The sequence below is a fragment of the Limimaricola pyoseonensis genome (genome assembly GCF_900102015.1).
Taxonomy (GTDB): Bacteria; Pseudomonadota; Alphaproteobacteria; order Rhodobacterales; family Rhodobacteraceae; genus Limimaricola; species Limimaricola pyoseonensis.
Genome location: NZ_FNAT01000003.1, coordinates 217,548 through 273,996, shown reverse-complemented (window position 1 = coordinate 273,996; position 56,449 = coordinate 217,548). Strand labels below are relative to the sequence as shown.

Annotated in this window: 49 protein-coding genes and 2 pseudogenes (1 of these 51 running past the window's edge); 17 read left to right on the top strand and 34 right to left on the bottom strand. The window is 70.5% G+C overall.

Going from position 1 to position 56,449, the window contains the following annotated elements:
- Positions 1-18: 18 nt before the first annotated feature.
- Positions 19-624, bottom strand: a complete 606-nt coding sequence (locus tag BLT43_RS08870) for an alpha-ketoglutarate-dependent dioxygenase AlkB family protein (RefSeq protein ID WP_090112033.1) — start codon at positions 622-624, stop codon at positions 19-21.
- A 200-nt stretch (positions 625-824) separates the two neighbouring features.
- Between BLT43_RS08870 and dnaK the strand changes: the two genes are divergently transcribed.
- From dnaK to radC, 3 genes are all read left to right on the top strand, one after another.
- Positions 825-2,750 carry a molecular chaperone DnaK gene (gene dnaK, locus BLT43_RS08865; RefSeq protein WP_090112031.1) on the top strand — a complete coding sequence of 642 codons (1,926 nt, stop codon included), beginning with the start codon at positions 825-827 and terminating at the stop codon, positions 2,748-2,750.
- A gap of 81 nt (positions 2,751-2,831) precedes the next feature.
- Positions 2,832-3,986 (top strand): molecular chaperone DnaJ, encoded by a 1,155-nt coding sequence (gene dnaJ, locus BLT43_RS08860; protein ID WP_090112029.1) that lies wholly within the window; start codon positions 2,832-2,834, stop codon positions 3,984-3,986.
- A gap of 48 nt (positions 3,987-4,034) precedes the next feature.
- The gene (gene radC / locus BLT43_RS08855) at positions 4,035-4,790 is read left to right on the top strand and encodes a RadC family protein (protein ID WP_090112027.1); all 756 of its coding nucleotides are present in this window, start codon (positions 4,035-4,037) and stop codon (positions 4,788-4,790) included.
- A 10-nt stretch (positions 4,791-4,800) separates the two neighbouring features.
- Here the strand turns inward: radC and BLT43_RS08850 are convergent, their stop codons facing one another.
- From BLT43_RS08850 to secA, 3 genes are all read right to left on the bottom strand, one after another.
- Entirely contained in the window at positions 4,801-6,372 is a 1,572-nt protein-coding gene (locus BLT43_RS08850) for a phosphate ABC transporter substrate-binding/OmpA family protein (protein ID WP_242652253.1), read from the bottom strand.
- Positions 6,373-6,404: 32 nt separating this feature from the next.
- The gene (locus BLT43_RS08845) at positions 6,405-7,340 is read right to left on the bottom strand and encodes a hypothetical protein (protein WP_090112025.1); all 936 of its coding nucleotides are present in this window, start codon (positions 7,338-7,340) and stop codon (positions 6,405-6,407) included.
- Positions 7,341-7,475: 135 nt separating this feature from the next.
- Positions 7,476-10,262 (bottom strand): preprotein translocase subunit SecA, encoded by a 2,787-nt coding sequence (gene secA / locus BLT43_RS08840; RefSeq protein WP_090112023.1) that lies wholly within the window; start codon positions 10,260-10,262, stop codon positions 7,476-7,478.
- 187 nt (positions 10,263-10,449) lie between these two features.
- Between secA and BLT43_RS08835 the strand changes: the two genes are divergently transcribed.
- From BLT43_RS08835 to BLT43_RS08815, 5 genes are all read left to right on the top strand, one after another.
- Positions 10,450-11,289 carry a peptidylprolyl isomerase gene (locus BLT43_RS08835; protein WP_090112021.1) on the top strand — a complete coding sequence of 280 codons (840 nt, stop codon included), beginning with the start codon at positions 10,450-10,452 and terminating at the stop codon, positions 11,287-11,289.
- 3 nt (positions 11,290-11,292) lie between these two features.
- Positions 11,293-12,513 carry a bifunctional glutamate N-acetyltransferase/amino-acid acetyltransferase ArgJ gene (gene argJ, locus BLT43_RS08830; protein WP_090112019.1) on the top strand — a complete coding sequence of 407 codons (1,221 nt, stop codon included), beginning with the start codon at positions 11,293-11,295 and terminating at the stop codon, positions 12,511-12,513.
- Positions 12,510-12,908 (top strand): 8-oxo-dGTP diphosphatase MutT, encoded by a 399-nt coding sequence (gene mutT, locus BLT43_RS08825; RefSeq protein ID WP_090112017.1) that lies wholly within the window; start codon positions 12,510-12,512, stop codon positions 12,906-12,908. Before argJ ends, mutT begins: the two co-directional genes overlap by 4 nt.
- Before the next feature lie 122 nt (positions 12,909-13,030).
- Positions 13,031-13,174: a hypothetical protein gene (locus tag BLT43_RS19115; protein WP_090112015.1), complete on the top strand. Its 144-nt coding sequence runs from the start codon at positions 13,031-13,033 to the stop codon at positions 13,172-13,174.
- Positions 13,175-13,340: 166 nt separating this feature from the next.
- Complete coding sequence (locus BLT43_RS08815; protein ID WP_090112013.1) at positions 13,341-13,814, top strand: cupin domain-containing protein; 474 nt, start codon at positions 13,341-13,343, stop codon at positions 13,812-13,814.
- Between the two features lie 11 nt (positions 13,815-13,825).
- On the opposite strand, the gene BLT43_RS08810 is transcribed toward BLT43_RS08815, so the two are convergent.
- The 15 genes from BLT43_RS08810 to mutM all read right to left on the bottom strand — a co-directional run bounded on the left by BLT43_RS08810 (position 13,826) and on the right by mutM (position 31,136).
- The gene (locus BLT43_RS08810; protein WP_090112011.1) at positions 13,826-14,371 is read right to left on the bottom strand and encodes a P-loop NTPase family protein; all 546 of its coding nucleotides are present in this window, start codon (positions 14,369-14,371) and stop codon (positions 13,826-13,828) included.
- Positions 14,372-14,454: 83 nt separating this feature from the next.
- Positions 14,455-15,084 carry a hypothetical protein gene (locus BLT43_RS08805; RefSeq protein WP_090112009.1) on the bottom strand — a complete coding sequence of 210 codons (630 nt, stop codon included), beginning with the start codon at positions 15,082-15,084 and terminating at the stop codon, positions 14,455-14,457.
- Between the two features lie 194 nt (positions 15,085-15,278).
- Positions 15,279-17,768 carry a translation initiation factor IF-2 gene (gene infB, locus BLT43_RS08800; protein ID WP_090112007.1) on the bottom strand — a complete coding sequence of 830 codons (2,490 nt, stop codon included), beginning with the start codon at positions 17,766-17,768 and terminating at the stop codon, positions 15,279-15,281.
- A 5-nt stretch (positions 17,769-17,773) separates the two neighbouring features.
- Positions 17,774-18,397, bottom strand: coding sequence for an RNA-binding protein (locus tag BLT43_RS08795; protein ID WP_090112004.1), 624 nt, complete (start codon positions 18,395-18,397; stop codon positions 17,774-17,776).
- A gap of 4 nt (positions 18,398-18,401) precedes the next feature.
- Positions 18,402-20,033: a transcription termination factor NusA gene (nusA, locus tag BLT43_RS08790; protein WP_090112002.1), complete on the bottom strand. Its 1,632-nt coding sequence runs from the start codon at positions 20,031-20,033 to the stop codon at positions 18,402-18,404.
- Entirely contained in the window at positions 20,033-20,623 is a 591-nt protein-coding gene (gene rimP / locus BLT43_RS08785) for a ribosome maturation factor RimP (RefSeq protein ID WP_090112000.1), read from the bottom strand. The genes nusA and rimP overlap by 1 nt, the downstream gene beginning before the upstream one ends.
- Before the next feature lie 200 nt (positions 20,624-20,823).
- The gene (gene gyrB, locus BLT43_RS08780; RefSeq protein ID WP_090111998.1) at positions 20,824-23,238 is read right to left on the bottom strand and encodes a DNA topoisomerase (ATP-hydrolyzing) subunit B; all 2,415 of its coding nucleotides are present in this window, start codon (positions 23,236-23,238) and stop codon (positions 20,824-20,826) included.
- A 79-nt stretch (positions 23,239-23,317) separates the two neighbouring features.
- Entirely contained in the window at positions 23,318-23,938 is a 621-nt protein-coding gene (locus tag BLT43_RS08775; RefSeq protein WP_090111995.1) for a LysE family translocator, read from the bottom strand.
- Complete coding sequence (locus BLT43_RS08770) at positions 23,935-24,369, bottom strand: VOC family protein (RefSeq protein ID WP_090111993.1); 435 nt, start codon at positions 24,367-24,369, stop codon at positions 23,935-23,937. The genes BLT43_RS08775 and BLT43_RS08770 overlap by 4 nt, the downstream gene beginning before the upstream one ends.
- On the bottom strand, positions 24,366-25,466 hold the full coding sequence (recF, locus tag BLT43_RS08765) for a DNA replication/repair protein RecF (RefSeq protein WP_090111991.1): 1,101 nt from the start codon (positions 25,464-25,466) through the stop codon (positions 24,366-24,368). Before recF ends, BLT43_RS08770 begins: the two co-directional genes overlap by 4 nt.
- Before the next feature lie 49 nt (positions 25,467-25,515).
- Complete coding sequence (dnaN, locus tag BLT43_RS08760) at positions 25,516-26,634, bottom strand: DNA polymerase III subunit beta (protein WP_090111989.1); 1,119 nt, start codon at positions 26,632-26,634, stop codon at positions 25,516-25,518.
- A gap of 117 nt (positions 26,635-26,751) precedes the next feature.
- The gene (gene dnaA, locus BLT43_RS08755; protein WP_090111986.1) at positions 26,752-28,131 is read right to left on the bottom strand and encodes a chromosomal replication initiator protein DnaA; all 1,380 of its coding nucleotides are present in this window, start codon (positions 28,129-28,131) and stop codon (positions 26,752-26,754) included.
- Between the two features lie 905 nt (positions 28,132-29,036).
- Positions 29,037-29,303 carry a 30S ribosomal protein S20 gene (rpsT, locus tag BLT43_RS08750; protein ID WP_085895157.1) on the bottom strand — a complete coding sequence of 89 codons (267 nt, stop codon included), beginning with the start codon at positions 29,301-29,303 and terminating at the stop codon, positions 29,037-29,039.
- A 129-nt stretch (positions 29,304-29,432) separates the two neighbouring features.
- The gene (locus tag BLT43_RS08745; protein ID WP_090111984.1) at positions 29,433-30,209 is read right to left on the bottom strand and encodes an enoyl-CoA hydratase-related protein; all 777 of its coding nucleotides are present in this window, start codon (positions 30,207-30,209) and stop codon (positions 29,433-29,435) included.
- A gap of 75 nt (positions 30,210-30,284) precedes the next feature.
- On the bottom strand, positions 30,285-31,136 hold the full coding sequence (gene mutM / locus BLT43_RS08740; RefSeq protein ID WP_090111982.1) for a bifunctional DNA-formamidopyrimidine glycosylase/DNA-(apurinic or apyrimidinic site) lyase: 852 nt from the start codon (positions 31,134-31,136) through the stop codon (positions 30,285-30,287).
- A gap of 30 nt (positions 31,137-31,166) precedes the next feature.
- Here mutM and ubiE point away from each other — a divergent pair, with 30 nt between their 5' ends.
- Entirely contained in the window at positions 31,167-31,964 is a 798-nt protein-coding gene (gene ubiE / locus BLT43_RS08735) for a bifunctional demethylmenaquinone methyltransferase/2-methoxy-6-polyprenyl-1,4-benzoquinol methylase UbiE (protein ID WP_423222122.1), read from the top strand.
- A complete protein-coding gene (gene ubiB, locus BLT43_RS08730) occupies positions 31,961-33,487 on the top strand; it encodes a 2-polyprenylphenol 6-hydroxylase (protein WP_090112364.1) in 1,527 nt (508 codons plus the stop codon). The genes ubiE and ubiB overlap by 4 nt, the downstream gene beginning before the upstream one ends.
- A gap of 189 nt (positions 33,488-33,676) precedes the next feature.
- On the opposite strand, the gene BLT43_RS08725 is transcribed toward ubiB, so the two are convergent.
- On the bottom strand, positions 33,677-34,369 hold the full coding sequence (locus BLT43_RS08725; protein WP_090111979.1) for a flagellar hook capping FlgD N-terminal domain-containing protein: 693 nt from the start codon (positions 34,367-34,369) through the stop codon (positions 33,677-33,679).
- 13 nt (positions 34,370-34,382) lie between these two features.
- A complete protein-coding gene (gene fliK, locus BLT43_RS18900; RefSeq protein WP_131802634.1) occupies positions 34,383-35,078 on the bottom strand; it encodes a flagellar hook-length control protein FliK in 696 nt (231 codons plus the stop codon).
- A 543-nt stretch (positions 35,079-35,621) separates the two neighbouring features.
- Between fliK and BLT43_RS08715 the strand changes: the two genes are divergently transcribed.
- From BLT43_RS08715 to BLT43_RS19340, 3 genes and pseudogenes are all read left to right on the top strand, one after another.
- The gene (locus BLT43_RS08715) at positions 35,622-35,903 is read left to right on the top strand and encodes a rod-binding protein (RefSeq protein WP_090111975.1); all 282 of its coding nucleotides are present in this window, start codon (positions 35,622-35,624) and stop codon (positions 35,901-35,903) included.
- On the top strand, positions 35,900-36,208 hold the full coding sequence (locus BLT43_RS08710; protein WP_090111973.1) for a hypothetical protein: 309 nt from the start codon (positions 35,900-35,902) through the stop codon (positions 36,206-36,208). Before BLT43_RS08715 ends, BLT43_RS08710 begins: the two co-directional genes overlap by 4 nt.
- 156 nt (positions 36,209-36,364) lie before the next feature.
- Positions 36,365-36,505: pseudogene (locus tag BLT43_RS19340) on the top strand (flagellin N-terminal helical domain-containing protein); the annotation flags it as partial.
- Positions 36,506-36,528: 23 nt separating this feature from the next.
- Here the strand turns inward: BLT43_RS19340 and BLT43_RS08705 are convergent.
- The 5 genes and pseudogenes from BLT43_RS08705 to BLT43_RS08685 all read right to left on the bottom strand — a co-directional run.
- Positions 36,529-37,761 (bottom strand): annotated as a pseudogene (locus BLT43_RS08705) (flagellar hook protein FlgE); the annotation flags it as partial.
- A 57-nt stretch (positions 37,762-37,818) separates the two neighbouring features.
- Positions 37,819-38,619 carry a flagellar motor protein MotB gene (locus tag BLT43_RS08700; protein WP_090111969.1) on the bottom strand — a complete coding sequence of 267 codons (801 nt, stop codon included), beginning with the start codon at positions 38,617-38,619 and terminating at the stop codon, positions 37,819-37,821.
- A 46-nt stretch (positions 38,620-38,665) separates the two neighbouring features.
- Entirely contained in the window at positions 38,666-39,451 is a 786-nt protein-coding gene (locus BLT43_RS08695; RefSeq protein ID WP_090111967.1) for a sulfite exporter TauE/SafE family protein, read from the bottom strand.
- Between the two features lie 46 nt (positions 39,452-39,497).
- The gene (locus BLT43_RS08690) at positions 39,498-40,370 is read right to left on the bottom strand and encodes a ribokinase (RefSeq protein WP_090111965.1); all 873 of its coding nucleotides are present in this window, start codon (positions 40,368-40,370) and stop codon (positions 39,498-39,500) included.
- Entirely contained in the window at positions 40,367-42,625 is a 2,259-nt protein-coding gene (locus BLT43_RS08685) for an NADP-dependent malic enzyme (protein WP_090111963.1), read from the bottom strand. The genes BLT43_RS08690 and BLT43_RS08685 overlap by 4 nt, the downstream gene beginning before the upstream one ends.
- 146 nt (positions 42,626-42,771) lie before the next feature.
- Here BLT43_RS08685 and mutS point away from each other — a divergent pair, with 146 nt between their 5' ends.
- A complete protein-coding gene (mutS, locus tag BLT43_RS08680) occupies positions 42,772-45,426 on the top strand; it encodes a DNA mismatch repair protein MutS (RefSeq protein ID WP_090111961.1) in 2,655 nt (884 codons plus the stop codon).
- Between the two features lie 122 nt (positions 45,427-45,548).
- On the opposite strand, the gene BLT43_RS08675 is transcribed toward mutS, so the two are convergent.
- Positions 45,549-46,121: a nucleotide exchange factor GrpE gene (locus BLT43_RS08675; RefSeq protein WP_090111959.1), complete on the bottom strand. Its 573-nt coding sequence runs from the start codon at positions 46,119-46,121 to the stop codon at positions 45,549-45,551.
- A 15-nt stretch (positions 46,122-46,136) separates the two neighbouring features.
- Positions 46,137-47,201, bottom strand: coding sequence for a heat-inducible transcriptional repressor HrcA (gene hrcA, locus BLT43_RS08670; protein ID WP_090111957.1), 1,065 nt, complete (start codon positions 47,199-47,201; stop codon positions 46,137-46,139).
- 135 nt (positions 47,202-47,336) lie between these two features.
- Between hrcA and rph the strand changes: the two genes are divergently transcribed.
- The 3 genes from rph to hemW are packed head-to-tail and all read left to right on the top strand — an operon-like array spanning position 47,337 to position 49,805.
- On the top strand, positions 47,337-48,044 hold the full coding sequence (gene rph / locus BLT43_RS08665) for a ribonuclease PH (protein ID WP_090111956.1): 708 nt from the start codon (positions 47,337-47,339) through the stop codon (positions 48,042-48,044).
- Complete coding sequence (locus tag BLT43_RS08660) at positions 48,041-48,655, top strand: non-canonical purine NTP pyrophosphatase (RefSeq protein WP_090111954.1); 615 nt, start codon at positions 48,041-48,043, stop codon at positions 48,653-48,655. Before rph ends, BLT43_RS08660 begins: the two co-directional genes overlap by 4 nt.
- Before the next feature lies 1 nt (position 48,656).
- The gene (gene hemW, locus BLT43_RS08655) at positions 48,657-49,805 is read left to right on the top strand and encodes a radical SAM family heme chaperone HemW (RefSeq protein ID WP_090112362.1); all 1,149 of its coding nucleotides are present in this window, start codon (positions 48,657-48,659) and stop codon (positions 49,803-49,805) included.
- Here hemW and BLT43_RS08650 read toward each other — a convergent pair.
- The 6 genes in view from BLT43_RS08650 to rho are tightly spaced (at most 25 nt apart) and all read right to left on the bottom strand, a layout consistent with a single transcriptional unit that may run on beyond the window.
- On the bottom strand, positions 49,802-50,689 hold the full coding sequence (locus tag BLT43_RS08650; protein ID WP_090111952.1) for a ParB/RepB/Spo0J family partition protein: 888 nt from the start codon (positions 50,687-50,689) through the stop codon (positions 49,802-49,804). The genes hemW and BLT43_RS08650 overlap by 4 nt on opposite strands.
- A gap of 10 nt (positions 50,690-50,699) precedes the next feature.
- Positions 50,700-51,494, bottom strand: coding sequence for a ParA family protein (locus BLT43_RS08645; RefSeq protein ID WP_090111950.1), 795 nt, complete (start codon positions 51,492-51,494; stop codon positions 50,700-50,702).
- Positions 51,487-52,095 carry a 16S rRNA (guanine(527)-N(7))-methyltransferase RsmG gene (gene rsmG, locus BLT43_RS08640; protein WP_090111948.1) on the bottom strand — a complete coding sequence of 203 codons (609 nt, stop codon included), beginning with the start codon at positions 52,093-52,095 and terminating at the stop codon, positions 51,487-51,489. Before rsmG ends, BLT43_RS08645 begins: the two co-directional genes overlap by 8 nt.
- Entirely contained in the window at positions 52,092-53,954 is a 1,863-nt protein-coding gene (mnmG, locus tag BLT43_RS08635; protein WP_090111946.1) for a tRNA uridine-5-carboxymethylaminomethyl(34) synthesis enzyme MnmG, read from the bottom strand. Before mnmG ends, rsmG begins: the two co-directional genes overlap by 4 nt.
- A gap of 3 nt (positions 53,955-53,957) precedes the next feature.
- Entirely contained in the window at positions 53,958-55,238 is a 1,281-nt protein-coding gene (gene mnmE, locus BLT43_RS08630; RefSeq protein ID WP_090111944.1) for a tRNA uridine-5-carboxymethylaminomethyl(34) synthesis GTPase MnmE, read from the bottom strand.
- A gap of 25 nt (positions 55,239-55,263) precedes the next feature.
- Positions 55,264-56,449: the 3' portion of a transcription termination factor Rho gene (rho, locus tag BLT43_RS08625; protein ID WP_090111942.1), read on the bottom strand. 89 nt of this gene lie beyond the right edge of the window; only the last 1,186 of its 1,275 coding nucleotides appear in the window; the start codon falls outside the window, past its right edge — the gene reads right to left on this strand; it ends in the stop codon at positions 55,264-55,266.

Sequence of the window (56,449 nt, the reverse complement as noted above, 5' to 3'; positions counted from 1 at the left end):
ACTCTTCGAAGAGTTTTACTACCGCACCACCCTGAGCGTGACGTTGATCCGGCCGCCGCCCTCGAGCAGCGTCGAGGAGCCCTCGCGCACCCGGTCGATGCCGTGATGCACCAGCCGCGCCGCCCCGCCCATCACCGCCACGTCGCCCGAGCGCAGCCAGATCGAGGCCGTCCTGCCGCCGCGCTCGACCGAGCCGACCCGGAACAGCGCCTCGTCGCCCAAGGAGATCGACACCACCGGGTATCCGAAATCGCCTTCGTCGCGGTCCTGGTGCATCCCCATCTTCGCGCCCTCGCGGTAGAGGTTGACGAGGCAGCTGTCGGGATCGACCTCCACCCCCGACACCGCGCGCCAGACCGCCAGCACGCTCTCGGGGATCGGCGGCCAGGGGGCGCCGGTCTCGGGGTGGCGGGCCTCGTAGCGGTAGCCGCGCCGGTCCGTGACCCAGCCCAGCCGCCCGGCCGATGTGGTGCGCACGCTCATCGGCCCGCGCCGGGTCACCGGCCGCACGAAGGGCGCGGCGCGCGCCACCGCGCGCAGATCCGCCAGCATCCGGACCTGCGCATCCGCATCCAGATGGCCCGGCAGCACCCGCACCCCCCTCAGATCGATCTCCGGCGCCATCGCCCCTCCGTCCGGTTCCGTCCGGGCGGCAAAATGGCACTTGCGCCCTACCTCTGCCAGTTGCAGCCCGAAATCGCCCTCCCTATATAGCCCAGTGATCCGCGGCGGGCTTTCGGGCCGCGTCGCCCACCTCCTGTCAGGGGCGGATGCCTCAACGGGTCCGCACCGAAAAACCGCCTAAGCTAGAGGGTTTTGAACACATGGCTAAAGTAATCGGCATCGACCTCGGGACCACCAATTCCTGCGTCGCGATCATGGACGGCTCGCAGCCCCGCGTGATCGAGAACTCGGAAGGCGCCCGCACCACCCCGTCGATCGTCGCCTTCACCGATGACGAGCGCCTCGTGGGCCAGCCGGCCAAGCGCCAGGCCGTCACCAACCCCAACAACACCATCCATGCCGTCAAGCGCCTGATCGGCCGCCGCATGTCCGACGCCGCGGTCGAGAAGGACCGCAAGCTGGTGCCCTACCAGATCGTCGATGGCGGCAACGGCGACGCCTGGGTCGAGGTGAAGGGCGAGAAGTACTCGCCCAGCCAGATCTCGGCCTTCACGCTGCAGAAGATGAAGGAGACCGCCGAGTCCTATCTCGGCGAGGAGGTGACGCAGGCCGTCATCACCGTGCCCGCCTACTTCAACGACGCGCAGCGCCAGGCCACCAAGGACGCCGGCAAGATCGCCGGCCTCGAGGTGCTGCGCATCATCAACGAGCCGACCGCCGCGGCGCTGGCCTACGGCCTCGACAAGAAGGACAGCAAGACCATCGCCGTCTACGACCTCGGCGGCGGCACCTTCGACGTCACCATCCTCGAGATCGATGACGGCCTGTTCGAGGTGAAGTCGACCAACGGCGACACCTTCCTCGGCGGCGAGGACTTCGACATGCGCATCGTGAACTACCTCGCCGAGGAGTTCAAAAAGGAGCATGGCGCCGACCTCACCCAGGACAAGATGGCGCTGCAGCGCCTGAAGGAAGCGGCCGAGAAGGCGAAGATCGAGCTGTCGAGCTCGACCCAGACCGAGATCAACCAGCCCTTCATCTCGATGGACGGCAAGACCGGCACGCCGCTGCACCTCGTGATGAAGCTGACCCGCGCCAAGCTGGAAAGCCTCGTGGGCGACCTGATCAAGGCCTCGATGAAGCCCTGCCAGGCGGCGCTCAAGGATGCCGGCGTCTCGACCTCCGAGATCGACGAGGTGGTCCTCGTCGGCGGCATGACCCGCATGCCCAAGGTGATCGAGGAAGTGACCAAGTTCTTCGGCAAGGAGCCGCACAAGGGCGTCAACCCCGACGAGGTGGTGGCGCTGGGCGCGGCCATCCAGGCCGGCGTGCTGCAGGGCGACGTCAAGGACGTGGTGCTTCTGGACGTGACCCCGCTGTCGCTGGGCATCGAGACGCTTGGCGGCGTGTTCACCCGGCTGATCGACCGCAACACCACCATCCCGACCAAGAAGAGCCAGATCTTCTCGACCGCCGAGGACAACCAGTCGGCGGTGACGATCCGGGTCTTCCAGGGCGAGCGCGAGATGGCCTCCGACAACAAGATGCTCGGCCAGTTCAACCTCGAGAACATCCCGCCGGCACCGCGCGGCATGCCGCAGATCGAGGTGACCTTCGACATCGACGCCAACGGCATCGTCTCGGTCTCGGCCAAGGACAAGGGCACCGGCAAGGAGCAGAAGATCACCATCCAGGCCTCGGGCGGCCTGACCGACGAGGACATCGAGCGGATGGTGCACGAGGCCGAGGAGAACGCCGAGGCCGACAAGAAGCGCCGCGACCTGGTCGAGGCCAAGAACCAGGCCGAAAGCCTGATCCACTCGACCGAGAAGTCGATCGAGGAGCACTCCGACAAGGTCGATCCCTCGACCGTCGAGGCGATCGAGCTGGCCGTGGCCGCGCTGAAGGACGAGCTCGAGGGCGACAACCCCGACAAGATCCGCTCGGGCATCCAGAACGTCACCGAGGCTTCGATGAAGCTCGGCGAGGCGATCTACAAGGCCAGCCAGGCCGAGGCCGGCGAGGAGGAGGCTCCCGAGGCCGACGCCAAGGGGTCGAACGGCGATGACGACGGCATCGTCGACGCCGACTTCGAGGATCTGGACGACGACAAGCGGGGCCGCTGAGGCCCGGCGAGGTTTCCGGTCCAGGGGGCCGGTCCGGATGCCGGGCCGGCTCCTTTCCGTTCCGAAAGGTAGGACGATCCTATGGCAAAACGCGACTACTACGAAACGCTCGGGGTCTCGAAGGGCGCGTCCGCCGACGAGATCAAGAAGGCCTATCGCCGCAAGGCGAAGGAGCTGCACCCCGACCGCAACTCGGACAATCCGAACGCCGAGGCGCAGTTCAAGGAGGCCAACGAGGCCTATGACGTCCTGAAGGACGCCGACAAGAAGGCCGCCTATGACCGCTACGGCCACGCCGCCTTCGAGGGCGGCATGGGCGCGCGGCCCGGCGGCGGCCAGGGCGGCTTCCGCGGCCAGGGCGACTTCGCCTCGGCCTTCTCGGACGTGTTCGACGATCTGTTCGGCGACTTCATGGGCGCGCGCGGCGGCGGCGGCGGCCGCAGCCGGGCCACCCGCGGCAACGACCTGCGTTACAACCTGCGCATCAATCTCGAGGACGCCTTCGCCGGCCTGCAGAAGACCGTCACCGTGCCCACCTCGGTGAGCTGCGGCAAGTGCCAGGGCTCGGGCGCCTCCGACGGCTCCGAGCCTGCCACCTGCCCGACCTGCTCGGGCATGGGCAAGGTCCGCGCCCAGCAGGGCTTCTTCACCGTCGAGCGCACCTGCCCGACCTGCAACGGCCTGGGCCAGATCATCAAGGATCCGTGCCGGGCCTGCCAGGGCGCGGGCCGGGTCGAGAAGGAGAAGTCGCTCTCGGTCAACATCCCGGCGGGCGTCGAGACCGGCACCCGGATCCGGCTCGCCGGCGAGGGCGAGGCCGGCCTCAGGGGCGGGCCCGCGGGCGATCTCTACATCTTCATCGACGTGGCCGAGCACCAGCTGTTCCGGCGCGACGGCACCGACCTGCAATGCCAGGTGCCGGTCTCGATGGCGACGGCGGCGCTGGGCGGCGACATCGAGGTGCCGACCATCGATGGCGGCAAGGCGCGGGTGAAGATCCCCGAAGGCAGCCAGTCGGGCCGGCAGATGCGCCTGCGCGGCAAGGGCATGCCGGCGCTCAGGGGCGGCGCCCGCGGCGACATGTTCATCGAGCTGATGGTCGAGACCCCGGTCAACCTGACGCCGCGCCAGCGCGAGCTGCTGCAGGAGTTCGAGGAGCTGTCGGAGCGCAACAACCCGCACGGCTCGCGGTTCTTCTCGGCCGTGAAGGGCTTCTGGGATTCGATGAAGGGCTGAGAGGCCCCTTAACCCTTTGCTAACCATGCCCGCCCGAGACTGGCGGGCATGGAGCCCTCATTCGACGAAAGCCCCCTGCCCTTCGGCGCCGACGAGATCGCCGAGATCCCGGTGCTGCCGGCCGGGCGCGTCCCTTCCTACATGGCCGATCACCGCCGCCGCCTGCGCGAACGCTTCCTCGCCGGCGGCCCTGACGCCATGCCCGATTACGAGCTTCTGGAGCTGGCGCTGTTCCGCGCCATCCCGCGCCAGGACGTCAAGCCGTTGGCGCGGCGGCTGATCGAGGTCTTCGGCGATCTCAACCACGTGCTGGCCGCGCCGCCGCCGCGGCTGAACGAGGTCGCCGGCGTCGGCCCCGCCGTGATCTGCGAGCTGAAGGTGATCGAGGCGGTGGCGCATCGCATGGCGCGGGCGCGGGTGATCTCGCGACCGGTGATCTCGGGCTGGGAGCAGGTGCTCGACTACTGCCGCACCGTGATGGCGCATCGCGACACCGAGCAGTTCCGCATCCTGTTCCTCGACCGCCGCAACGTGCTGATCGCCGACGAGCCGCAGGCACGCGGCACGGTCGACCACGTGCCGGTCTACCCGCGCGAGGTGGTCAAGCGCGCGCTCGAGCTGAACGCCTCGGCGCTGATCCTCGTGCACAACCATCCCTCCGGCGACCCGACCCCGTCGGAGGCCGACATCCGCATGACCGGCCAGATCGAGCTGGCCGCCCGCGCGCTGGGGCTGACGCTGCACGACCACCTGGTGATCGGAAAGTCGCGCGAGACCAGCTTCCGCGCCGAGGGGCTGCTCTAGCCCTGCCGCCTCAGCGCGGCGGCACCGGCGCCGGCCCGGCCCAGAGCTCGACCCGGCGGTTGATCTCGCGGCCCGGCTCGGTGTCGTCGCAGCCCACCGGCAGCGCCTCGCCGAAGGCCGCGACCTCGAGCAGGTTGCCCTCCGGCAGGCGCCCGCCCAACAGCGACAGCACCGCCGCGCGCACCGCCTCGGCCCGCTCCAGCGCCAGGTCGTGGTTGGCGTCCGGCCCGCCCAACCCGTCGCTGAACCCGGCCAGCAGCAGCACCTGCCCGGCATGGCTGCCGTCGCGGATCGCCTGCGCCAGCTGCACCACGTGGCTACGCGACACCGCGTCGAGCGCGGCCGAGCCGGTCTCGAAGCGGAAGGTGGGCGACAGCCGCTCGCGCCCCTTCAGCACCCGCAGCATGCGCTGCAGGTCGCGCAGGTCGGTGTCGTCGCCCGCCGCGATCACCGCCCCGGCGATGCGGTCGCCCTGCCGCGCGATCGGGATCGGCAGCGGCGCCAGCCCCGCCACGCCGGCCCGGCGCAGCACCAGCTGCGCCTCGGCGGTCGGGATCCATTCGAGGAAGGCGTCGACCGCGGGGGCGAAGCGCCGCATCGGCAGGTAAAGCGCCAGCGGCAGGGTCAGCGGGTAGTCGCCCGTGGTCACCGTCTCGGGCCGGGCCGTGCTGCGCAGCCCGCACGGCCCGGTCAGCGCCAGCGGCTGGGCGTTGCCGACCCGGCCGAAGGGCAGCATGCCGATCGCGTCCGGATCGGCCGCCACCGCCGCGGCCAGCGCCGCCTCGTCGGCATGGCGCGTCACCTCTTCCGCGAGGGCCCGGTCGAACCGCCCCAGCACCATCGCCTCGAAGCCCTGCATCTGGCCGCTGCCGGCGGGCCCCAGATGCAGCCGCACCGGCCCCGCGCCGGCGCCCAGCTCCGACCAGTCCGCGATCTCGCCGGCAAACAGCCGCGACAGCTGCGGCAGCGACAGCGCCTCGATCCCGCGCCCCGGCGCCACCACCGGCACCAGCGCGTCGAGCGCCACCAGCTGCAACCGCCCCGGCGCGTCGAGCCGGCCGAGCCCGGCATCGCGCGCCATCGCCAGCTCGTCTTCGTCGAGCGGCCGCTCGGTCATGGCGATGTCGGCCTCGTTGGCCAGGAGATCGGCGAAGCCGTCCTCGCTCGAGGTCAGCCGGAAGGCGAAGCGCAAGAGCGGCGCGCCATCGGTGCCGGCAAGCGTGTAGAGCGCCCGGCCGTCGGGCCCCTCGCGCCGCTCGGGCACCAGCTCATGGGCGCGGGCATAGCCCTCGACCAGCGCCGGCAGCACCGTCTCGCCCAGCCGCGCCGTGCCCGAGAGCCGCAGCATCGGCACGAAGCTCGCCGGGTCCGGGCAGGCCGCGCCTTCGCAGTTCACCTTGGCCAGCGGCAGCGTCACCTCGCCATGTTCGGTCGCGACCCGCAGGAAGGTGCCGTCGAAGCCGAGCAGGCTGCCCTCGACCCGCAGCGCGCCGTCGCGCGCGGTCAGCACCACCTCGGTGTCGGGCTGGGCATGGGCGGGGCCCGCGACGCAAAGCGCGGCCCAGAGGGCCGCGCATGTCATGAGGGATTTCAGCAGGGCAGGTCGTCGGCTCGTCATCTCGCCGCGAGCATCAGGTCCGAAGCCATGCTTTGCAAGACCAGAAGCTCGCCCACGGCCTCGCAGCCGGGCAGCGTGACATCGAGGTCGGTGGCGCCGAGATCGCCGCCCGGCCCGACCTGGATCACCTCGGCCGCCAGCGCCCGGCCGCAATTGGCCGCTGTGACCTTGATCTCGACGCTGAGGTCGATCTCGCCGGTGGCCGAGGCCGGCAGGCTGTAGACCTCGGCCAGCCGCGCCATCGGCGCCTCGGGCGCGCCCAGCCGCATCAGCCGGCCGCCGCCCTGCGCGCCGTCGGGCGCCGCGGCGCTGACATGGCCCGCCTCGCCGTAGCCCGCCCCGAATTCGAGCGCGTGCAGACCGATCCCCTCGCCGCCCTGCCATTGCAGCGCCACGCGGTGCCACAGGTTGGCCTCGGGCACCATCGCCATGGCGGTGACGGACATGCCGGGGCCCGGCTCGGCGATCACCACCGCGCGCTCGGCCAGCGCCGGCAGGACCGTCGCGGCCCGGCCGTCGGTGTCGGTCATCAGGGTCACGGTCAGCCCCATGTGGTGCAGCGTGACCCGGCTGTCGGGCATGCAGGGCGCGCTCAGCGCCACGGAGATCATCGCCTCGGGGCGCGGCTCGGCCAGAAGGCGCGGCGCGCAGGCATCGCCCACCGGGATGCGCGGCCGCTCCACCCCGACCAGCCCGGTGCCGAGCGCGGCGAGCCGCGCCGGGCTGCGGGCCAGGGCCGGCCGGTCGAGCGCGCTGGGCCGCTGCGGCGCCGCCACCATGTGCGCCGGCAGGCCGGGCGTGCGCACCTCGACCATCGGCGGCTCGACCGGCGTGGCGCTGGCGCGCGAGATGCCGTTTTCCATCAGGTAGCCGATCGCGAAGGCACTGCCGGCGCAGAGCGCGGCGGTGATCAGGAACCGGGGGACAGCCATGATGATCTCCTCTCCCGAGTCGGGTCGCCTTCGACGCTAGGGCGGGGAGAGGGCGCGATCGGGACCGGAACCCGGCCCCGAGGGGGAGTCATCCGGGCACGAATGCGGCAAACGCGCCCGGTCGCGAAACAATGCTCAGAGCTTGCCGTGACAGTGCTTGAACTTCTGGCCCGAGCCGCAGGGGCAGGGCTCGTTGCGCGACGGGTTGCCCCAGCTCGACGGGTCGGCCTCGTCGAAGCCCGGCTTCGGCCCGGCCTGCGGCAGGGTTCCGACGCCGGCGCCGGCGGCCGCCAGCTCGGGCGCCTCGCGCCGCGGCGCCGCGCTGGCCCCGGCGGCGGCCGCACCGCCGCCGGCCGCCGCGGCCGCGCCGGAGGGCTGCTGCTGCTGGCGGGCCTGCTGGGCCTGCATCGCGCGCTGCAGCATCGCCTGCTGCTCTTCCTTGGAGATCGGCCGGATCTGCGCCAGCTTCTCCGTCACCTCGGCCCTGAGCCCGTCGAGCAGGCCCTCGAACAGCTGGAAGGCCTCGGTCTTGTACTCGTTGAGCGGGTCGCGCTGCGCGTAGCCGCGGAAGCCGACCACAGAGCGCAGATGCTCGAGCATCAGGAGGTGCTCGCGCCATTTCGAGTCGATCGTCTGCAGGATCACCTGCTTCTCGATGCTCTTCATGGTCTCGGGGCCGAAGGTCTCGGCCTTCTCGGCCATCAGCTTGTCGGAGGCCTCCTCGAGCCGCGCCCGGATGTCGCCGTCATCGACGCCCTCCTCCTCGGCCCATTTCATCACCGGCACGTCGACGCCGAGCACCTGGATCGCGCGGGCATAGAGCCCCTCGCTGTCCCACTGGTCGGGATAGGCGCGCTCGGGGATGTGCTGGGCGACGAGGTCGTCGATCACCTGGTGGCGCATGTCGTCGACGATCTCGGTGAGATCCTCGGCCTCCATGATCTCGCGGCGCTGCGAGAAGATCACCTTGCGCTGCTCGTTCATCACGTCGTCGTATTTGAGCAGCTGCTTGCGGATGTCGAAGTTGCGGCCCTCGACCTTGGCCTGGGCGCGCTCGAGCGACTTGTTCACCCAAGGGTGCACGATCGCCTCGCCTTCCTTCATGCCCAGCGTCGAGAGCACCTTCTCCAGCCGCTCCGAGCCGAAGATCCGCATCAGGTCGTCTTCGAGGCTCAGGAAGAAGGACGACCGGCCCGGGTCGCCCTGCCGGCCCGAGCGGCCGCGCAGCTGGTTGTCGATGCGCCGGCTCTCGTGCCGCTCGGTGGCCAGCACGAAGAGGCCGCCCGCCGCGAGCACCGCCTTCTTCTCGTCGGCGTGCTCGGCCTCGATCCTGGCGCGGATCTCGTCGGGATGCGCCTCGGGGTCGGCGGCCAGCGCCTCGAGCACCTTCAGCTCGACATTGCCGCCAAGCTGGATGTCGGTGCCGCGGCCGGCCATGTTGGTGGCGATGGTCACGGCGCCGAGCTTGCCGGCATCGGCGACGATCTGCGCCTCCTGCTCGTGCTGGCGGGCGTTGAGCACGTTGTGCGCGATGCCCTCCTTCTGCAGCAGCTGGCTCAGGAACTCGGACTTCTCGATCGAGGTGGTGCCCACCAGGATCGGCTGGCCCTTCTCATGCGCCTCGCGGATCGACTTGACCACGCCGTCGAACTTCTCGCGCGCGGTGCGGAACACCTGGTCGTCCTCGTCGGCGCGCTGCACCGGGCGGTTGGTCGGCACCTCGACCACGCCGAGGCGGTAGATCTCGAAGAACTCGTCGGCCTCGGTCAGCGCGGTGCCGGTCATGCCGGCCAGCTTGTCGTAGAGGCGGAAGTAGTTCTGGAAGGTGACGGAGGCGAGCGTCACGTTCTCGGGCTGGATGTCGAGGTTCTCCTTGGCCTCGATCGCCTGGTGCAGGCCGTCCGACAGGCGGCGGCCCTGCATCATCCGGCCGGTGAACTCGTCGATCAGCACCGCCTGCCCGTCGCGCACGATGTAGTCCTTGTCGCGCTGAAACAGCTTGTGCGCGCGCAGGCCCTGATTGACGTGGTGCACCACGGTGGTGCTCTCGGGGTCGTAGAGCGTCTGCTCCTCGGGCAGGATGCCGGCGGCCTGCAGCCGCGTCTCGAGGAACTCGTTGCCCTCGTCGGTATAGGTCACCGAGCGCGACTTCTCGTCGATCGTGTAATGCGCCTCGGTCAGCTCGGGGATGATCCGGTCGATCTGGCGGTAGAGCTCGGAACGGTCCTGGGAGGGGCCCGAGATGATCAGCGGCGTGCGCGCCTCGTCGATCAGAATGCTGTCGACCTCGTCGACGATCGCGAAGTGATGGCCGCGCTGGTTCATCTGCGCGAGGTCCGACTTCATGTTGTCGCGAAGGTAGTCGAAGCCCAGCTCGTTGTTGGTGGCGTAGGTGATGTCGGCCGCGTAGGCCTCCTTCTTCTCCGCCTCGGGCTGCTGCGGGTAGACCACGCCGGTGGAAAGCCCCAGCGCGCCGTAGACCTTGCTCATCCACTCGGCGTCGCGCTTGGCGAGGTAGTCGTTGACGGTGACGACATGCACGCCCTTGCCGGTCAGCGCGTTGAGATAGGCCGGGAAGGTCGCGACCAGCGTCTTGCCCTCGCCGGTCTTCATCTCGGCGATGTTGCCCTGGTGCAGGAAGATGCCGCCCATCAGCTGCACGTCGAAGGCGCGCAGGCCGAGCGCGCGGCGCGCCGCCTCGCGGCAGTTGGCGAAGGCCTCTGGCAGCAGGTGGTCGAGGCTCTCGCCCTTCTCGAGGCGGTCCTTGAACTCGGCGGTCTTGGCCTTGAGACCGTCATCGTCGAGCTTCTGGAACTCGGCCTCGAGTGCGTTGATCTTCTCGACCAGCGGTCGCGTGGACTTGATCTTGCGGTCGTTCGGCGTGCCGAAGACCTTCTTGGCCAGCGATCCGATACCCAGCATTGGCGAATGTCTCCTGCCGTCGTTCTTTGATCTGCAAGGAGGTCGCTTGTCGCCCCCGCTCGTGGGGCATAGATAGGGCGCAAGTGCCGCCCTTTGCCAGCCCATCCGGCGATGTAAGGGGCGGGAGACCCAGTGTCAACGTCGCGCCCCGGAGGCACTCCCGGCGCGGCCGAGGGAAGGAAACCACATGCTCCGCACGCTGCCCGCCGCCGCCCTGATGGCCGGCCTCGCCACCACTGCCGCCGCGCAGCAGGCTTCGGACGTCGTCGCCACCGTGGACGGCACCGAGATCACGCTGGGCGAGATGATCATCACCCGCAGCCAGCTGCCGCAGCAATACCAGCAGCTGCCGCCGGACGTGCTGTTCCAGGGCATCCTCGACCAGCTGATCCAGCAGCAGGTGCTGGCCGACACCGTCGAGGGCACGCCAGGCCGGGTCGAATACGCGCTCGAGAACCAGCGCCGCTCGCTGCTCGCGGGCGAGGCGGTGAACGCCCTGATGGAGGCGGAGGTCTCCGACGAGGAGCTGCAGGCCGCCTATGACGAGAACTTCGCCGCGGCCGAGCCGACTCAGGAATACAACGCCAGCCACATCCTCGTGGAGACCGAGGAAGAGGCGCAGGCCGTGCTCGAGCGGCTCGACGCCGGCGAGGACTTCGCCGAGGTCGCCAAGGAGGTCTCGACCGATCCCGGCTCTGGCGCGCAGGGCGGCAGCCTCGGCTGGTTCGCCGACGGCATGATGGTCGCGCCGTTCCAGGAGGCGGTCGCGGGCCTCGAGGCCGGCGAGACCACCGAGACCCCGGTCGAGACCCAGTTCGGCTTCCACGTGATCCGTCTCGACGACACCCGCACCCAGGAGCCGCCGGCGCTCGAGGACGTGCGCGACCAGCTCGCGAGCCAGATCCAGCAGCAGAAGGTCGAGGCGACCCTGGCCGAGCTCGAGGGCGCGGCCGAGATCACCCGTCCCGAGGAAGGCGCCTTCGACCCGGCGCTTCTGAACAACCTCGACCTGCTCGAAGAGAACTGATCCATGGCCGGTCCGGTCTCGCCGCTGGCGCCCGCAAGCTTCCCCGCCCTGCCCGAGATCGCGGGGCTGCGTTTCTCGGCCCTCGCGGCCGGGGTGCGCTACAAGAACCGGACCGACGTCATGCTCGCCGAGCTGGCCGAGGACAGCGTGGTCGCGGGGGTGTTCACCCGCTCGGCCACCCGCTCGGCCCCGGTGCGCGACTGCGAGGCCAAGATCGGCGGCACGGCGGCGGGCCGTGCCGCCTTCCTCGTGAACTCGGGCAACTCCAACGCCTTCACCGGTGCGGCGGGCGAGATCTCGGTCTCCGAGATCTGCGCCGCCGTGGCGCGCGAGACCGGCATCGAGGAGGCGCGCGTCTTCACCTCCTCCACCGGCGTGATCGGCGAGCCGCTGCCGCATGACCGCATCACCGCGAAGATCGCCGATCTGAACGCCGCGCTCTCGCCCTCGGGGATCGAGGAGGCGGCGCGCGCGATCATGACCACCGACACCTTCCCCAAGGGTGCGGCCGAGACGGTCGAGATCGACGGCAAACCGGTGAAGATCGCCGGCATCGCCAAGGGCTCGGGCATGATCGCGCCCGACATGGCGACGATGCTGGTCTACATCTTCACCGATGCGAAGATCGCCCGCCCTGCCCTGCAGGAGCTGCTGCGCGAGATCACCGACCGCACCTTCAACTGCATCACCGTCGACAGCGACACCTCGACCTCGGACACGCTGCTGATGGGCGCGACCGGCGCCTCCGGCGTCAGCGTTGACGGCCATGCCGGCTTCGCCGAGGCGCTCGAGCGCGTCATGCTCGACCTCGCGCATCAGGTGGTGCGCGACGGCGAGGGCGCGACCAAGTTCGTAGAGATCCGGGTCAGCGGCGCCGCCTCGAACGACGACGCCCGCAAGGTCGCCATGGCCACCGCGAACTCGCCTCTGGTCAAGACCGCGATCGCCGGCGAGGACCCGAACTGGGGCCGCGTGGTGATGGCGGTGGGCAAGTCCGGCGCCGAGGCCGACCGCGACCGGCTCTCGATCCGCTTCGGCGAGATCCTCGTGGCCGAGAAGGGCTGGGTCAGCCCCGCCTACAGCGAGGAGAAGGCCGCAGCCTACATGAAGGGGCAGGAGCTGGTGATCGGCATCGATCTCGGGCTCGGCGCCGGCGAGGCGGTGGCCTGGACCTGCGATCTGACGCATCGCTACATCGACATCAACGCCGACTACCGCTCGTGAAGACGGTCCTCGTCTCCGCCGTCGCCCTGATCGACGCCGACGGGCGGGTGCTGCTGGCGCAGCGCCCCGAGGGCAAGTCGATGGCCGGGCTGTGGGAGTTTCCCGGCGGCAAGGTCGAGCCGGGCGAGACGCCCGAGGCGGCGCTGATCCGCGAGCTGCACGAGGAGCTCGGCATCGACACGCAGCAAAGCTGCCTCGCGCCGCTGACCTTCGCCAGCCACAGCTACGACAGCTTCCACCTGCTGATGCCGCTCTTCGCCTGCCGCCGCTGGCAGGGCGTGCCGCATGGCCGCGAGGACCAGGAACTCAAGTGGGTCTTCCCGAACCGGCTGCGCGACTACCCCATGCCGCCGGCCGATCTGCCGCTGATACCCGTTCTGCGCGACTGGCTCTGAGGGCACTGTGCCCTTTACGTTACGTAGGGTTCCATAAGACGTCAAAAAAATGTCAGGCAGCATGTTTTGTGCACGAAGCTCGCCTAGTATGAAGGCTGCGAAGCAAAACGCTGGAGTTCAACATGCTGCGTACCATCGTGATCGGAAGCTGCATCTCGGTGCAGGGCCTCCTCGTCAAGCAACTGTCGAATGGCCATCTGCGCATCCGCGTCGGCGAGCGTCTCTACGAAGGCCGCCCCGCCAACGCCGCACCGCAAGCCGCGTGACCCCTTCCGCGTAGTCGCTTTTACCAGTTCCCACGCGAGGGGGACGGCCGCGGCCGTCCCTTTTTTTGTGCCGGTGCCGCATCTCGCACCGCGCGGCCCGCGCTGTGGCGCGGGGCGGCGATCTGCTAGAATGCCCCCATGTCAGGTGCGGCAGGGGGAGCATGCCATGACCGAAGCCACGGCGAAGCGGGACTGGCGCCACGACGGGGTGCGCATCGTCAGATCCTCCGAGATGGACTTCAACACCCCGCAGACGCCGGGCATGACCCGCGCCGCGGCAATCAACCTGGCCAAGGCCGGGGCGCAGAAGCTCTGGGCCGGCACGGTGGACGTGCAGCCGGGCGCCAAGACCGGCGCGCATCATCACGGCCATCTCGAGAGCGTCATCTACGTGGTGAGCGGGCGGGCCCGGATGCGCTGGGGCGAGCGGCTCGAATTCACCGCCGAGGCCGAGCCCGGCGACTTCATCTTCGTGCCGCCCTACGTGCCGCACCAGGAGATCAACGCGCTTGCGGACGAGCCGCTGCAATGCGTCCTGGTGCGCAGCGACCAGGAGCCCGTGGTCGTCAATCTCGAGATCGAGCCGGCGGAACGGGTCGAGGAGGTGCGCTGGGTGGACCCGAACCACCCCGAGGGCTGAGGCCCGCGCCCTCAGCGATGCGGGATGCCGAGATTGCCGACCGCGACGGCGGTGCGCAGCCCGTCGAGGAACGCCGCGACCTCGGCCCGGCTGCGCAGGTGGTAGCGGTCCTTGTCGTGCGGCACCTGCTTGTAGAACCAGCGCAGCTTCGCGCGCATCGTGGCCCGCGTCGCCCAGACCCAGCGCAGGAACTCCGGGCTCGGCCGCTCGCGGCAGCCCGGCGCCATGTCTGGGCGATGGCGGCCCCAGTCGCGCAGGCTGCGCCAGGCCAGCCGCCGCAGCCGCAGCCCCACCGGCAGGTCGAGCCAGATCACCGTGTCGGCCCGCGCGAGCCGCTCCTCGAAGCTGGCGGAATGGTTGCCCTCGAAGATCCATTCGGGCCGGGCGTGGATCTCGGCGCAGAGCGCGGTCTTCTCGGCGCGCGACCGCTCGACCCAGCCCGGCGCCCAGTGGACGTGGTCGACATGCACGACCGGCAGGTGGGTGATCTCGCCCATCCGCCGCGCCAGCCACGACTTGCCCGCCCCCGGCTGGCCGATGATCATCACCCGTTTCATGGCCCGAGCTTCCAGCCCCGCGCGCCGGCGTCAAGGCCAGGGCGCGCGCGAAGGGGCGGCCGCGGCCGCCCCCCCCTTGGTCGCTACTTCTGCTTGAAGATCGAGAACTGCGCCATCTGGCAGGCATTGGGCCCGGTCGCGCCGTTGGCGCGGGCGCTGTCGGGCCAGCCGGCGGGCAGGCTCTCGTCGGTGCAGCCCGCGCGCGCGGTGGTCAGCATCTCGGGCAGCTGGCCTTCGATCATCGGGCCGTGGTCGTGCAGGGCGAAGTGGACCTCCGCCCCCATCGGGTCCTTCAGCGCGTTGCCCATCCACGACCCCTCGAGCGCCCCGGCCGGGACGAAGGTGCGGAAGGTCGCGCTGCCGTCGGCCCCGGCGATCGCGCCGTCGCCATAGGTCACGTCCGAATCCACGATGTCGGCGCGGCCCACCACATCGCCGGCGGTGCAGTGATCGGCCGAGACCATCTCGCAGTTCTCGGGCTGGTTCAAGATCGCCACCCACATCGTGTAGACATGGCCGGGCTTGAGCCCTTGCGTGCTGAACTCGCCCGCGATCCCCTCCGCGGTCGAGACCAGCTGCGCCTTGGCGCCCTCGACCACGGCGACGTTGCCTGTCGCGGCATGGGTCATCACCTCGGCATCGAATTTCTCGGCCGCGGCGCCGCCCGGCAGGGCAAGCAGGGCGGCCGCGATGAACGGTCCAATCGGTTTCATGATCGCCTCCTGGGAAACATGTCGGGATGTTTCGCTGCAGGCGTCTCCCGCGCCTCGACTCGGGAGGCGTCGCGCCGGCGCAGTCTACCACGTCCGCCCCCGCGCGCGGCCATGAAACCGGCCGGGCCTGGCCTCTGAAACGCAGAAGGGCGGCCCGAAGGCCGCCCCCATGCACAGTCTCTCGCGGTTTCGGGTCAGAGCGTGCGCTCGACCGACTCCCGTTCGAAGATCTCGATCACGTCGTTCGGACGGATGTCCTCGTAGTTCTCGAAGGCCATGCCGCATTCCTGACCCGACTGCACCTCGGACACTTCGTCCTTGAAGCGCTTGAGCGTCTTCAGCGTGCCTTCGTGGATCACCACGTCGTCGCGCAGCAGGCGCACGCCGGCCGAGCGGCGGGCGACGCCCTCGGTGACGAGGCAGCCGGCGACCTTGCCGACATTGGAGACCTTGAAGACCTCCTTGATCTTCGCATAGCCGATGAAGCGCTCGCGGATCTCGTTCGACAGCAGGCCCGAGGCCGCCGCCTTCACGTCGTCCACGAGGTCGTAGATCACGCTGTAGTAGCGGATCTCGACGCCCTTCTGGTTCGCGGCCTGGCGCGCCGGCGCGTTGGCCCGGACGTTGAAGCCGAAGACCGGGGCACCGCTCGCTTCCGCGAGGCCGATGTCGCTCTCGGTGATGGCGCCGACGCCGGAATGCAGCACGCGCACCCGCACCTCGTCGTTGCCGATCTTCTCCATCGCCTGGACGATCGCCTCGGCCGAGCCCTGCACGTCGGCCTTCACCAGGATCGGCAGCTCCGACACGTTCTCGTCGGCCTTGGCCTTGGCCATCATCTGCTCGAGCGTGGTGGCGGCACCGGCGGCGGCGCGCTTCTCCTTGGCGGCGTTGGCGCGGTACTCGGCGATCTCGCGGGCCTGCGACTCGGTCTCGACGACGTTGAGCACGTCGCCCGCCTCGGGCGTGCCGTTGAGGCCCAGCACCTCGACCGGGACCGACGGGCCGGCTTCCTCGACCCGCTCGCCCTTGTCGTTGACCAGCGCGCGCACCTTGCCCCACTGCTCGCCGACGACGAAGATGTCGCCGCGCTTCAGCGTGCCGTTCTGCACCAGCACGGTCGCGACCGGGCCGCGGCCGACATCGAGCTGCGCCTCGATCACCGCGCCCTGGGCCGACCGGTTCGGGTTGGCCTTGAGCTCGAGGATCTCGGATTGCAGCGCGATCGCCTCGAGCAGCTCGTCGAGACCCTTGCCGGTCACGGCCGAGACCTCGACGTCCTGCACGTCGCCCGACATCTTCTCGACGATCACCTCGTGCTGGAGCAGCGTGGTGCGCACCTTGTCGGGGTCGGCATCGGGCTTGTCGACCTTGTTGATCGCCACGATCATCGGCACCTTGGCGGCGCGGGCGTGATTGATGGCCTCGATGGTCTGCGGCATCACCGCGTCATCGGCGGCCACCACCAGCACCACGATGTCCGTCACCTGCGCGCCGCGGGCGCGCATCGAGGTGAAGGCCGCGTGGCCGGGCGTGTCGAGGAAGGTCAAACGCGTGCCGCTCTCGGTGTCGACCTGGTAGGCACCGATGTGCTGGGTGATGCCGCCGGCCTCGCCGGAGACCACCTTGGTCTTGCGGATCGCGTCCAGCAGCGAGGTCTTGCCGTGGTCGACATGGCCCATCACGGTGATGATCGGCGCGCGGTCCAGCAGGTCCGAGGCCTTGTCCTCGGTCTGCTCGATCACCTGCTCGACATCGGCGTCCGAGACGCGGACGACGCGGTGGCCGAACTCCTCGATGATCAGCTCGGCGGTGTCGGCGTCGATCGACTGGTTCTGGGTCGCCATGACGCCGTTGTTCATCAGCGACTTGACCACGTCGGCCACGCGCTCGGCCATGCGGTTCGCCAGCTCGCCCACGGTGATCACCTCGGGCAGCTGCACGTCGCGCGTCACCTTCTCGCGCTGCACGGGGCCGCCCATCGCCTTCTGGCGGGCGCGCTCCTGCTTGCGCTTCATCTGCGCCATCGAACGCTGCCGCCCGCCATCGCCCGAAAGCGCCTGGTTCAGCGTCAGCTTGCCCGAGCGACGGTTGTCGCCGCCCTTGCCGGGCTTGGCCTTCTTGTCGCGGGCGTCGCGGTCGCGGTCGGCGGGCTTGCGCGGGCCGGAGCCCGGGCGCGGGCCGCCGCCGGCGGGCTGGGCCGGCTGGGCCGCGGCGGGCTGGGCCGGGGCCGCGGGCTCGGCGGCGCGGCGCGCGGCCTCGGCGGCCTCGCGCTTCTTGCGCTCCTCTTCCTCGGCCTTGGCCTTCAGCGCTTCCTCGCGCTCGCGATCCTCGCGTTCCTTGGCCTCGATCTCGGCGCGGCGACGCTCGCGCTCCTCGGCGCGGGCGGCCTCCTCGGCGGCGCGCTTCTCGGCCTCCTCGGCCTCGCGGGCGCGGGCCAGGGCGAGCGCGCGCATCCGGCGCTCGAGCTCGGCCTCGCTGATCCCGGCCGGGCGCTTGGAGGGGTCGCCCTTCACCGAGCCGGCCGCCGCGGCGCCCGACGCGGCGCCGGGCTTGGACACCACGCGCTTGCGTTTCGTCTCGACCACGACGTTCTTGGTCCGGCCGTGGCTGAAGCTCTGCTTGACGTTCCCCGGACGGGACCCGCGCAGACCAAGAGGTTTCTTGCCGTCGGTATCGCTCATCAGATTTACATATCCTTCCCGGAGGCCGTATCGCCGCCGTTGCTCTCTCGTAGACCGCGTAGTTTCGCGGCCTCCTCTACAACACGGTCGCTGAGTCCGCCAGTCGCGAGCGCGCCATGTATCACACTTTGCCGACCGAATGCCAAACCCAATTCGGCAGAAGTCAGGCAGCCGAAATATCGCGCCCCGGTCGGGGTCCAGAGCTTGGTCTTGCCGCGCTCGGACCCGTCTGAGGCCTGCAGCAGCACGCGAACGTGACCCGCCGCGAGCGCCGCCTTCACCTTTTCGAAGCCAGCCACCGCCAGCCCCGCCTTGCGCGCCAGCGCGATCAGGTCGACCACGCGGCGCGCCTGCTGGCGCTCCACCTCGTCGGCCAGATCCTCGCGCACCGTCACCGGCGCCTTGGCGGCGCGGGCGAACTGCCCGCGCTTGGCCTGCGCGATCACGCCGCGATCGGCGGTCACCCACAGGCCGCGGCCCGGCAGCTTGCCCAGGATGTCGGGCACCACCTGGCCGTCGGGGCCGACCACGAAGCGGATCAGCCCGGGCTTGGGCTGGACCTCACCGCTGACGATGCAGCGCCGCTCCGGGCCGTCGGCCCGCTCCGTCTTCGCTCCGCCCCGCCCCATGCGCTCAGGCCTCGTCCTGCGCCTCGGCCTCGGCCGCGGCGGCCTCGGCGGCAGCGGCCTCCTCGGCCGCCAGCTCGTCGGGATCGACCCAGCCCAGCGCCACGCGCGCGGTCATCACCAGCTCCTGCGCCTCCTCGAGGCTGACGTCGAAGGGCTCGAGCACGCCGTCATCCTTGATGCGCTCGCCGTTCTGCACGGTCCAGCCGCCGGCCAGCTCCCAGTCGGCGCAGGTGGCGAAGTCCTCGAGCGAGTTGACGCCGTCCTTGGCCAGCGCCTCGACCATCTGCGGGCTGAGCCCCGGGAAGGAGATCAGGCTGTCCTCGGCCCCCAGTTCGCGGGCGCGCTCGAGCGCGGCCTTGTTCTGGGCGTCGATGTAGTCGCGGGCGCGCGCCTGAAGCTCGGCGGCGGTGTCCTCGTCCACCCCGTCGATCACCAGAAGCTCGTCCTGGTCGACATATGCGACCTCATCGAGATTTGTGAACCCCTCGGCGACCAGAAGCTGCGCGAAGAACTCGTCGAGATCGAGCGTGTCCATGAACAGCTTGGTGCGGGTCTCGAACTCGGCCTGGCGGCGCTTCGATTCCTGCTCCTCGGTCATGATGTCGATGTCGAGCCCGGTGAGCTGGCTCGCCAGGCGCACGTTCTGGCCGCGCCGGCCGATGGCGAGCGACAGCTGCTCCTCGGGCACCACGACCTCGATCCGCTCGGCGTCCTCGTCGAACACCACCTTCGAGACCTCGGCCGGCTGCAGCGCGTTGACGAGGAAGGTCGGCATGTCCTCGTTCCACGGGATGATGTCGATCTTCTCGCCCTGCAGCTCGCCCACCACGGCCTGGACGCGGCTGCCGCGCATGCCGACGCAGGCGCCGACCGGGTCGATCGAGCCGTCATGGCTGATCACCGCGATCTTGGCGCGGCTGCCGGGGTCGCGGGCCACGGCGCGGATCTCGATGATGCCCTCGTAGATCTCGGGCACTTCCATGCGGAACAGCTCGGCCATGAACTCGGGCGCGGTGCGGCTGAGGAAGATCTGCGGGCCGCGCACCTCGCGGCGCACGTCCTTGACGTAGCAGCGGATGCGGTCGCCGGGGCGGTAGGCCTCGCGGCCGATCTTCTCGTTGCGGCGCAGCACCGCCTCGCCGGCGCCGGGAAGCTCGACGACGATGTTGCCGTATTCCTCGCGCTTGACGGTGGCGTTGATGATCGTGCCGGCGCGATCCTTGAACTCTTCGTACTGGCGGTCGCGCTCGGCCTCGCGGACCTTCTGCAGGATCACCTGCTTGGCCGACTGCGCGGCGATGCGGCCCAGCTCGACCGGCGGCACCTCCTCCTCGTAGACGTCGCCCACCTTGGGGTCGTCCATGTACTGGCGGGCCTGCGCGACGGTGAACTCGGCCTGGTAGTTCTCCAGCGCCTCGTCCTCGACCACGGTGCGCACGCGGGTGAAGGTCGCGCGCCCGGTCTTGCGGTCGATCGCGACGCGGATGTCCATCTCGGCGCCGTAGCGGGACTTGGCGGCGCGCGCGAGCGATTCCTCCATCGCCTCGACCACGAGGCCCGGATCGATCATCTTCTCGCGCGCCACCGCCTCGGCGGTCTGCAGCAGCTCAAGCTGGTTGGCGGAAGTGATGGCCATCAGTCGTTCTCCTCATCCCCATCCATGATGGTTTCTACCTGGTCGAATTGGCTTTCGTCGATCTGGCCGGCATCCTTGCGGCTGCGCAGCACCTCGCGGATCAGATCGTCGGTCAGCACCAGCTTGGCGTCCGACAGCCAGTCGTATTGCAGACCGATGGTGACCGTCTCTCCGGCCTCCTCGATCTCGATCAGCACCTCGCCGTCCTCGACGCCCTGCAGCACGCCCTTGAAGCGGCGGCGGCCGTCGATCAGCTCCTCGGTCTCGATCTTGGCGACGTAGCCCTGCCACTGCTCGAAATCCTTGAGCCGGGTCAGCGGCCGGTCGATGCCGGGCGAGGAGACCTCGAGCGTGTAGGCGTCTAGGATCGGGTCCTCGACATCGAGCACGGCCGAGACCGCGGTCGAGATCTGGCCGCACTCGTCGACCTCGATCGTGCCGTCGGGCTTCTGGGCCATCAGCTGCAGGGTGGTGGACTTGCCGGACATCAGCCGCACGCGCACCAGCTCGAACCCGAGCCCGGCGATCACGGGTTCGACGATCTCGCGGATGCGGCGGTCGATTGATGCCTTGGCGATGAGGTCGGACATGGGGTCCTCCAAGCACAAAAAAACGGGCCAGCGGCCCGTCGGTCTTTCCCGGTGGGCGCCGGGGGTGGAGACCGGCGCGCCGCTGTCACGCTGGCATATAGGCCCCCGCCCCCGAGTCGGCAAGGGCTCATTGCCCCGCCGGGGCGGCAGCCCGGCCCGGGGGGCGCGACGCGGCGCCCCGGACCGTTCCCTGCAAGGTCTCAGAAGTCGAGATGCTCGACGCTGAGCGCGTTCTGCTGGATGAAGTCGCGCCGCGGCTCGACCGCGTCGCCCATCAGCTTGGTGAAGAGGTCGTCGGCCTCGGTCGAATCGTCGATCTTCACCTGCAGGAGCGTGCGCGCCTCCGGGTCGAGCGTGGTCTCCCACAGCTGGTCGGGGTTCATTTCGCCCAGGCCCTTGTAGCGCTGCAGCGTCAGGCCGCGCTGGCCCTCCTCGAGGATCGCGTCGAGCAGGTCGAGCGGGCCGTGGATCAGCTGGTGGCGGTCCTTGCGCACCAGCGTCGCGGGCATCTCGTAGATCTCCTGCAGCGCCTTGGTGAAGCTGCCGGTCTTGCGCGCCTCGCCCGAGCGCAGCATCGGGCCGTCGAGCGTGCGCACCTCCTCGACCCCGCGCAGGATGCGCGCCAGCCGGATGCCGTGATCCTGGGTGATGCGGCCGCGCCAGCCGCGCTCGTATTCCAGCGCGATCAGGTCGAGCCGCTTCGCCACCTTGTCGGCCACGCCCTGCAGGTCGGCATCGACCGCGCCGGGCACGAAGGCGCCCGAGATCGCCGCCTGTTCGAGGATATGGCGCGGGTAATGCGTCGGGAAGGCCTCGAGCACGCGCCTGAGCTGGCGCGCCTCCTCGACCACGCGCAGAAGGTCGTTGCCGGTAATCTCCTCGCCCGAGCCGAGCCGCAGCGCCGCGCCCTCGACGCCCTGGTGGATCAGGTAGTCGTCCATCGAGGCCTGGTCCTTGAGGTAGACCTCCGACTTGCCGCGCGTCACCTTGTAGAGCGGCGGCTGCGCGATGTAGAGATGCCCGCCCTCGATCAGCTCCGGCATCTGCCGGAAGAAGAAAGTGAGCAGCAGCGTCCGGATATGCGCGCCGTCGACATCGGCGTCGGTCATGATGACGATCTTGTGGTAGCGCAGCTTCTTGATGTCGAACTCGTCGCGGCCGATGCCGGTGCCGAGCGCCATCACCAGGTTGCCGATCTCCTGGCTCGAGAGCATCCGGTCGAAGCGCGCGCGCTCGACGTTGAGGATCTTGCCCTTGAGCGGCAGGATCGCCTGCGTGCCGCGGTCGCGGCCGGTCTGGGCCGAGCCGCCGGCCGAGTCGCCCTCGACCAGGAAGACCTCGGTCTTCGACGGGTCCTTCTCGGAGCAGTCCTTGAGCTTGCCGGCGAGGAAGTTCACGTCCATCGCGGTCTTGCGGCGGGTCAGCTCGCGCGCCTTGCGCGCGGCCTCGCGCGCCAGCGCCGCCTCGACGATCTTGCCGACGATGGTCTTGGCGATGTTGGGGTTCTCCTCGAACCACTCGGCGAGCTTTTCGCCGACGAGGTTCTCGACCGCCGGGCGCACCTCGGAGGAGACCAGCTTGTCCTTGGTCTGGGACGAGAATTTCGGGTCCGGCACCTTCACCGACAGCACGCAGGTCAGCCCCTCGCGCGCGTCGTCGCCGGTGAAGTTGACCTTCTCCTTCTTGGCGATGCCCGAGGACTGGGCATAGGCGTTGATGGTGCGGGTCAGCGCGCCGCGGAAGCCCGCCATGTGGGTGCCGCCGTCGCGCTGCGGGATGTTGTTGGTGAAGGGCAGCACGGTCTCGTGGAAGGTGTCGTTCCACCACATCGCCACCTCGATGCCGATGCCATCCTTCTCGCCCTCGATCCAGATCGGCTCGGGCATGACCGGGTGCTTGGAGCGGTCGAGATACTTCACGAACTCGCGCACGCCGCCCTCGTAGAACAGCTCGCTGTGCAGCGGCTGGGCCGGGCGGTCATCCTCGAGGATGATGCGCACGCCGGAATTGAGGAAGGCCAGCTCGCGCAGCCGCTTCTCCAGTGTCTCGAACACGTAGTCGAGGTTGGAGAAGGTGTCGGTCGAGGCGAGGAAGCGCACCTCGGTGCCGGTCTGGTCGGTCTCGCCGACTACGGTCAGGTGCTGCGCGGTCTCGCCGCGCTCGAAGCGGGCGACGTGCTCGCGGCCGTCGCGCCAGATGCGCAGTTCCAGCCAGTCCGACAGCGCGTTGACGACCGAGACGCCGACGCCGTGCAGGCCGCCCGAGACCTTGTAGGAGTTCTGGTCGAACTTCCCGCCCGCATGCAGCTGGGTCATGATGACCTCGGCCGCCGAGACGCCCTCCTCGCGGTGCAGGTCGGTGGGGATGCCGCGGCCGTTGTCGCGCACGCTGACCGAGTTGTCGGCGTGGATCTTGACGTGGACGAAGTCGGCATGGCCGGCCAGCGCCTCGTCGATGCCGTTGTCGACGACCTCGTAGACCATGTGGTGCAGGCCCGAGCCGTCGTCGGTGTCCCCGATATACATGCCCGGACGCTTGCGGACCGCGTCCAGGCCCTTGAGAACCTTGATGGAATCGGCGCCGTAGGCGTTGGGTTGCAGGGCGGGTTCGGCCATGTGTGGAATCCTCGGGTCAGTGCCCGCGGAATATACGAATACTGGTGGGGGATGTCACGGTCTTCCCCCATATTTTGCGCTAGATGAAGGGGATGAGCAGCCCTATGCCGAGCAGCATCGCCCCGGCCGCGAGATTGGTCCGCCTGAGCGCCGCGGGCGCGGTCAGAAGCGCCCGCGCGCGGTGGATCGAGGCGGCCAGCACGAGGTTGCCCAAAAGCGGCACCGCGAAGGAGACGGCGCAGATCGCGACGATGTCGGGCGCGGTCAGCCGCGACAGGTCGAAGAAGCCCGGCAGCATGCCCATGTAGAACAGCACCGCCTTGGGGTTGCCGATGATCACCGCGAGGCCGGCGCCGAAGCCCGCCCACATGCCGGGCCGGGTCAGCCGTCCGTCGGCGGCGATGCCGCGCCCGGCATGGCGCAGCACCATCGCGCCCATCCACAGGAACATCGCCGCCGCCACCCAGCGCAGCGCCTCGAGAAAGCCGCCATAGACCGAAAGCACCCAGCTCACCCCGAGGATCGCCAGAAGCGGCCAGAGCACGTCGCCCACCACCACGCCGAGCGCCAGCGGCCAGGCAGCCTGGAAGCCGCCCGACAGCGCCCGCGCCGTCAGCGCCACCCAGACCGGGCCGGGCGTCAGGAACAGCACGAGGAGCGCGCCCGCATAGAGCGCGATGTCGTGCAGATCGAGCGTCATTCCGGCTCCGGCAGGGTCAGCGTGCCGTCATCCGAGAGCGGCCAGAACGGGTTGTGCGCGACCTCCCAGACATGGCCGTCCGGGTCGGCCCAGTAGCCGGAATAGCCGCCCCAGAACACCTTCTCGGGCGCCTTCACCGGCGTCGCGCCCGCGTCGAGCGCGGCGGTCCAGGCCGCGTCCACCGCCTCGCGGTCGGGCAGGTTCTGCGCCAGCGTCATCGCGCCGGTGCCGAGCGTCGCGTTGGGCCGCCCCTGGTCGGCGGCAAGGTCGCCCAGGCCGAACAGGCCGAGCACCATGCCCGGCATCTGGTAGAAGGTGACGCTGTCCTGGCTGGAGCCGTGCGGCGTCCAGCCAAGCTTGGCGTAGAAGTCCTTCGAGCGGGCCATGTCGGCCACGCCGAGGGTGATGAGGGTCACGCGCTGCGGTGTCATGTCGTCTCCCCGACCTGCGACTCGCCCCCGGTCTCGGTCACCTCGAAGCGCTGGGCGCGCTCGCCCAGATCCTCGAACAGTCCCGGCTCGGTGCCGGTCATGAAAGCCTGCAGGCCGAGGGCGCAGATCTCGTCATAAAGCGCCGCGCGGCGGCGGCTGTCCAGATGCGCCGCGACCTCGTCGAGCAGCAGCACCGGCGGCGCGCCGCCCTCGGCGGCGAGCGCCCGGGCATTGGCGAGGATCAGCGAGATCAGGAGCGCCTTCTGCTCGCCGGTCGAGGCGTCGCGCGCGGCCACCCCCTTGGCGCGCCAGACCGCGTCGAGATCGGCGCGGTGCGGCCCGATCAGCGTGCGCCCGGCGGCCATGTCGCGCGGCCGCATCGCCGCGAAGGCCGCGCGCAGCCCCTCGGCCTCCTCCGGCGTCTCGTCGGGATAGCCGAGCGCGAGGTCGGCCGCCGGAAAGGCCGTCTCGGCCTCGCCCTGCGCGGCCACCAGCCGGGCGATCGCGGCGCGGCGCGCGATGGATATGGCCTCGCCCGCCTGCGCCATCCGCCCCTCCAGCGCCGCGTACCAATGCGCGTCGCGCACCCCGTCCTTCAGCAGGCGGTTGCGCTCGCGCATCGCCTTCTCGTAGTCGAGCGCCGCCTCGGCATGGCCGGGCTCGAAGCTCATCACCGCGCGGTCGAGAAACCGCCTGCGCCCTTCCGCCGCCTCGATCCAGAGCCGGTCCATCGAGGGCACCAGCCACAGCACCCTGAGCACGCGCGCCAGCGCCACCTGCGGCACCGCCTTGCCGTCGATCCGCACGCTTCGGGTCTGGCCGGCCTCGGCGCGGGTCTCGATCTCGTGCGGCGCGCCCTCGGCCTCGACGGCGGCCCAGACCTTCCAGCCCAGCCGCTCGGGCCGGCGCGCGATCTCCTCGGCCCCGGCGCGGCGCATGCCGCGCCCGGGCGAAAGCAGCGACACCGCCTCGATCAGGTTGGTCTTGCCCGCCCCGTTCGGCCCGTAAAGCGCGACGGGCCGCCCGTCGAGCGACAGGGCGGCCCGCTTGTGGGAGCGGAAATGCGACAGGTCGAGCGAGGTGACGGCCGCCTTCACGCGCGGCCCTCCCTCACTTCACTCTGCAAATACTCGGATCCCGCCGGCGTCACACGCGCATCGGCATGACGACATAGACCGCCGAGAGGTCGTCGCCCTCGCGCACCAGCGCCGGGTCTCCGGAGGAGTTGAACAGGAACACCGCGTTCTCGCGGTCGACCTGGCTCGCGATCTCGAGCAGGTACTTGGCGTTGAAGCCGATCTCCAGCCGCTCGTCGCCATAGGCCACGGCGAGCTCCTCCTCGGCGGCGCCGCTGTCGGGGGCGTTGACCGAGAGCACCAGCCGGTCCTCGTCGAGCGCCAGCTTGACCGCGCGCGAGCGCTCGGAGCTGACGGTGGCGACCCGGTCGACCGCCTTGGCGAACTCGTTGGCGTCGACCTCGAGCCGCTTCTGGTTGTTCTGCGGGATCACCCGGCTGTAGTCGGGGAAGGTGCCGTCGATCACCTTGGAGGTCAGGGTGATGGCGGGGGTCGCGAAGCGCACCTTGGTCTCGCTGACCGAAACCTCGATCAGCGCCTCGTCGTCGTCGAGAAGCTTGCGCAGCTCGCCCACGGTCTTGCGCGGCACGATCACGCCGGCCATGTTCGCGGCCCCCTCGGGCAGCTCGGCATCGACCCGGGCGAGGCGGTGGCCGTCGGTGGCGACGCAGCGCAGCGCGCGGCCGGTCTCGCCGTCGGCCACGTGCATGTAGACGCCGTTCAGGTAGTAGCGGGTCTCCTCGGTGGAGATCGCGAATTTCGACTTGTCGAACAGCCGGCGCAGCACCGGGGCGGGGGCGGTGAACTCGGCCTCGTATTCCGAGGAGGCCATCACCGGGAAGTCCTCCTTGGGCAGCGTCGCGAGCTGGAAGTTCGAGCGGCCCGCCTCGATCGAGAGCCGGCCCGAGGCGCCCTGATCGGTCAGCGTCACCAGCGCGCCGTCGGGCAGCTTGCGGACAATCTCGTTCAGAAGCACCGCGGCGACGGTGGTGGCGCCCTCACGCTCGACGGTGGCGGGGGCGCGGTCGACCACCTCGATGTCGAGATCGGTGGCGCGGAAGCGCACCGCGTCGCCCTCGGCCTCGATCAGCACGTTGGCGAGGATCGGGATGGTGTTGCGGCGCTCGACCACGGATTGCGCCTGGGCGACCGCCTTGAGCAGCACGCCGCGTTCGATACTGAATTTCATGTCCCTCGCTCCGCAGTTGCCGGGCCCTCGGGCCGGGATGGAAAACCTAACGGTTTTCCACAGCCGAACAAGCGTTTTCCGAGGTCAAACGGGGCCTGCGGCCGGCCCCTTGCGCGCTCACTCCTCGAGCGCGCGGCGCAGCAGTTCGAGATCGTCGGCGATCTGGCTGTCGGTGGCCTTCAGCTCCTCGATCTTGCGCACCCCGTGCATGACGGTGGTGTGGTCGCGCCCGCCGAAGCGGCGGCCGATCTCGGGCAGGGAGCGGGCGGTCATGTGCTTGGCGAGATACATCGCCACCTGCCGCGGCCGGGCGTAGCTGCGCAGCCGCTTCGGGCCGATCATGTCCGACAGCCGGATGTTGTAGTGCTCCGACACCTTCCGCTGGATCTCCTCGACGGTGATCTTGCGATCGGAGGCGCGCAGGATGTCGGCGAGGCAGTCCTGCGTCATGTCGAGCGAGATCTCGCGCCCGACCAGCGAGGCGAAGGCGAAGAGCCGGGTCAGCGCGCCCTCGAGCACGCGCACGTTGTTCGAGATGCGGTGCGCGAGGAACTCGAACACGCCGGGCTGGACCACGATGCCGGGATATTGCTGGCGGTAGTAGTCGGCCTTGGCCTGCAGGATGCCGACGCGCAGCTCGAAATCGGTCGGGAAGAGGTCGACGACCAGCCCCGAGCCCATGCGCGAGGTGATCCGCTCCTCGACGTCCTTCATGGCGCCCGGCGCGCGGTCGGCCGAGATGATGATCCGCTTTCCGGCGTCGATCAGCGCGTTGAAGGTGTGGAAGAACTCCTCCTGCGTCGAGTCCTTGCCGCCGAGGAACTGGATGTCGTCGACCATGAGCACGTCGACCGAGCGGAACAGCTGCTTGAAGTCCATCATGCGCTTGTCGCGCAGCGCGGTGATGAAGCGGTACATGAACTGCTCGGCGGAGGTGAGCACGACCTTGAGATGCGGCTGGTTGGCCTTCAGCTCGTGGCCGATGGCGTGCATCAGGTGGGTCTTGCCGAGACCGACGCCGCCATAGAGGAACAGCGGGTTGAAGCCGAGATTGCCGCCCTCGGCGATCCGGCGCGCCGCGGCGTGGGCCATCTCGTTGGGCTTGCCGACGACGAAGCGGTCGAAGGTGAAGCGCGGGTCGAGCGAGGCCGAAGGCGTGGCGTCGTCATCCTCGGCCGCGGCCTGCACCGCCGGGGCGGTGGCGGCAGCGGCGGGCGCGGCGGCGCCGGGCTGCGGGCGCGGGGCGGGACGGGCCGCGCCGGTCTGGGCGAAGGAGAGGCGCTGCACCGTGGCGCCGGCGCGGCGCAGATGCTGCAGGATCTGGTCGCCGAAGTTCTGCAGCACGTAATTGCCGTGGAAGGCGGTCGGCGCGCCGAAGCGGACGACGCCGTCGGCCAGCTCCTCGAAGCGCAGCGGCGCGATCCAGGTGGTGTGGTTGTTCGACCCCACCGCCCGCTTCAGTTCCTCGCTGACCTCTGCCCAAATCCCGTCCGTCATCATCCTGTCCCCGGCCCTGCCTTCGTCGATCCGGACGCGCCCGCCGCGCCCGGCTGCGCTTCACATCATCGCGGCACGACGGGGCCGATCGCCGGCGCGCAAGCACCGGCGCCATGCGGCGCCCGACTGGCCGAACCTCCGGGCCGGAGCGGACGACGGCGGAGCCGCCGGCCGGCCTCTCGGCGCGGCCCGGGATCGGGACATGCAGCAAACCGGCCCGCTGGCGCGGGCCCGTCGCAGACAAATGCGCCACGGCGCCCACGCGGCACAGGGCCGCGCGCCGTCACGCCTCATGTGAGCGGGCGCCCCGTTTGCAGCTCGATCAACGGCCTTGCAGCTGGCCGTCCGACCGGCGGGGTGCCGACCCGTCCATGTTCCCCCAGGAACGATGTGAATCGCAGGAGCAAGTTAGCCGCGCGGCTCGCGAGTCGACAACCGAACAACGCGCTTGACCACGGCTTTGCCCGGATCGAATCCGGGCGACTCTGCCCGGGCCCCTGAATCCCAAGGGCCATCGCGGGATGGCAGGCGCGGCGGTCACGACCGGCCGGTTTCGGCCGGGTTTTCCTAGCGTGGGAACTTGACAGGCACATGACGGACACGGGCCGCGATTCCGGCGATCTGTCGCAGCGGCAATGGGGTGCCTCGTTACCGCCACGGCCTTGACCGGTATCGCGTTTTCGCACTGGGAAACGCCTCGGGAATCGCCATGCCATTGCTGCATGGCAGCCAGTCTCCCAAGCCGCGGGCGGCGAAAATTTCGCGCCCGCGCGGGAACAGAATCGCGCCCGCCCGGCGCGGCCCCGGACGCCCACTGGCGCCCGCGGAGGCCCCCGTGAAACCGGCACGAAAAAGGGGCGCACCGCGTGGTGCGCCCCTTCCTCAACTCGTCGCTGTCGTCGCGATCAGGCGGCCAGCGCCTTCACCCGCGAGGACAGGCGCGACATCTTGCGTGCCGCGGTGTTCTTGTGGACGACACCCTTGGTGACGCCGCGCATCAGCTCGGGCTGAGCTTCGCGCAGGGCGGCCTGGGCGGCGTCCTGCTGACCGGAGGCGATCGCCTCCTCGACCTTGCGCAGGAAGGTGCGGATGCGCGACCGGCGCATCTTGTTGATCGCGAAGCGGCGCTCGTTCTGGCGAGCGCGCTTCTTGGACTGGGGCGTGTTGGCCATGTGTCGAGAATCCACTTGCGGGGTAACTGTTCTGAAGCCGCGTCTCTAAGGCCGAGTCGGCCCGCAGTCAACCGCCCTCGCGGCCTTTTCCACAGGCCCCGGCCGTCATCGGCCGACGGCGCTTCCGTCTCAGCGGTCGCGGTATTGCGGCTCGCGCTTCTCGCGGAAGGCGGCCATGCCCTCGGCCTGGTCCTCGGTCGAGAACAGCGCCTCGAACAGCCGCCGCTCATAGGCCAGCCCCTCGGTCAGCGGCAGCTCCTGGCTGCGGTTCACCGCCTCCTTGATCGCGAGCACCGAAAGCTGGCTCTTCTCGGCGATCTTGGCGGCGGCCTGCCGCGCCTCCTGCGCGAGCTGCCGCGCCGGCACGACGCGGCTGACGAGGCCTGCGCGCTCGGCCTCCTCGGCCGACATGAAGCGGCCCGTCAGATGCATGTCCATCGCCTTGGGCTTGCCCACCGCGCGGGTCAGCCGCTGGCTGCCGCCCATGCCCGACATGATGCCGAGATTGACCTCCGGCTGGCCGAACTTGGCGGTGTCGGCGGCGATGATGAAATCGCAGGCCATGGCCAGCTCGCAGCCGCCGCCCAGCGCGTAGCCCGCGACGGCCGCGACCACCGGCTTGCGGATGCGCGCGAGCCTGGCCATGTCGCCCGCGTAGAGCGCGCGGCGATACATCTCGACGAAGCCGAGGTCGGCCATCTCGGCCACGTCGGCCCCGGCGGCGAAGGCCTTGTCGGAGCCGGTCACGACGATGCAGCGCACCTTGTCGGAGGCGTCGGCCTCCTCGAGCGCGGCCACCAGCTCGCGCAGCAGCACCGAGTTGATGGCGTTCATCGCCTCGGGGCGGTTCAGCGTGACGTTGCAGATGTCGTCCGAGGTTTCGACGAGGATGGTCTTGTAGGCCATGGGGTTCTCCGGGGCAGCGGCGGTTCCCGGATTGATGACGCGCCGCGCCCGGGCCTTCAAGTCACCTCTGCCCGATCACTTTTGGCAGCTCGCGCACCAGAAGGTCGAGCGCCCCGCCTGCACGATCCGGCCGATCTCGCCCTCGCAGCCCTCGGCCGGGCAGCGCGCGCCCTCGCGGTCATAGACCCTGAAGCCGTGCTGGAAGTAGCCCATCGCGCCGTCGGCCTGCCGGTAATCCTTGAGCGAGGAGCCCCCCGCCGCGATCGCCTCCTCCAGCACCACGCGCACCAAGGGCACCAGCGCCGCGATCCGCGCCTCCGAGATCCGGCCCGCCTTGCGGCGCGGGTCGATGCCGGCGCGGTGCAGCACCTCGCAGACATAGATGTTGCCGAGGCCCGCCACGACCTTCTGGTCCAGCAGCGCCGTCTTGATCGGCACCATCCGCCCCTTCAGCCGCGCCACGAGATAGGACTCGTCGAAGTGGTTGCCCAAGGGCTCCGGCCCGATGTCGCGCAGGAGCCGGTGGTCTTCGAGCGCCTCGGTCGGCGCGAGGTCCATCGCCCCGAAGCGGCGCGGGTCGTTGAAGGTGACGCGCGCGCCGCCCTGCATCTCCAGCACCACGTGGTCGTGCTTGCCGGGCGCCGGGTGATCCACGTGAAACCGCCCGAGCTTCACGCCCGAGACGGTCATCCGCCCCGACATGCCCAGATGCACGATCAGCGTCTCGCCGCCCGAGAGATCGGCGAGGATGTATTTCGAGCGCCGGCGCAGCCGCTCCACCCGCTGGCCCGACAGCCGCTCGGCCATCCGCTCGGGGAAGGGCCAGCGCAGGTCGGGGCGGTTCACATGGGCGGTCTCGATCCGGCGGCCCTCCATCGCGGGCAAGAGCCCGCGGCGAACCGTCTCGACCTCCGGCAATTCGGGCATGGGTTCTTTCTTTCGGCTGCCGCGGCCTATATGCCGCCACTGAGCCCTATCAAGGGTGCGAGGCGGCACGGGACAAGACCCTTGAGCGAAGAGCAGACCACCCATTTCGGCTACCAGACCGTGCGCGAGGAGGAGAAGGCCGGCCGCGTGCGCGGCGTGTTCACCTCCGTCGCCTCGCGCTACGACGTGATGAACGACGTGATGAGCGCCGGCATCCATCGCCTCTGGAAGGACGCGATGATGGACTGGCTGGCGCCGCGCCCGGGGCAGGAGCTTCTGGACGTGGCCGGCGGCACCGGCGACGTGTCGTTCCGCTTCCTCAAGCGCGCCGGCCACGGCCACGCCACGGTCTGCGACCTGACCGAGCCGATGCTGGTCGAGGGCCGCAAGCGGGCCGAGGCCGAGCGGCTCGGAGACAGCCTCGACTGGGTGGTGGGCGACGCCATGGCGCTGCCCTTCCCGTCGAACAGCTTCGACGTCTACACGATCAGCTTCGGCATCCGGAACGTCACCCGGCCCGAGAAGGCGCTGGAAGAGGCCTACCGCGTGCTGCGCCCCGGCGGCCGGCTGATGGTGCTGGAGTTCAGCCAGATCCCGAACGATCTGATGCAGCGGGTCTACGACCTCTACAGCTTCAACGTCATCCCGGCGATGGGCCAGCTGATCGCCAACGACCGCGACAGCTACCAGTACCTCGTCGAGTCGATCCGCCGCTTCCCCGACCAGGAGACCTTCCTCGGCATGGTGCGCGACGCGGGCTTCGAAAACGCCAAGTACCGCAACCTGACGATGGGCGTGGCCTGTCTGCATTCGGGGTGGAAGCTCTGAGGGGGCCGCACAATCTCCTGAGGCTGATCCGCACCGGCGCCACCTTCGAGCGCACGGGCGCGATGGCCGAGGTGCTCGAGGCGCTCGACGCGCCGCGCCCGCTCCGCGTGGCGATCCGGGTGCTGGCCGCGCCGTTCCGCTGGCTCGGCTACGAGGGCGACCCCGAGATGCCGCCCGCCACCCGCGCGCTGACCGCGCTGGGCCCTGCCTACATCAAGTTCGGCCAGATCCTCTCGACCAGACCGGACGTGGTCGGCGACGAGATCGCGGTGCAGCTGCGCGTCCTACAGGACCGTCTGCCGCCCTTCCCGACCGCGCAGGCCAAGCGCGCCGTCGCGATCGAGCTGGGCCAGCCGGTCGACAAGCTCTTCTCCGAGTTCTCCGAGCCGGTCGCTGCCGCCTCGATCGCGCAGGTGCACCAGGCGCGGCTGGCCGAGACCGGCGAGACGGTGGCGGTGAAGGTGCTGCGCCCGGGCATCGAGAAGGCCTTCCGCCGCGACATCGACGCCTTCTACTTCGTCGCCCGGATGATCGAGCGGCTGGTGCCCGGCTCGCGCCGTCTGCGCCCCGTCGAGGTGATCGCGCATTTCGAAAGCGTGGTGCTGGGCGAGCTGGACCTGCGCCTCGAGGCCGCCGCCGCGGCCGAGTTCGCCGCCAACACCCATGACGACGCGGGCTTCGAGGTCCCGGCGCTGCACTGGCACCTCTCAGGCCGGCGGGTGATGACGCTGAAATGGGTCGAGGGCATCTCGGCCGCGCGCACCGCCGAGATCGACGCCGCCGGCCACGACCGCGCGCGGCTTGCCGAGCGGGTGCTGCAGCTCTTCCTGAGCCACGCGCTGCGCGACGGCTACTTCCACGGCGACATGCACCAGGGCAACCTCAAGGTCGGCCCGGACGGCACGCTGATCGCGCTCGATTTCGGCATCATGGGCCGGATCGACGAGTACACCCGCCGGGTCTATGCCGAAATCATCTTCGGCTTCATCCGCAAGGATTACCGCCGCGTCGCCGAGGTGCATTTCGAGGCGGGCTACGTCCCCGCCGACCGCGACGTCGACGCCTTCGCCTCCGCCCTGCGCGCCGTCGGAGAGCCGATCTTCGGCATGGACGCCTCGCGCATCTCGATGGCGCGGCTCCTGAATTACCTGTTCGAGGTGACCGAGCGCTTCGGCATGCAGACCCGCACGGAGCTGATCCTGCTGCAGCGCACCATGGTGGTGGTCGAGGGCGTCGCGCGCACGCTCGACCCGCATATCAACATCTGGAAGGCGGCGCGCCCCGTGGTCGAGGATTACATCCGCGACAACATCGGCCCCAAGGCGGTGGCGCGCGATCTCGGCCGCACCGTGCAGGTGCTGTCGCGCTTCGGCCCGCGCCTGCCGGCTCTGGCCGAGGCGGCGCTGGTGCGCCAGAGCCACCCCGAGCCGCCCGCCCCCAAGCGCGAGATGCCCCCCCTCGCCTGGGTCGCCATCGGCGCCGGGCTGACGGCGGCGGCGGGCTGGATCGCCTCGCTGGTCTAGGCCCTCGCGGCCGGCCGGTCGCATCTCCGCCACGATCCGGTCTCCGTTCTCCCCGGCGGCGTATCGCCCGGACCTTCCCGCACGACGCCGCCGATCATCCGGATCGCACCCGGCCATCCTACGCCCCGCGGCCGGCCCGGCCGGCGGCCGGGAGCCACCGGAATCGGCTCCGTTTCCCCCGATCCGACCCTACCCTCCCTCGCGCAGCGCGCTCACCGCGCCCGGCGCGACCTCCGCCCCGCCCTCGAGCCGCAGCACCGGTCCCTCGGGGCCGAGCCGCACCTCGCGCACCCGCCCATAGGTCTCGACCGTCTCGCGCGCGATCTCGGCGCCCCCCGCGAAGCTGACGACCTCGAAATCGTAGAGCCCCTCGGGCAGCGGCCGCCCCTCGGCGTCGGTGCCGCCAGCCCAGTCTATGCTCTGCGCCCCGGGCCCCAGCCCGTGCCGCCCGACCACGCGGCCGCCGGCATCTGTGACCACCAGCTCGGCGCTCTCGGCCCCCGGCGCGGGCGCAAGCTCGAGCCGCATCGCCTGCCCCGACAGCTGCACCGGCATCGCCGCGCGCACCTCGCGCCCGACCCAGCCCGACAGGTCGGCCAGCCCGCCGCCGCCCGTGCGCTCCAGCATCTGCCCCAGAAGCTCGTTGCCCCGGATCTGCTGCTCGACCCCCGAAAAGGTGGCGAGCTGCACCGCGTAATCGGCCGAATCCATCGGCGAAAGCGGGTCCTGGTTGCGGATCTGCGCGGTCAGCATCTTGAGAAAGGTGTCGAATTCGGGGTTCAGCACCGGCCCGGCGCCGGTGGCCCCCGCCGCCCCTGCCGCCGGGGTCGGCGCGGCCGGCACGGCCGAAGCGGCGGGCATGGTCGGAACAATCTCGGTCATCTCGTTCTCCTTCTCACAGCCGCAGGTCGAGACCCGCCGCCCCGCCCGCAGCGCCCGTCCCCAGAGGCACGAAAACGGCCCTGGCGGGCCGCGTCTCCGGCCCCGGCGCGGCCTCTGCGCCGGGATCGTCCGGATCGGGCGCGGGGCGGTCCTCCCGCCCGGCGAAGTTCAGGTCGATGGTCTCCCACCCCTCGGCACGCAGCTCCTGCGCCAGCTCCTGCAGGTGGCGGCGCAGCAGCGCCTCGGTCTCGGGCCGCTCGGCCTGCAGGGTCAGCGTGACGCGGTCGCCCGCGCTCTCGACCTGCAGCGCCAGCCGCCCCAGCTCCTGCAGGTCGATGCTGAGCCCGGTCGCCGCGCCGCCCTGCGGTGCGGCTTGCGGCTGGACCAGCACCGCGACCTGCGCGGCGACCAGCCGTGGCAGCGCGGCGGCGCGCGGGGCCTCTGCCCGCGGCTCGGCCTGCGCCGCCACCTCGCCGCCCGTCGCGCCCGACCCGACATCGCCCGCCGGTTCGGCCAGCGGCGCGACCTCGGTCGCGGGCCGTGCCGCCGGGCCGGACTGCCGTGGCGCCGGGGCCGGCAGCATGGGCCCCATCGCAATATCGCTCGCGGCGGCGAGTCGTGCCTCGGGCGCCTTTGCGTCCTGCGTCATCCCCCCGCCCGCGCGCTCGCCCGCCGCCAATGCCAGCAGCGCCGCCGGCCCGGTGGCCACGCCTGCGCCCTGACCGCCGGGAGCCTTGCCCCCCGGCGCCGCTCCCGGCGGGTCCGGCCCCTCCTCATGGCCCGCGCCCCGCGCCGGACCGTCCGGGCCATGCCCGACGGCAGGCACGGCCGCGCCGTTCGGCCCTGTCTCCGTGTCCTCTTCAGGCGCTTCGGCGCGGGGTTCGAGCCGCGGGCGATCCTCACCCCCCAAGCCCTCGCCCCCGGCCTCCTCCAAAACCTCCGGCTCTCCGCCTTCCTCACCGGCCGACTCCGGCCCGACGGCCTCCCCCGGCCGCTCGTCGCCCCCCGTCTCGGCGCGCAATGCCGCGGCGAATCCGCCGCCACCCCTCTCAGACGGCAAGGCAGGCTTCGGCGGGCCGGGCGGCGGGCCGGGCGGCGCGGCGGGCGGCGCGGCGGGCGGCGCGGCGGGCGACAGGGCGGCGGGCAGCTGCATTCGGACCTCGGGCAGGGACGCGCCCATCATGCCCGGCAAGGCTTACCCGATCTTTACCGCCACGGCCGATCCTCGCGCCGATCCGCAACAGGAGCGCCCATGACCCCGCTGACCGCCATCCCGCCGCAGGCACCGCCCGCCGCCGCCCCGGACCCCCTCCGCGCCGCCGCGCAGAGGCTCGAGACCGGCTTTCTGGCCGAGATGCTCAAGACCGCCGGCCTCGGCGCCGCGCCCTCGGGCTGGGGCGGCGGCGCGGGCGAGGAGCAGTTCCGCTCCTTCCTCGTCGAGGCGCAGGCCGAGCGCATCACCGCCGCCGGCGGCATCGGGCTGGCCGACGCGCTCTACCGCTCGCTGTCGCGCAACGCGGCGGGCGCGCCATGAGCCTCGCCGCCCTTCTGGCCGAGGAACGCGCCCTGTTGCGCGCGGGCGCGCATGACCGGCTCGGCGATCTCGCCCGGCGCAAGGCGGCGCTGGCCGGGACGCTGACCCCGGACGAGGCGCGCGCCCTGGCGCCCGAGCTTGCGCGCAATGCCGGCCTGCTGCGCGCCGCGATGGAGGGGATGCGCGCCGCGATGGCGCAGACCCGCGCCCGGACGCAGGCGCGGGCCGGCTTCGCCACCTACGGCCCCGACGGCCGACGCGCCGGAATCGACTCCAATCCGCGCGATCCCGGCGCGCGGCGTTAGGGCCGGCTTAATCCCGGCCTGCCATAACGGGCCCATCGCGGCGGGGCATCCCCCGGTCCGCCCGGCGTCAGAACGGCCGTCCCGCCCGCGCAGAGCGCGCTGGCGATCTTCCGCAACCCGGCGCGCGAAAGCCGCCGCGACGAAGGACGACGCAACATGTCGAGCATTCTGACCAACAACGGCGCGATGGTCGCGCTGCAGACCCTCAAGGGCATCAACTCCAGCCTCTCCAAGACCCAGACCGAGATCTCGACCGGCAAGTCGGTCTCCTCGGCCAAGGACAACTCGACGGTCTGGATCACCTTGGCGTTCGAGGAATAGGCGCGCTGGGTCTGGATCAGCTGGGTCAGCTCCTCGGCGACGTCGACGGCGGATTCCTCGCGCGCGAAGCCAGCCACCTCGCCCACCGGGCCGTCGCCCGCGTCCCACAGGAGCATCGCCCCGCTCTCGGCGCTGACGGAATAGCTCTGGCCGTCATGGGTCATCAGGCCGTTGGGGTTGGCGACGTCGACCAGCGGCACCTGGAAGATGCGGCGGCTGGTGCCGTTGTCGTAATGGGCGTGGACGTAGCCGCCGGCATCGACCTCGACCGAGGCGAGGTTGCCGGTGGGCGCGCCGTCGCGTTCGACCGAGAGCGGCGCGAAGGCGTCGCCCAGCTGCGACAGGCCGCCGATCTCGCCGGGGCGGCCGATGGTCAGGCCGATCGGCCCGCCCGCCGCCGCGACCTCGAGCCGGCCGGTGGCCGGGTCGTAGCCGCCGCCGGTGGTGGCGATGACGCTCTCGATCCGGCCGCCGGCGGCACGGTCGGCCGAGAAGGCGATGTCGTATTCGCCGATCACCGCGCCGCCCGAGGCGGCATCGGCGACCTGCAGGGTCCAGGCGTTGGTGTCGGCGGCGCCGGGGGCGGGAAGCTGCGGCGTGAAGGTCAGGTCGAGCCGCTGCGGCGCGCCGAGATTGTCGTAATACTCGACGCTCAGGTTTTCGGGCAGGCCGTCGGCGCCGTCCTGCGTGGCGGTGGCGGGCAGGTTGACGCCCAGCGCCACCTCGGTGGTGGGCTGGCCCGAGAGCGCGCCGGTGGGCACCCGCACAGGCGCGAGCGCCAGCGCCGAGTCGCGCGGCATGGCGCCGATGGTGCCATCGGCGGCGGCGGGCCAGCCGAGCAGCACCTGCCCGTCGGGGCTGCGCAGGTAGCCCGCGGAATCGGTGCGGAAGGAGCCGGTGGTCACCAGCCGGAAATCGCCCGCCCCCGCGTCGTTGGCGTTGGCCGCGACCGGCAGGAAGCCGCGGCCGCGCACCGCGAGGTCGGTCGGGTTGGAGGAGGCCGAGAGCGCGCCGCCCGTGTCGATCAGCCGCTGGGTGCTGGTGGCGACGCCGCCCGCGACGTAGCGCCCGCCGCCGCCGCCGCCCTCGAGCACCAGAGAATGGAAATCGGTCACGGCGCGGCGATAGCCGTGGGTGGCGGAGTTGGCGATGTTGTCGGAGATGGTGGCGAGGCGCTGGGCGTTGGCGGCGAGCCCGGCGACGCCCGCGCCAAGCGAGGAGGAGATGGTCATGGTGGCCCTTCCGGTGGCTGTCGGGAGAGAGCCTAGACGGGCGGGCTTAAGGCCGGGCTAACGCGCCGTGCGGATCAGGGTGATCTCGATGCGTTCGCTGCGGTCGGCGTGCCCGGTGACGCGACGGATGCGGATGGGCGCGACGCCGCCCGTCTCGAGCGCGCGGCGCGCGGCGTCGGCGCGGGCCGCCGAGAGCGGCCAGACCGGGTTCTCGGCCAGCACCACGGGACGGGCGGCGAGATGCGCGCCGAGGCCCACGGGGTTCTGCACCAGCCCCGCCGCCTGCGCGGCGAGGGCCAGAAGCTCGACGGTGACCGGCAGCGGCTCGGCGGCGCCGGGCGCAAAGATCGGCGCGCCGGGGCGAGCGAAGATCTCGATCACCAGACCTTCGTCGGTGAGGCGGGTGACGACATGGCGCAGCGCCTCGCGCGAGACGAGGCTTTCGCCGCCCTGCCCGATCAGCACCGCCTCGGCGGCGCGCAGCGCGGCCACCTCGGCGGCCTGCGCCGCGCCAGAGGATTTCTCGGGGGCGAGGTCGAGCGGCACCGCGCCCATGACGCCGATCTCGGCGCCGGTGCCGCTCTCGCTCATGGCCTGGGTCTGGTGCAGGGCCGAGCCGTCGAGCACCTGCGCGCCGCCGCCGGAGGTGCGGCTGATCGCGATAGTCGGGGCGAAGTAGTCGGCGAGGCCCTTGCGCTGCTGCTCGGTGGTGGCGTTCAAGAGCCACATCAGCATGAAGAAGGCCATCATCGCGGTGACGAAATCGGCATAGGCGACCTTCCACGCCCCGCCGTGATGGCCGTCGCCGGCGACGACCTTCTTGCGTTTCACGATGATCGGCGCGTTGCCCTGCCCCATCGCCCGGCCCCCCTGCTGTCCCGGGGAAGGGTCTAGCAGGGCCGGGTTAAGCCGGGGTTGCGGGCAGCAGCGCCGAGAGGCCGTCCCATGTGAGCTTGAGCCCGACCAGCACCACGAAGCCGTACATCACCGGGTAGAAGATCTCGGCCCGCATCCGCTTCACGATCCAGGCCCCGAACAGGGTCGCCACCACGGCAAGCGGCAGAAGCGCCGCCGCCGCGCTCAGATTGGCGCCGCCGAGCTGGCCCAGCGCGGCATAGGGGACGAGCTTCACCAGGTTGACCACGGCGAAGAAGATCACCGAGGTGCCGGTATAGACACGCGGGTCGAGCCGGAGCGGCATGGCGTAGACTTGGAAGGGCGGGCCGCCGGCATGGGCGACGAAGCTGGTGTAGCCGGCCAGCGTCGCCCAGAGGCTGGCGCGGCCGGTGCTCTCGGCCCGGGCCGCGGCGCGGCGGACCTGGCCCGACAGCATCCAGCGCGCCGAGAAGGCCAGCGCCACGACGCCGACGATCAGCCGCACCATGTCGTCCGACACGAGCGCCGCGGTGAGCCAGCCGATGCCGATGCCGAGCACCGCGCCCGGCAGCATCCGCATCAACGTGCCACGGTGGAAGAAGCCGCGCCAGGCCCAGAGGCTGATCGCGTCCATCACCAGCAGCACCGGCAGCAGGATGCCCGCCGCCTGCACCGGCGGCATGGCCAGCGCCATGATCGGCACGCCCAGAAGCGCCATGGCGCCGCCCAAGCCCCCCTTGGAGAGACCCACGAGGAACACCGCGACGCAGCCCGCGACGAGGGCCGCCGGATCGGCGAAGACGAAATCGGCCATGGGGTCCTTCCGGGCTCAGGTCGGGCTCCGTTGCGGTCGGCGGGGCCTAGAGGGCCGCGCGCTCGACCTCCTCCAGCGTCGGGATCGCGTCGGCCGCGCCGTGCCGCCCGACCTTGAGCGCCGCCGCCCGCGTGGCGCGGGCCAGCGCCTCGGGCATGGCGAGGCCCTGCGACAGACCCGCGAGCAGGTAGCCGGTGAAGGTGTCGCCCGCGCCGGTGGTGTCGACCGCCTCGACCCTGGGCGCGTCGACATGGTGGCGCGCGCCGCTGGCGGTCTCAATCCAGTCGCAGCCCTTGGCGCCGAGCGTGACGACGACGTTCGGGACCGGCAGCGCCTCGACCGGCTGGCCCAGCGCCTGCGCCAGCTGCTGCGCCTCGATCTCGTTCAGCACGAGAAGGTCGAGATGCGGCAGCACGGCGCGCACGGCGTCGGCGTCGAAGGGGGCGGCGGCATAGGCCACGGTCAGACCCTGCGCATGGGCCTGCGCGGCGGCCTCGACCTGCAGCGAGGTCTCGTTCTGGGTGACGAAGAGGTCGCCGCGCTCGGCCCGCTCAAGGGCCCGTTTCACGGCCTCCGGGTCGATCTCGCGGTTGGCGCCGGGCCAGATGGTGATGGCGTTCTCGGCCGCGGCGTCGACGGTGATGATGGCGTGGCCCGAGGGGCCGTCATGGCGCTGCACATGCGCGCAGTCGACGCCGTAGCCTTCGAGCCGCTCGAGCATCCAGCCGCCATCGGCGCCGACCGCGCCGAGATGCGCGACGCGGCCGCCGGCGCGGGCCATGGCGACCGACATGTTGGCGCCCTTGCCGCCGAGGCCCCGGCTCAGCCCGGTGGCGGCGAGCGTCTCGCCGGGCGCGGGGATGTGCGGCACGGCGTAGACATGGTCTGCGTTGATCGATCCGAGGTTCCAGAGAGTCATTTGCGAGCCTTGCAGGCCGCCATCACGGCCATGTTGACGATGTCGTTCACGGTGGAGACGGTAGAGCAGATCTGGATCGGCCGGTCGACGCCCGACAGGATCGGGCCGATCACCGTGGCGCCGGCCATCTCCTGCATCAGCTTGACCGAGATCGAGGCCGAGTGCCGCGCCGGGACGACCAGCACGTTGGCCGCGCCGGTCAGCCGCGAGAAGGGGTAGTTCTCCTGCGCCTTGGGGTTCAGCGCCACGTCGACGGCCATCTCGCCCTCGTATTCGAAGTCGACGCCGCGCCCGTCGAGCACCCCGGCGGCGCGGTGCATCTTGGTGGCGCGCTCGGAGACCGGGTAGCCGAAGGTCGAGAAGCTGACGAAGGCCACGCGCGGCTCGAGCCCGAGCTCGCGCGCCACCTGCGCGCCCTGGATCGCGATGTCGGCGAGGTCCTCCTCGTCGGGCCATTCATGCACCAAAGTGTCGGCCACCAGCACGATCCGGCCCTTGTGCATCAGCACCGAGACGCCGACCGCGCCGTCATGCGGGCCGGCGTCGAAGACGTGGTTCACCAGCTCCATCACATGCGCCGACTTGCGGGTGGCGCCGGTGATCATGCCGTCGCCATGGCCATGCGCCAGCATCAGGGAGGCGAAGACGTGCCGGTCGCGGCCGGCGAGGCGGTGGATGTCGTGCTGGTCGTGGCCCTTGCGCTGCAGCCGGTCGTAGAGGAAGGACTTGTAGGTCTCGAGATGCGCGGTGTTGGCGGCGTTCACCACCTCGATCTCGGTCACCGCCTCGGCCAGCCCCTCGGCCGCGAGCTTCTGGGCGACGTCGTCGGTGCGGCCGACCACGATCGACTTGCCGAAGCCCGAGCGCTGGTACTGCACGGCGGCGCGCAGCACGCGCGGATCGTCGCCCTCGGCGAAGATCATCGTCGCCTGCGCGGCGCGGGCGCGGGCGTTGAGCGCGCGCAGCACGGTCGCGGTCGGGTCCATCCGGCCCTTCAGCGCCTGCTCGTAATGCTCCATGTCGGCGATCTCGCGCCGCGCCACGCCGGTCTTCATGCCGGCGCGGGCCACCGCCGGCGGGATGCGGTGGATCAGCCGGGGATCGAAGGGCGTGGGGATGATGTAGTCGCGCCCGAAGCTGAGCTTGCGGCCATAGGCCAGCGCCACCTCGTCGGGCACGTCCTCGCGCGCCAGCGCGGCCAGCGCCTCGGCGCAGGCGATCTTCATCTCGTCGTTGATCGCGCGGGCATGGATGTCGAGCGCGCCGCGGAACAGGTAGGGAAAGCCCAGCACGTTGTTGACCTGGTTGGGGTAGTCCGACCGGCCCGTCGCCACGATCGCGTCGGCGCGCACCTCGTGCGCCTCCTCGGGCGTGATCTCGGGGTCGGGGTTGGCCATGGCGAAGATGACCGGGTCGGGCGCCATCGACTTCACCATCTCCTGCGTCACCGCGCCCTTGGCCGAAACGCCGAGGAACACGTCCGCGCCCTGCATCGCCTCGGCCAGCGTGCGCGCCTCGGTCTTGACCGCGTGCGCCGATTTCCACTGGTTCATGCCCTCGGTCCGGCCCTGCCAGATCACGCCCTTGGTGTCGCACATGATGCAGTTCTCGTGCCGCGCGCCCATCGATTTGAGCAGTTCGAGACAGGCGATGCCGGCCGCGCCCGCGCCGTTCAGCACGATGCGGACATCCTCGATCCTCTTGCCCGAGAGGTGCAGCGCGTTGAGCAGACCCGCGGCGCAGATCACGGCGGTGCCGTGCTGGTCGTCGTGGAAGACGGGGATGTCCATCTCTTCCTTCAGGCGCTGCTCGATGATGAAGCATTCGGGCGCCTTGATGTCCTCGAGGTTGATGCCACCGAAGGAGGGCCCCATCAGCTTCACGGCGGCGCAGAAGGCGTCGGGGTCCTCGGTGTCCAGCTCGAGGTCGATCGAGTTCACGTCGGCGAAGCGCTTGAACAGCACCGACTTGCCTTCCATCACCGGCTTGGAGGCCAGCGCGCCGAGATTGCCGAGGCCCAGAACGGCGGTGCCGTTCGAGATCACCGCCACGAGGTTGCCCTTGTTGGTGTAGTCGTAGGCGGTCTCGGGCCGCTCGGCGATCACCTCGCAGGGGATGGCGACGCCGGGCGAATAGGCGAGGCTCAGGTCGCGCTGGGTGGTCATCGGGACGGTGGCGCTCACCTCCCACTTGCCGGGCTGCGGCACCTCGTGGAAGTTCAGCGCGTCCTCGCGCGTGAAACGGGGTTTGGCCATCGTCACGTCCCTTTCGCCTTGGACGCACAGGCATAGCGGGATGCTGCGGCGCGGCGCAACGCCCTAGCGTCAAAGGCCGGGCGCGGGGTTTCGCGCGCCGCCCGGCAAAGCTAGTGTCGCGCCGCGCGAGACTCCCGGGGGACATCATGAACACGCAGGCCGGCACCGTCACGCCGATGATGGCGCAGTATCTGGAGATCAAGGCGGCGCATGCGGACGCGTTGCTGTTCTACCGGATGGGCGATTTCTACGAGATGTTCTTCGACGACGCGGTGGCGGCGGCCGAAGCGCTCGACATCGCGCTCACCAAGCGCGGCAAGCACATGGGCGAGGACATCGCGATGTGCGGCGTGCCGGTGCACGCGGCCGAGAGCTATTTGCTGACGCTGATCCGCAAGGGCTTTCGCGTGGCCATCGCCGAGCAGCTCGAGGACCCGGCCGAGGCCAAGAAGCGCGGCTCGAAATCGGTGGTGAAGCGCGACGTGGTGCGGCTCGTCACCCCCGGCACGCTGACCGAGGAGAGCCTGCTCGACGCGCGCCGCCACAACTTCCTCGCGGCGTTCTCGGAGATACGCGGCGACTGCGCGCTGGCCTGGGTCGACATCTCGACCGGCGCGCTGTCGGTGCTGCCCTGCGAGCGGCTGGCGCTGGGGCCGGAGCTGGCGCGGCTGACGCCGCGCGAGATCCTGGTCGAGGAGACGGCCGAGGCCGAGCTGGCGCCGGTGCTGGAGGAGTTCGACCTTGCCGTCACGCCGGTGCACCGCACCGCCTTCGACAGCGCCAACGGACAGGCGCGGCTCTGCAAGCTGTGGAACGTGGCCTCTCTCGACGCCTTCGGCAGCTTCGGCCGGGCCGAGGTGGCGGCGATGGCGGCGCTGGTCGAGTATCTGGAGCTGACCCAGAAGGGCAACCTGCCGCTGCTGCGCCCGCCGCAGCAGGAGGCGCGGATGTCGGCGATGCGGATCGACGCCGCGACACGGCGTTCGCTGGAGCTGACGCATTCCATGACCGGCGGGCGCGACGGCTCGCTCCTGCAGGCGGTCGACCGCACCGTGACGGCGGGCGGCGCGCGGCTTCTGGAGCGGCGCGTGGCCTCTCCGTCGTGCCGGCTCGACGTGATCGCGGCGCGGCAGGGCGCGGTGGCGCATCTGGTCGAGGAAAGCCGGCTCGCCGCCGACCTGCGTGCGGCGCTGAAGGGCGCGCATGACCTCGACCGGGCGCTGTCGCGCCTCGCGCTCGACCGTGGCGGCCCGCGCGACATGGCGGCGATCCGCGCGACGCTGGAGGTGGCGGGCGAGATCGCGGCGCTGGGCGAGGCGCAGGAGCTGCCGCCGCTTCTGGCCGAGGCCGCGCGCGACCTGACCGGGCTCGAGGAGCTGCACGAGCTGCTCGACCAGGCGCTGGTGGCCGAGCCGCCGCTTCTGGCGCGCGACGGCGGCTTCGTGGCGCAGGGCTTCGAGGCGGAACTCGACGAGGCGCGCCGCCTGCGTGACGAGGGGCGCGGCGTGATTGCCGGGATGCAGGCCGACTACGCGGCCGAGACCGGCGTGCAGAGCCTGAAGATCAAGCACAACAACGTGCTGGGCTACTTCATCGAGACCACCGCGACCCATGCCGCGAAGATGCTCGCCCCGCCGCATTCGGAGCGCTTCATCCACCGCCAGACCACGGCGAACCAGGTGCGGTTCACCACGGTCGAGCTGAACGAGCTGGAGACCCGCATCCTGAACGCGGGCGGGCACGCGCTCGAGATCGAGAAGCGGGTCTATGCACGGCTTCGGGACGCGATCCTCGCGCAGGCGGCCCCCTTGGGGCAACTCGCGCGGGCGCTGTCGGAGATGGACCTCGCAAGCGGGCTTGCGGATCTTGCGCGCGGCGCCGGCTGGTGCCGGCCCAAGGTCGACGACAGCCGGGCGTTTCACGTGGAATCGGGTCGTCACCCGGTGGTCGAGGCGGCGCTGAGGCGCGCGGGCCAGAGCTTCGTCGGCAACGACTGCGACCTGTCGGACGCTTCGCTGTGGTTGCTCACCGGCCCGAACATGGCCGGCAAGTCGACCTTCCTGCGGCAGAACGCGCTGATCGCGGTGCTGGCGCAGATGGGCAGCTTCGTGCCGGCGAAATCGGCGCATATCGGCCTCGTCAGCCAGATCTTCAGCCGGGTCGGCGCATCCGACGACCTCGCGCGCGGCCGCTCGACCTTCATGGTCGAGATGGTCGAGACGGCGGCGATCCTGAACCAGGCCGACGACCGGGCGCTGGTGATCCTCGACGAGATCGGCCGGGGCACCGCGACCTATGACGGCCTCTCGATCGCCTGGGCGGTGCTCGAGCACCTGCACGGGGTGAACCGCTGCCGGGGCATCTTCGCCACCCATTACCACGAGATGACGCGGCTGGCCGAAAGCCTCGACGGCGTCGCCACCGCCACGGTCGCGGTGCGCGAATGGGAGGGCGAGGTGATCTTCCTGCACGAGGTGCGGCGCGGCAGCGCCGACCGCTCCTACGGGGTGCAGGTGGCGCGGCTGGCGGGGCTGCCGGCCTCGGTGGTCGAACGGGCCCGCGCGGTGCTGCAGAAGCTCGAGAGCGGCGAGCGCGAGGGCGGCGGCAAGGCCGAGGCGCTGATCGAGGACCTGCCGCTTTTCGCCGCGCAGGCGCCGGTGCCGGCGGCGGCCGCCCCCGCGGCGGCGGCGCAGGGCTCGGAGGTCGAGGCGCGGCTGCGCGAGATCGACCCCGACGCGCTCAGCCCGCGCGAGGCGCTCGACCTGCTCTACGAGCTGCGCGCGGCGGCGAAGGCGGGCTAGGCCCGGAAAGGCCCCCGACACAAAGAAGGCGCGGCCGAAGCCGCGCCCTCGCACTCTCATACCCTTTACATGCCATGCAACGCGCGCGCGCGGCGCGGGTTCCGGCAAGGCGCGGTTTTTCTTCAGCTTTCCTTGAAGGACGAGACGCCGACCTGGGCCGGGCGCAGCAGCCGGTCGTGCAGCAGGAAGCCCTGCGCCGCGACCTGGATGATCTCGCCGGCCTTGGTGCCGGGCACCGGGGCCTCGAACATCGCCTGGTGCAGCTGCGGGTCGAACTTGTCGCCGACCTTCGGCGCGACCGGCTGGATGCCGTGCTTCTTGAAGGTGTTCAGAAGCTCGCGCATGGTCAGCTCCAGACCCTCGATCAGGGCCTTCTGGGCCTCGCGCTGGTCCTCGGCGATGGCGCCGAGCGCGCGCTCGAGGTTGTCATGCACCGGCAGCATGTCGCGGGCGAGCTTGGAGCCGCCGTAGTTCTCGGCCTCGCGGCGGTCGCGCTCGGCCCGCTTGCGGGTGTTCTCGGCATCGGCCAGCGCGCGGACGAACCGGTCGCGGATCTCGTCGCGCTCGGCGCGCAGCATCTCCAGCTCGTCCGAGCCCTCGGCGGCCTCAGCGCTCGATTCGGCCGGGGCCTCGCCGTTCTCGTCCACCTCGGCGGCCAGCTCGTCGAGGCTGCGCGGTTCGTTCTGCTCTGCCATCGTCACAATTTCCCTTTAGGCGCGGTCGGATAGGAGCTTGCCGACCAGCTGTGCAGTATAGTCCACGATGGGCACGATCCGCCCGTAGTTGAGACGGGTCGGCCCGATGACGCCCACGGCGCCGATGATCTTACGGTCGGCGTTCATATAAGGAGAAACGACCAGAGATGAACCCGAAAGTGAGAAAAGCTTGTTCTCCGATCCGATGAAGATCCGCACCCCGTCGCCCTCCTCCGCGAGGTCGAGGAATTGCGCGATGTCGCGCTTGCGCTCGAGGTCGTCGAACAGCGAGCGGATCCGCTCGAGATCGACCTCGGCCCCGGCCTCGCCGATCAGGTTGCCGCGGCCGCGCACGATCAGCCGCTCGCCCTGTTCGCCCTGGTCGACCCATGTGGCGAGGCCCGATTCCACCAGCTCGGCGGCCAGCGTGTCGATCTCCTGACGGCGGGCGGCGATCTCGCGCGAGATCACCGTGGCCAGCTCGCGCAGGGTGCGGCCGCCGGCCAGCGCGTTGAGGAAGTTCGCCGCCTCGCGCATCGAGGAGGGCGTCTGCCCGGCCGGGGGCGTGAAGATCCGGTTCTCGACATGGCCGTCGGCGAAGACCAGCACCACCAGCGCCCGCTCGGGCGAGAGCGAGACGAACTCGATATGCTTGATCGGCGCCTCGTGCTTGGGCGTGAGCACGAGGCTCGCGCCGTGGGTGATGCCCGAGAGCGCATGGCCGACCCGGTCGAGCAGCGAGGTCACGTCGCCCTCCGAATCCGCCATCGACTGGTCGATGCGGCGGCGGTCGTCGGCCTCGAGATCGCCGACCTCGAGCAGCCCGTCGACGAACATCCTGAGGCCGAGCTGCGTCGGCATCCGGCCGGCGCTGACATGCGGGCTGCCCAGAAGGCCCATATGCTCCAGATCCTGCATGGTGTTGCGGATCGTGGCGGCGCTGACCTTCTCGGACATGTGCCGGGTCAGGGTGCGCGAGCCGACCGGCGCGCCGGTCTCGAGATAGCCCTCCACCACGCGGCGGAACACCTCGCGCGAGCGGTCGTTCATGTCGTCCAGTCGGGGCGAGCGGTCTGTCATCGCGGGGCCTTGCTGCTCTGGGGGCATGGCAAATTAAGGGGTACTCCGCCGACAGGTCAATGCACCCCGCGGGGCTGCTTGGATTTGCAGGCCCGAGCGCGTATGCGCGGGGGCAACAGACAAGAGGATGACATCATGCGCCCTTCCGGCCGGACCCCCGACGCGCTGCGTCCCATCTCGATCGAAACCGGCGTCAACCGCCATGCCGAGGGCTCCTGCCTGATCCGCATGGGCGACACGCACGTGATCTGCACCGCCACCGTCGAGGAGCGGGTGCCGCCCTTCAAGCGCAACTCGGGCCAGGGCTGGGTGACGGCCGAATACGGCATGCTGCCGCGCGCCACCAACAGCCGGATGCGGCGCGAGGCGAAGTCGGCGCAGTCGGGCCGCACGCAGGAGATCCAGCGCCTGATCGGCCGCTCCCTGCGGGCCGGGGTCGATTTCGTAGCACTCGGCGAGCGGCAGATCACCATCGACTGCGACGTGATCCAGGCCGATGGCGGCACGCGCTGCGCCGCGATCACCGGCGGCTGGGTGGCGATGAAGCTCGCCGTGCAGAAGCTCATGAGCGCCGGGCTGGTGCTGTCGGATCCGCTGGGCGAGCCGGTCTCGGCGCTGAGCTGCGGTCTCTATGCCGGGCAGCCGGTGGCCGATCTCGACTATGCCGAGGACAGCGAGGCGGGCGTCGACGGCAACTTCGTGATGATGGGCGCGAAGCTGATCGAGGTGCAGATGTCGGCCGAGGGTTCGACCTTCACGCGCGAGCAGATGGGGCAGCTCATGGACCTCGCCGAGGCGGGCGCGGCGGAGCTGGCGCGCGCGCAGCTGCAGGCGGTGGCCTGATGCGCCGCTTCGAGGGCGACAGGCTGGTCGTCGCGACCCACAATGCCGGCAAGCTCGAGGAATTCCGGGCGCTGTTCGAGCCCTTCGGGGTGAGCGTCTCTGGCGCCGCCGATCACGATCTGGCCGAGCCCGAGGAGACCGAGGAAAGCTTCGTCGGCAACGCCCGGATCAAGGCCCGCGCCGCGGTGGCGGCGACCGGTCTGCCGGCGCTGGCCGATGACAGCGGCATCGAGGTCGACGCGCTGGACGGCAAGCCCGGCGTGCGCACCGCCGACTGGGCCGAGACCGGCAATGGCCGCGACTTCCACATGGCGATGCGCAAGGTGCACGAGGCGCTGGTCGCGCGTGGGGCCGAGGCGCCGCACACGGCGCGGTTCCGCTGCACGCTGGTGCTGGCCTGGCCGGACGGGCACGAGGAGGTGTTCGAGGGCCGCGTCGAGGGGCAGGTGATCTGGCCGATGCGCGGCGCCGAAGGCCATGGCTACGACCCGGTCTTCCTGCCCGACGGCGAGACCGAGACCTTCGGCGAGATGAGCGCCGAGAAGAAGAACGGCATGAGCCACCGCGCCCGCGCCGTGGCCCTGCTGCGGGAAGGCTGCTTTGGCGGCTGAGATCGACAACTGGCAGCGTGGGGGCTTCGGCCTCTACCTGCATTGGCCCTTCTGCCAGGCCAAGTGCCCCTATTGCGACTTCAACAGCCATGTCGCGGCGCATATCGACCAGGAGCGCTGGGGCCGGGCCTACCTTGCCGAGCTGGACCGTCTGGCCGGGGAGACCGACGATCGGGTGCTCACCTCGGTGTTCTTCGGGGGCGGCACGCCGAGCCTGATGGACCCGTCCTTGGTGGCGGCGATCCTCGACCGGATCACCGCGCGCTGGCGGCTGACCAACGATTTCGAGGTGACGCTGGAGGCCAACCCGACCTCGATCGAGGCCGGGCGCTTTGCCGGCTACCGGAGCGCCGGGGTGAACCGGGTCTCGATGGGGATGCAGGCTCTGGATGACGGCGACCTGCGGCGGCTGGGGCGGCTGCATGGTGTCGATGAGGGCCTTCGGGCATTCGACATCGCGCGCGACGCCTTCGAGCGGGTCAGCTTCGACCTGATCTATGCGCGGCAGGACCAGACCGTCGCGCAGTGGGAGGCGGAGCTGAAGCGCGCCATCGGCTACGCGGCGGACCATCTTTCGCTCTATCAACTGACGGTCGAGGACGGCACGGCCTTCGGCGACCGGCTGGCGCGCGGCGGGCTGAAGGGCCTGCCCGACGAGGACCGCGCGGCGGAAATGTATGAAGTAACTCAACAGGTTACTTCGGCTGCGGGGCTGCCGGCCTACGAGATTTCGAACCATGCGGCGCCGGGATCGGAAAGCCGGCACAACCTGGTCTACTGGCGGTCCGGCGATTGGATCGGCGTCGGGCCGGGGGCGCATGGGCGGCTCGACCTGAACGGGACGCGCTGGGGCACCGAGGCGCCGAAGGCGCCGGGCAAGTGGCTGGAGACGGTCGAGGCCGGGCAGCCCGGCGAGCTGCCGCGCGAGGCGGTGTCGCAGGTCGAGGCCTGGGAGGAGCGGCTGATGATGGGGCTGAGGCTGAGCGAGGGCGTGGATCTGCACGGCCTCGCCGCCCCCGATGCCGGCTTCGAGGCCCGCGTGCGCGGGCTGGAAGAGATGGGAATGCTGCGCCGCGAGCGGGACCGGCTCTTCGCCACGGCGGCGGGTCGGCCGGTCCTCAACGCGGTGCTGCGCGAACTCCTGGCCTAGTCGCCCGAAAGCGCGCGCAACAGATCGTCGAGCTGCTCGAGATCGCGGTAGCGCAGGGTGATCTTGCCGCCCTGCCCCTGCGTGTCGTGGTCGATGCTGACCTGCATCTGCAGCGTCGCGGTCAGCTCGCGCTCGAGCTGCAGCGTGTCGGCGTCCTTGTGCGACTTGCGCGCGGCGCGCGGGCTCTGCGCCTTGCCGGGCTTGCGCACCAGCGATTCCGCGTCGCGCACCGACATGCCCTTGATCACGATCTGCCGCGCGAGGCTCGACGCCTCGGGATGGCCGACCAGCGTGCGGGCGTGGCCGGCGGTGAGTTCGCCGGCGGTGAGCATCTCCTGCACGTCGTCGGGCAGCGACAGCAGCCGCATCAGGTTGGCGATGTGGCTGCGGCTCTTGCCGAGCGCGCTGGCGAGCTGCTCCTGCGTGTGGCCGAAGCGCTCCATCAGCTGCTTGTAGCCCGCCGCCTCGTCCACCGCGTTGAGATCGGCGCGCTGGATGTTCTCGATGATCGCGACCTCGAGCACCTCGGTGTCGGTGTAGTCGCGGATGATCACCGGCAGTTCGTGCTGGCGGGCGATCTGCGAGGCGCGCCAGCGGCGTTCGCCGGCGACGATCTCGTAATAGCCCTCGGCCTTGGGGTCGCGGCGCACGATGAGCGGCTGGATCACGCCCTTTTCGCGGATCGAGGCGGCGAGCTCGTCGAGCGCGCTTTCGTCGAAATGCCGGCGCGGCTGGTCCGGGTTCGGGCGGATGCGCTCGACCGGCACCATCATGTCGGGGCGGCGCGCCTGGCCGCTAGGGGTTGTCTGGTCCTGTGTCACATCAGCCATCAATGCGGAAAGTCCTCTGCCGAGGCCCCGGTTCCTTACCTGTCGTTCTGCCATTGCCTCTCCCTCACCCTTCGCGTTCCAGCACTTCCTGCGCGAGATCGGCATAGGCCTTGCTGCCGGCGCAGGTCGGATCGTAGTCGAGCACCGGCATCGCATGCGACGGCGCTTCGCTGAGGCGCACGTTGCGCGGCACCACGGTCCGGAACACCAGATCGCCCAGCGTCTGGCGCGCATCCTCCTCGACCTGCTGCGACAGGTTGTTGCGGCGGTCGTACATGGTCAGGACGATGCCCTCGATCCGAAGCTCGGGGTTCGCGGTCTGGCGGATCTCGCGCAGGGTCAGCATCAGCTGGGACAGACCCTCGAGCGCAAAGAACTCACTTTGCAGCGGCACGATCACCGAATGCGCGGCGACCATGGCGTTTACGGTCAGGATGTTGAGCGCGGGCGGGCAGTCGATCAGCACGTAGTCGGGCGCGTTGTCGCCGAGCCGGGCAAGGCCGGCGATCGCGCGCGACAGAAGCCGGCTGCGGCCCTCGGAGGAGAGAAGATCGACATCGGCCGAGCTGAGATCGGTGGTGGCGGGCACCAGTTTCAGGCTCGGAACCGAGGTGTCGTGCAGGGTTTCGGTCGCCTCGGCCTCGCCCAGAAGCAGGTCGTAGATGGTCGCACGGCGCAGGTCGGCGGTGAGGCCGAGCCCGGTCGAGGCGTTGCCCTGCGGGTCGAGATCGACCAGCACCACGCGCCGTCCCGCCTTCGCCAGCGCCGCGCCGAGATTGATGGCCGTGGTGGTCTTGCCGACACCGCCCTTCTGGTTGGCGATAGCGATGATCTTGGCTGCCGCCGGCCGGTTATCCATGCTCTGCCCTGCTGATTTCGAGAATGCGTGCCTCGGGATCGGTATCGCTTTTGTGAGCGACGCAGTCAAACTTCCACTGCGCGCGGGCGTCGCGGATCTCGTCCTCGGCGCGGCGGCCCTTGGGGAAGATCATTCGCCCTCCGGGCGCGAGATGCGGCAGGCCGAGCGCGATCAGCCGATCGAGCGGCGCGAGCGCGCGGGCGCTGACGATGTCGGCGCCCAGCGGATCGACGGCCTCGATCCGGCGGGCCAGGATTGCGGCGTTGAGGTCGAGCTCACGAATGGCCGTGGCGAGGAAGGCCGCCTTGCGGGCGTCGCTCTCGACGAGGGTGAAGCGAAGCTCGGGCGAACGGTCACGCGCCGCGGCGGCAACGACGATTCCGGGAAATCCGCCGCCGCTGCCGAGATCGACCCAGTGACCCCGGGATGGCAGGAAGGCCGCGAGCTGCAGCGAATCCGCGATGTGGCGGGTTTCCAGCAGCTCGAGGTCGCGCTTGGCCACGAGGTTGATCGAGGGGTTCCACTTGCGCACGAGCTCGGCGTAGCGGTGCAACCGCTCCGCTGTTTCACGTGAAACATCGGGGTAGGACGTGGCGCTCATGCCGCTTTGCGCGCGGCCGCCAGCAGAAGCAGCAGACCGGAGGCGGTCATCCCCTCCATCCGCGCCGCCTGCCCCACCGAAGTGGGCCGCGCCTCGCGCAGCTTCTGCCGCAGCTCGTTCGAAAGGCCCGTCACCGTGGCGAAGTCGAAGCCGTCGGGGAAGCGCAGATCCTCGTCGCGCTTCACCGCCTCGACGTCCTTCTGCTGCCGCGTCATGTAGGAGGCGTAGGTGGCGTCGCGCTTGAGCTGGGTCGCGACCTCGGGGTCGAGATCCTCAAGCTCGGGGCGCAGCGCGGCGAGCTGCGGCATGTCGACATCGGCGAGCGCCAGCGCCTCGAGACCGGTCTTGGCCGGGCGGTCGGGGTTGAGCCGCGCGCCATGCCCCGCGAGATCGCGCGCGGTGAAGGACATCGCTTCGAGCCGCGCGCGGCCGGCCTCGAGGCGCTTCATCTTCGCGTCGAAGATCTCCCAGCGGTCGTCGCCGACGCAGCCAAGCTCGCGGCCCCAACCGGTGAGCCGCTGGTCCGCGTTGTCGGCGCGCAGCGACAGCCGGAACTCGGCCCGCGAGGTGAACATCCGGTACGGCTCGGTCACGCCGCGGGTGATCAGGTCATCGATCATCACGCCGATATAGCTGGTGGCGCGGCTGAACTCGGCAGCGGCCAGGCCGCGGCTGGCGGCGGCGGCGTTGAGGCCGGCCACCATGCCCTGCGCGGCGGCTTCCTCGTAGCCGGTCGTGCCGTTGATCTGGCCGGCCAGGTACAGACCCGGCACGTCGCGCAGTTCCAGTGTCGGTTTCAGCGATCTAGGGTCGACGTAGTCGTATTCAATGGCATAGCCGGGCCGCACAATCTCGGCCTTTTCGAGACCCGGCATGGCGCGGATGAACCGCTCCTGCACATCCGCCGGCAGCGAGGTCGAGATGCCGTTGGGGTAGACCAGGTTCGTGTCCAGCCCCTCGGGCTCAAGAAAGACCTGGTGCGAGTCCTTGTCGGCGAAGCGCACCACCTTGTCCTCGATCGAGGGACAGTAGCGCGGGCCAACGCCGGAGATATTGCCGCTGAACATCGCCGAGCGGTGCAGGTTCTCGCGAATTTCCTCGTGCGCCGCCTCGGTGGTGCGGGTGATGCCGCAGGCGATCTGCCGGGCGATCGGCGCCGCGTTGAGGAAGGACATCATCGCCGGAGATTCGTCACCGGGCTGGGATTCGAGACTGTCCCAGTCGATGGTGCGCCCGTCGAGGCGCGCGGGCGTTCCGGTCTTCAGCCGCCCGAGCGGAAGGCCGAGATCGTCGATCCGCTCGGCTAGCCGCAGCGAGGCGTCGTCGCCATGCCGCCCGCCCGAGCGCGTCTCATCGCCGATATGCAGCACGCCGCGCAGGAAGGTGCCGGTGGTGAGAACCACGGCCGGGGCATGAATTTGGTCGCCGGCGGCGGTGACGACGCCGCTGACGCGACCGCCCTCGATCACGAGGTCGGCGATCTCGGCCTCGATCAGGTCGAGGTTCGGCATGTCGCTCAGGACCTGCTGCATCGCCTCGCGGTAGAGCCGGCGGTCGGCCTGCATGCGCGGCCCCTGCACCGCCGGCCCCTTGCGGCGGTTGAGCAGCCGGTACTGGATACCCGCGCGGTCCGCGACCACGCCCATCACGCCGTCCAGCGCGTCGACCTCGCGCACGAGGTGTCCCTTGCCGAGGCCGCCGATGGCCGGGTTGCAGGACATCTCGCCGATGCCGGCGATCTTCATCGTGACAAGCGCCGTGCGCGCGCCGCGCCGGGCCGCCGCGGCGGCCGCGTCGCTGCCGGCGTGGCCGCCGCCGATCACGATGACGTCGTAGGTCGCATGTTTCACGTGAAACATCCCCTATTTTCCGATGCAGAATCGCGAGAAGATCTCGCCGAGAATATCTTCGACATCCACCCGCCCGACAAGGCTGTCCAGCGCGCGCACCGCCAGTCGGAGATCCTCCGCCGCCCGGTCGGTCGCCTCAGGTCCCTGCTCGAGCATGTCGAGGCAGTCCGCCATATGGTCGAGACCGGTGGCGATGGCAACGCGGTGGCGTTCACGAATCGCCACCCCCGCCGCCGCGCTGCGCCGGCCGAGCCGCTCGGCGATCTCGTCGAGCAGCGCGCCGACCCCCTGCCCGGTCAGCCCGGAAATCCCATCCGCCGCGCCGTTGCGGTCGACCTGGGCGACGCGGATGATGTCGTCCGGCCCCGGCGCCACCGCCGGCGTCTCGCCCGGCGCGACGAGATGCACCCGCAGGTCCGCCGCCTTGGCGCGCGCGCGCGCCCGCTCGATCCCGATCGCTTCGACCTTGTCGGCCGCCTCGCGCAGACCGGCGGTGTCGAGCATCGTCACCGGCAGGCCGCGCAGGTCGAGCCGGATCTCGATCACGTCGCGCGTGGTGCCGGGAATGTCGGAGATGATCGCCGCCTCGCGCCCGGCTATGTGGTTGAGAAGCGTCGATTTTCCAAGGTTCGGTGCGCCGATGATCGCGACCTCGTAGCCGTCGCGCAGCCGCTCGGCCGCGCCGACACCATCCATCTCGCGCCGCATCTCGCCCGACGCCGCGTCGATCAGCTGCCGCACCTCCGGAAAGACGTCGACCGGCACCTCCTCGTCGGCGAAGTCGATCGTCGCCTCGAGCAGCGCCGAGGCGTGCAGCAGCCCCTGCCGCCAGCGGTCCGCCTTGTCGCCGAGCGCGCCGGTCATCACCCGGAAGGCCTGCTTGCGCTGCGCCTCGGTCTCGGCATCGACCAGGTCGGCCAGCCCCTCGACCTGCGCGAGGTCGAGCCGGCCGTTCTCGAGCGCTTGGCGCGTGAACTCGCCGGCTTCGGCATAGCGCAGCCGCGCGTCGCGCCGCAGCTCGGCCAGAACGGCCGAGATCACCGCCGGGCTGCCATGCAGGTGCAGCTCGACCACCGGCGCGCCGGTGAAGCTGCGCCCCGCGTCGAAGGTCAGCACGAAGGCCTCGTCCAGGATCTCGCCATCGGCGGCCTTCAGCCGGCGCAGGCCGCGGCCATGCACCGGCAGCGGCCCGGCGAGACGCTCTGCCGCCGCGCGGGCCTCGGGTCCGGAGATCCGGACGATCGCCACGCCGGCGCGGCCCTGCGCCGTGGCTGGTGCGAAGATGGTGTCCATGGCGAAGATCCCGCCGCGGCGCGGCTCAGGTGTTCATCGAGTCGAAGAAGTCCGAGTTGGTCTTGGTCTGCTTCAGCTTCGAGATCAGGAACTCGATGGCATCGGTGGTGCCCATCGGGTTGAGAATGCGGCGCAGCACGTAGGTCTTCTGCAGGTCGACCTTCTCGACCAGAAGATCCTCCTTGCGGGTGCCGGACTTGAGGATGTCCATCGCCGGGAAGACGCGCTTGTCCGCGACCTTGCGGTCGAGCACGATCTCCGAGTTGCCGGTGCCCTTGAACTCCTCGAAGATCACCTCGTCCATGCGGCTACCGGTGTCGATCAGCGCGGTCGCGATGATCGTGAGCGAGCCGCCCTCCTCGATGTTGCGCGCCGCACCGAAGAAGCGCTTGGGCCGCTGCAGCGCGTTGGCGTCGACGCCGCCGGTCAGCACCTTGCCCGAGGACGGCACGGTGGTGTTGAAGGCACGGCCGAGGCGGGTGATCGAGTCGAGCAGGATCACCACGTCGCGCTTGTGCTCGACCAGACGCTTGGCCTTCTCGATCACCATCTCCGACACCGCGACGTGGCGCGAGGCGGGCTCGTCGAAGGTCGAGGACACGACCTCGCCCTTCACGCTGCGCTGCATGTCGGTGACCTCCTCGGGCCGCTCGTCGATCAAGAGCACGATCAGGTAGCACTCCGGGTGGTTCTTCTCGATCGAGTGGGCGATGTTCTGCAGGAGCACCGTCTTGCCGGTGCGCGGCGGCGCCACGATCAGTGAACGCTGGCCCTTGCCGATCGGCGCGACCAGATCGATGATCCGGGCCGAGCGGTCCTTCGAGGCCGCCTCCTCCTCGACTTCCATCTTCAGCCGCTCATCCGGGTAAAGCGGCGTCAGGTTGTCGAAGGCCACCTTGTGACGCGCCTTCTCGGGCGCCTCGAAGTTGATGCTCTCGACGCTGACCAGCGCGAAGTAGCGCTCGTTCTCGTTCGGCTCCTGGATCACGCCCTCGACCGTGTCGCCGGTGCGCAGGCTGTACTGGCGGATCATGTCGGGCGAGACGTAGATGTCGTCGGGGCCCGGCAGGTAGTTGGCCTCGGGGCTGCGCAGGAAGCCGAAGCCGTCCTGCAGCACCTCGAGCACGCCGTCGCCGCCGATCACCCAGTCTTCCTCGGCGCGCTCCTTGAGGATGGCGAACATCATGTCGCCCTTGCGCATCGTCGAGGCG

Coding starts and splice junctions, on each gene's coding strand:
- BLT43_RS08835 (WP_090112021.1), top strand. CDS start 10,450: ATGCTCCGCACGCTGCCCGCCGCCGCCCTGATGGCCGGCCTCGCCACC.
- BLT43_RS08850 (WP_242652253.1), bottom strand. CDS start 6,372: ATGACATGCGCGGCCCTCTGGGCCGCGCTTTGCGTCGCGGGCCCCGCC.
- BLT43_RS08700 (WP_090111969.1), bottom strand. CDS start 38,619: ATGGGGCAGGGCAACGCGCCGATCATCGTGAAACGCAAGAAGGTCGTC.
- BLT43_RS08710 (WP_090111973.1), top strand. CDS start 35,900: ATGAGCCTCGCCGCCCTTCTGGCCGAGGAACGCGCCCTGTTGCGCGCG.
- rimP (WP_090112000.1), bottom strand. CDS start 20,623: ATGTCCGACCTCATCGCCAAGGCATCAATCGACCGCCGCATCCGCGAG.
- BLT43_RS08815 (WP_090112013.1), top strand. CDS start 13,341: ATGACCGAAGCCACGGCGAAGCGGGACTGGCGCCACGACGGGGTGCGC.
- BLT43_RS08695 (WP_090111967.1), bottom strand. CDS start 39,451: ATGGCCGATTTCGTCTTCGCCGATCCGGCGGCCCTCGTCGCGGGCTGC.
- BLT43_RS08795 (WP_090112004.1), bottom strand. CDS start 18,397: ATGGGGCGGGGCGGAGCGAAGACGGAGCGGGCCGACGGCCCGGAGCGG.
- BLT43_RS08690 (WP_090111965.1), bottom strand. CDS start 40,370: ATGACTCTCTGGAACCTCGGATCGATCAACGCAGACCATGTCTACGCC.
- mutM (WP_090111982.1), bottom strand. CDS start 31,136: ATGCCCGAATTGCCGGAGGTCGAGACGGTTCGCCGCGGGCTCTTGCCC.
- mnmG (WP_090111946.1), bottom strand. CDS start 53,954: ATGTTTCACGTGAAACATGCGACCTACGACGTCATCGTGATCGGCGGC.
- BLT43_RS08645 (WP_090111950.1), bottom strand. CDS start 51,494: ATGGATAACCGGCCGGCGGCAGCCAAGATCATCGCTATCGCCAACCAG.
- argJ (WP_090112019.1), top strand. CDS start 11,293: ATGGCCGGTCCGGTCTCGCCGCTGGCGCCCGCAAGCTTCCCCGCCCTG.
- mnmE (WP_090111944.1), bottom strand. CDS start 55,238: ATGGACACCATCTTCGCACCAGCCACGGCGCAGGGCCGCGCCGGCGTG.
- dnaJ (WP_090112029.1), top strand. CDS start 2,832: ATGGCAAAACGCGACTACTACGAAACGCTCGGGGTCTCGAAGGGCGCG.
- BLT43_RS08685 (WP_090111963.1), bottom strand. CDS start 42,625: ATGGCCAAACCCCGTTTCACGCGCGAGGACGCGCTGAACTTCCACGAG.
- BLT43_RS08675 (WP_090111959.1), bottom strand. CDS start 46,121: ATGGCAGAGCAGAACGAACCGCGCAGCCTCGACGAGCTGGCCGCCGAG.
- rpsT (WP_085895157.1), bottom strand. CDS start 29,303: ATGGCCAACACGCCCCAGTCCAAGAAGCGCGCTCGCCAGAACGAGCGC.
- dnaA (WP_090111986.1), bottom strand. CDS start 28,131: ATGACGGACGGGATTTGGGCAGAGGTCAGCGAGGAACTGAAGCGGGCG.
- BLT43_RS08715 (WP_090111975.1), top strand. CDS start 35,622: ATGACCCCGCTGACCGCCATCCCGCCGCAGGCACCGCCCGCCGCCGCC.
- hrcA (WP_090111957.1), bottom strand. CDS start 47,201: ATGACAGACCGCTCGCCCCGACTGGACGACATGAACGACCGCTCGCGC.
- BLT43_RS08810 (WP_090112011.1), bottom strand. CDS start 14,371: ATGAAACGGGTGATGATCATCGGCCAGCCGGGGGCGGGCAAGTCGTGG.
- rsmG (WP_090111948.1), bottom strand. CDS start 52,095: ATGAGCGCCACGTCCTACCCCGATGTTTCACGTGAAACAGCGGAGCGG.
- BLT43_RS08805 (WP_090112009.1), bottom strand. CDS start 15,084: ATGAAACCGATTGGACCGTTCATCGCGGCCGCCCTGCTTGCCCTGCCG.
- BLT43_RS08725 (WP_090111979.1), bottom strand. CDS start 34,369: ATGACCGAGATTGTTCCGACCATGCCCGCCGCTTCGGCCGTGCCGGCC.
- gyrB (WP_090111998.1), bottom strand. CDS start 23,238: ATGGCCGAACCCGCCCTGCAACCCAACGCCTACGGCGCCGATTCCATC.
- BLT43_RS08870 (WP_090112033.1), bottom strand. CDS start 624: ATGGCGCCGGAGATCGATCTGAGGGGGGTGCGGGTGCTGCCGGGCCAT.
- rph (WP_090111956.1), top strand. CDS start 47,337: ATGCGCCCTTCCGGCCGGACCCCCGACGCGCTGCGTCCCATCTCGATC.
- BLT43_RS08650 (WP_090111952.1), bottom strand. CDS start 50,689: ATGGCAGAACGACAGGTAAGGAACCGGGGCCTCGGCAGAGGACTTTCC.
- radC (WP_090112027.1), top strand. CDS start 4,035: ATGGAGCCCTCATTCGACGAAAGCCCCCTGCCCTTCGGCGCCGACGAG.
- infB (WP_090112007.1), bottom strand. CDS start 17,768: ATGAGCGATACCGACGGCAAGAAACCTCTTGGTCTGCGCGGGTCCCGT.
- BLT43_RS08745 (WP_090111984.1), bottom strand. CDS start 30,209: ATGGCCTACAAGACCATCCTCGTCGAAACCTCGGACGACATCTGCAAC.
- secA (WP_090112023.1), bottom strand. CDS start 10,262: ATGCTGGGTATCGGATCGCTGGCCAAGAAGGTCTTCGGCACGCCGAAC.
- BLT43_RS08775 (WP_090111995.1), bottom strand. CDS start 23,938: ATGACGCTCGATCTGCACGACATCGCGCTCTATGCGGGCGCGCTCCTC.
- dnaN (WP_090111989.1), bottom strand. CDS start 26,634: ATGAAATTCAGTATCGAACGCGGCGTGCTGCTCAAGGCGGTCGCCCAG.
- BLT43_RS19115 (WP_090112015.1), top strand. CDS start 13,031: ATGCTGCGTACCATCGTGATCGGAAGCTGCATCTCGGTGCAGGGCCTC.
- dnaK (WP_090112031.1), top strand. CDS start 825: ATGGCTAAAGTAATCGGCATCGACCTCGGGACCACCAATTCCTGCGTC.
- ubiE (WP_423222122.1), top strand. CDS start 31,167: ATGCCGCCACTGAGCCCTATCAAGGGTGCGAGGCGGCACGGGACAAGA.
- BLT43_RS08770 (WP_090111993.1), bottom strand. CDS start 24,369: ATGACACCGCAGCGCGTGACCCTCATCACCCTCGGCGTGGCCGACATG.
- nusA (WP_090112002.1), bottom strand. CDS start 20,033: ATGGCCATCACTTCCGCCAACCAGCTTGAGCTGCTGCAGACCGCCGAG.
- mutS (WP_090111961.1), top strand. CDS start 42,772: ATGAACACGCAGGCCGGCACCGTCACGCCGATGATGGCGCAGTATCTG.
- BLT43_RS08845 (WP_090112025.1), bottom strand. CDS start 7,340: ATGGCTGTCCCCCGGTTCCTGATCACCGCCGCGCTCTGCGCCGGCAGT.